Origin of the sequence: Natrinema sp. H-ect4 (assembly GCF_041894845.1) — an archaeon.
Lineage (GTDB): Archaea > Halobacteriota > Halobacteria > Halobacteriales > Natrialbaceae > Natrinema.
Genome location: NZ_JBHDYC010000023.1, coordinates 1 through 46,017, shown reverse-complemented (window position 1 = coordinate 46,017; position 46,017 = coordinate 1). Strand labels below are relative to the sequence as shown.

40 protein-coding genes and 9 pseudogenes are annotated in these 46,017 nt (G+C 57.7%); 32 read left to right on the top strand and 17 right to left on the bottom strand.

What is annotated here, in order from left to right; all coding sequences use genetic code 11:
- A partial coding sequence (locus ACEWFR_RS21020; RefSeq protein ID WP_374062879.1) for an RNA-guided endonuclease InsQ/TnpB family protein occupies window positions 1-414 on the top strand: 414 nt, incomplete at its 5' end.
- Between the two features lie 69 nt (window positions 415-483).
- Here the strand turns inward: ACEWFR_RS21020 and ACEWFR_RS21015 are convergent.
- Genes ACEWFR_RS21015 through ACEWFR_RS21005 form a run of 3 tightly spaced genes read right to left on the bottom strand, consistent with a single transcriptional unit; the run spans window position 484 to window position 6,126 of the window.
- Window positions 484-4,056, bottom strand: coding sequence for a UvrD-helicase domain-containing protein (locus ACEWFR_RS21015; RefSeq protein WP_374062878.1), 3,573 nt, complete (start codon window positions 4,054-4,056; stop codon window positions 484-486).
- Window positions 4,049-5,305 carry a hypothetical protein gene (locus tag ACEWFR_RS21010; protein ID WP_374062877.1) on the bottom strand — a complete coding sequence of 419 codons (1,257 nt, stop codon included), beginning with the start codon at window positions 5,303-5,305 and terminating at the stop codon, window positions 4,049-4,051. Before ACEWFR_RS21010 ends, ACEWFR_RS21015 begins: the two co-directional genes overlap by 8 nt.
- Entirely contained in the window at window positions 5,302-6,126 is an 825-nt protein-coding gene (locus ACEWFR_RS21005; protein WP_374062876.1) for a hypothetical protein, read from the bottom strand. Before ACEWFR_RS21005 ends, ACEWFR_RS21010 begins: the two co-directional genes overlap by 4 nt.
- A 1,164-nt stretch (window positions 6,127-7,290) precedes the next feature.
- On the opposite strand from ACEWFR_RS21005, the gene ACEWFR_RS21000 reads away from it, so the two are divergent.
- The 6 genes and pseudogenes from ACEWFR_RS21000 to ACEWFR_RS20975 all read left to right on the top strand — a co-directional run bounded on the left by ACEWFR_RS21000 (window position 7,291) and on the right by ACEWFR_RS20975 (window position 10,567).
- Window positions 7,291-7,578 (top strand): PadR family transcriptional regulator, encoded by a 288-nt coding sequence (locus ACEWFR_RS21000; RefSeq protein WP_374062875.1) that lies wholly within the window; start codon window positions 7,291-7,293, stop codon window positions 7,576-7,578.
- A 71-nt stretch (window positions 7,579-7,649) separates the two neighbouring features.
- A pseudogene (locus ACEWFR_RS20995) lies at window positions 7,650-7,886 on the top strand (transcription initiation factor IIB 3); the annotation flags it as partial.
- A 166-nt stretch (window positions 7,887-8,052) separates the two neighbouring features.
- Window positions 8,053-8,562 (top strand): IS630 family transposase, encoded by a 510-nt coding sequence (locus ACEWFR_RS20990; protein WP_374062874.1) that lies wholly within the window; start codon window positions 8,053-8,055, stop codon window positions 8,560-8,562.
- Window positions 8,559-9,122 (top strand): transposase, encoded by a 564-nt coding sequence (locus ACEWFR_RS20985; RefSeq protein ID WP_374062881.1) that lies wholly within the window; start codon window positions 8,559-8,561, stop codon window positions 9,120-9,122. Before ACEWFR_RS20990 ends, ACEWFR_RS20985 begins: the two co-directional genes overlap by 4 nt.
- Before the next feature lie 408 nt (window positions 9,123-9,530).
- Window positions 9,531-10,037 carry a hypothetical protein gene (locus ACEWFR_RS20980; RefSeq protein WP_374062873.1) on the top strand — a complete coding sequence of 169 codons (507 nt, stop codon included), beginning with the start codon at window positions 9,531-9,533 and terminating at the stop codon, window positions 10,035-10,037.
- 5 nt (window positions 10,038-10,042) lie between these two features.
- Entirely contained in the window at window positions 10,043-10,567 is a 525-nt protein-coding gene (locus ACEWFR_RS20975; RefSeq protein WP_374062872.1) for a metal-dependent hydrolase, read from the top strand.
- Window positions 10,568-10,695: 128 nt separating this feature from the next.
- Here the strand turns inward: ACEWFR_RS20975 and ACEWFR_RS20970 are convergent, their stop codons facing one another.
- Window positions 10,696-10,878, bottom strand: a complete 183-nt coding sequence (locus tag ACEWFR_RS20970; protein WP_374062871.1) for an HVO_A0556 family zinc finger protein — start codon at window positions 10,876-10,878, stop codon at window positions 10,696-10,698.
- 366 nt (window positions 10,879-11,244) lie between these two features.
- On the opposite strand from ACEWFR_RS20970, the gene ACEWFR_RS20965 reads away from it, so the two are divergent.
- Entirely contained in the window at window positions 11,245-11,367 is a 123-nt protein-coding gene (locus tag ACEWFR_RS20965; protein ID WP_374062870.1) for a hypothetical protein, read from the top strand.
- Between the two features lie 182 nt (window positions 11,368-11,549).
- Here ACEWFR_RS20965 and ACEWFR_RS20960 read toward each other — a convergent pair whose 3' ends face one another.
- A complete protein-coding gene (locus ACEWFR_RS20960; RefSeq protein WP_374062880.1) occupies window positions 11,550-12,884 on the bottom strand; it encodes an RNA-guided endonuclease InsQ/TnpB family protein in 1,335 nt (444 codons plus the stop codon).
- Between the two features lie 191 nt (window positions 12,885-13,075).
- On the opposite strand from ACEWFR_RS20960, the gene ACEWFR_RS20955 reads away from it, so the two are divergent.
- The 6 genes from ACEWFR_RS20955 to ACEWFR_RS20930 all read left to right on the top strand — a co-directional run bounded on the left by ACEWFR_RS20955 (window position 13,076) and on the right by ACEWFR_RS20930 (window position 17,776).
- Window positions 13,076-13,318 carry a hypothetical protein gene (locus ACEWFR_RS20955; protein ID WP_374062869.1) on the top strand — a complete coding sequence of 81 codons (243 nt, stop codon included), beginning with the start codon at window positions 13,076-13,078 and terminating at the stop codon, window positions 13,316-13,318.
- Window positions 13,319-13,614: 296 nt separating this feature from the next.
- Window positions 13,615-14,835, top strand: a complete 1,221-nt coding sequence (locus ACEWFR_RS20950; RefSeq protein WP_374062868.1) for a Cdc6/Cdc18 family protein — start codon at window positions 13,615-13,617, stop codon at window positions 14,833-14,835.
- Between the two features lie 235 nt (window positions 14,836-15,070).
- Window positions 15,071-15,331, top strand: coding sequence for a hypothetical protein (locus ACEWFR_RS20945; protein ID WP_374062867.1), 261 nt, complete (start codon window positions 15,071-15,073; stop codon window positions 15,329-15,331).
- Window positions 15,328-16,773: a terminase large subunit domain-containing protein gene (locus ACEWFR_RS20940; protein ID WP_374062866.1), complete on the top strand. Its 1,446-nt coding sequence runs from the start codon at window positions 15,328-15,330 to the stop codon at window positions 16,771-16,773. The genes ACEWFR_RS20945 and ACEWFR_RS20940 overlap by 4 nt, the downstream gene beginning before the upstream one ends.
- A 377-nt stretch (window positions 16,774-17,150) precedes the next feature.
- The gene (locus tag ACEWFR_RS20935) at window positions 17,151-17,327 is read left to right on the top strand and encodes a hypothetical protein (RefSeq protein ID WP_374062865.1); all 177 of its coding nucleotides are present in this window, start codon (window positions 17,151-17,153) and stop codon (window positions 17,325-17,327) included.
- Between the two features lie 293 nt (window positions 17,328-17,620).
- Window positions 17,621-17,776 (top strand): hypothetical protein, encoded by a 156-nt coding sequence (locus ACEWFR_RS20930; protein WP_374062864.1) that lies wholly within the window; start codon window positions 17,621-17,623, stop codon window positions 17,774-17,776.
- A gap of 312 nt (window positions 17,777-18,088) precedes the next feature.
- On the opposite strand, the gene ACEWFR_RS20925 is transcribed toward ACEWFR_RS20930, so the two are convergent.
- Complete coding sequence (locus tag ACEWFR_RS20925; RefSeq protein WP_374062863.1) at window positions 18,089-18,529, bottom strand: hypothetical protein; 441 nt, start codon at window positions 18,527-18,529, stop codon at window positions 18,089-18,091.
- A 357-nt stretch (window positions 18,530-18,886) separates the two neighbouring features.
- Between ACEWFR_RS20925 and ACEWFR_RS20920 the strand changes: the two genes are divergently transcribed.
- The 3 genes and pseudogenes from ACEWFR_RS20920 to ACEWFR_RS20910 all read left to right on the top strand — a co-directional run bounded on the left by ACEWFR_RS20920 (window position 18,887) and on the right by ACEWFR_RS20910 (window position 21,160).
- Entirely contained in the window at window positions 18,887-20,065 is a 1,179-nt protein-coding gene (locus ACEWFR_RS20920) for a WD40 repeat domain-containing protein (RefSeq protein WP_374062862.1), read from the top strand.
- Window positions 20,066-20,086: 21 nt separating this feature from the next.
- Window positions 20,087-20,590 (top strand): annotated as a pseudogene (locus ACEWFR_RS20915) (lamin tail domain-containing protein); the annotation flags it as partial.
- A gap of 426 nt (window positions 20,591-21,016) precedes the next feature.
- Window positions 21,017-21,160: a hypothetical protein gene (locus ACEWFR_RS20910; RefSeq protein ID WP_374062861.1), complete on the top strand. Its 144-nt coding sequence runs from the start codon at window positions 21,017-21,019 to the stop codon at window positions 21,158-21,160.
- A gap of 108 nt (window positions 21,161-21,268) precedes the next feature.
- Here ACEWFR_RS20910 and ACEWFR_RS20905 read toward each other — a convergent pair whose 3' ends face one another.
- Window positions 21,269-21,481: a winged helix-turn-helix transcriptional regulator gene (locus tag ACEWFR_RS20905; protein WP_374062860.1), complete on the bottom strand. Its 213-nt coding sequence runs from the start codon at window positions 21,479-21,481 to the stop codon at window positions 21,269-21,271.
- A gap of 1,285 nt (window positions 21,482-22,766) precedes the next feature.
- Here ACEWFR_RS20905 and ACEWFR_RS20900 point away from each other — a divergent pair.
- The 7 genes and pseudogenes from ACEWFR_RS20900 to ACEWFR_RS20870 form a co-directional block, all read left to right on the top strand.
- A pseudogene (locus ACEWFR_RS20900) lies at window positions 22,767-24,143 on the top strand (ATP-binding protein); the annotation flags it as partial.
- A gap of 477 nt (window positions 24,144-24,620) precedes the next feature.
- Entirely contained in the window at window positions 24,621-24,899 is a 279-nt protein-coding gene (locus tag ACEWFR_RS20895; RefSeq protein ID WP_374062859.1) for a hypothetical protein, read from the top strand.
- A gap of 101 nt (window positions 24,900-25,000) precedes the next feature.
- Window positions 25,001-25,939, top strand: a complete 939-nt coding sequence (locus tag ACEWFR_RS20890) for a hypothetical protein (protein ID WP_374062858.1) — start codon at window positions 25,001-25,003, stop codon at window positions 25,937-25,939.
- Window positions 25,940-26,243: 304 nt separating this feature from the next.
- Window positions 26,244-27,356: a glycosyltransferase family 4 protein gene (locus tag ACEWFR_RS20885; RefSeq protein ID WP_374062857.1), complete on the top strand. Its 1,113-nt coding sequence runs from the start codon at window positions 26,244-26,246 to the stop codon at window positions 27,354-27,356.
- Between the two features lie 187 nt (window positions 27,357-27,543).
- On the top strand, window positions 27,544-28,803 hold the full coding sequence (locus ACEWFR_RS20880) for a sulfatase (protein ID WP_374062856.1): 1,260 nt from the start codon (window positions 27,544-27,546) through the stop codon (window positions 28,801-28,803).
- Between the two features lie 100 nt (window positions 28,804-28,903).
- The gene (locus ACEWFR_RS20875) at window positions 28,904-30,820 is read left to right on the top strand and encodes a hypothetical protein (protein WP_374062855.1); all 1,917 of its coding nucleotides are present in this window, start codon (window positions 28,904-28,906) and stop codon (window positions 30,818-30,820) included.
- Window positions 30,821-30,860: 40 nt separating this feature from the next.
- Window positions 30,861-32,036, top strand: coding sequence for a glycosyltransferase (locus tag ACEWFR_RS20870; RefSeq protein WP_374062854.1), 1,176 nt, complete (start codon window positions 30,861-30,863; stop codon window positions 32,034-32,036).
- 22 nt (window positions 32,037-32,058) lie between these two features.
- On the opposite strand, the gene ACEWFR_RS20865 is transcribed toward ACEWFR_RS20870, so the two are convergent.
- The 6 genes and pseudogenes from ACEWFR_RS20865 to ACEWFR_RS20840 all read right to left on the bottom strand — a co-directional run.
- Complete coding sequence (locus ACEWFR_RS20865) at window positions 32,059-32,904, bottom strand: glycosyltransferase family 2 protein (RefSeq protein WP_374062853.1); 846 nt, start codon at window positions 32,902-32,904, stop codon at window positions 32,059-32,061.
- 148 nt (window positions 32,905-33,052) lie between these two features.
- Window positions 33,053-34,153 (bottom strand): hypothetical protein, encoded by a 1,101-nt coding sequence (locus tag ACEWFR_RS20860; RefSeq protein ID WP_374062852.1) that lies wholly within the window; start codon window positions 34,151-34,153, stop codon window positions 33,053-33,055.
- Between the two features lie 31 nt (window positions 34,154-34,184).
- Window positions 34,185-34,394, bottom strand: a pseudogene (locus ACEWFR_RS20855) (IS701 family transposase); the annotation flags it as partial.
- Between the two features lie 29 nt (window positions 34,395-34,423).
- Window positions 34,424-34,600 (bottom strand): annotated as a pseudogene (locus ACEWFR_RS20850) (IS5/IS1182 family transposase); the annotation flags it as partial.
- A gap of 29 nt (window positions 34,601-34,629) precedes the next feature.
- On the bottom strand, window positions 34,630-35,265 hold the full coding sequence (locus ACEWFR_RS20845) for an IS6 family transposase (protein WP_374062851.1): 636 nt from the start codon (window positions 35,263-35,265) through the stop codon (window positions 34,630-34,632).
- Between the two features lie 53 nt (window positions 35,266-35,318).
- Window positions 35,319-35,468, bottom strand: a pseudogene (locus ACEWFR_RS20840) (IS5/IS1182 family transposase); the annotation flags it as partial.
- Window positions 35,469-35,470: 2 nt separating this feature from the next.
- Between ACEWFR_RS20840 and ACEWFR_RS20835 the strand changes: the two are divergent.
- The 4 genes and pseudogenes from ACEWFR_RS20835 to ACEWFR_RS20820 all read left to right on the top strand — a co-directional run.
- Window positions 35,471-35,649: pseudogene (locus tag ACEWFR_RS20835) on the top strand (IS1595 family transposase); the annotation flags it as partial.
- 65 nt (window positions 35,650-35,714) lie between these two features.
- On the top strand, window positions 35,715-36,989 hold the full coding sequence (locus tag ACEWFR_RS20830; RefSeq protein WP_374062850.1) for a hypothetical protein: 1,275 nt from the start codon (window positions 35,715-35,717) through the stop codon (window positions 36,987-36,989).
- Window positions 36,990-37,062: 73 nt separating this feature from the next.
- A complete protein-coding gene (locus ACEWFR_RS20825; RefSeq protein WP_374062849.1) occupies window positions 37,063-38,046 on the top strand; it encodes a glycosyltransferase family 2 protein in 984 nt (327 codons plus the stop codon).
- A gap of 107 nt (window positions 38,047-38,153) precedes the next feature.
- Window positions 38,154-39,623, top strand: coding sequence for an oligosaccharide flippase family protein (locus ACEWFR_RS20820; RefSeq protein ID WP_374062848.1), 1,470 nt, complete (start codon window positions 38,154-38,156; stop codon window positions 39,621-39,623).
- A gap of 71 nt (window positions 39,624-39,694) precedes the next feature.
- Here ACEWFR_RS20820 and ACEWFR_RS20815 read toward each other — a convergent pair whose 3' ends face one another.
- Complete coding sequence (locus ACEWFR_RS20815) at window positions 39,695-40,324, bottom strand: FkbM family methyltransferase (protein ID WP_374062847.1); 630 nt, start codon at window positions 40,322-40,324, stop codon at window positions 39,695-39,697.
- A 437-nt stretch (window positions 40,325-40,761) separates the two neighbouring features.
- Between ACEWFR_RS20815 and ACEWFR_RS20810 the strand changes: the two genes are divergently transcribed.
- From ACEWFR_RS20810 to ACEWFR_RS20800, 3 genes and pseudogenes are all read left to right on the top strand, one after another.
- Window positions 40,762-41,454, top strand: a complete 693-nt coding sequence (locus ACEWFR_RS20810) for a cytidylyltransferase domain-containing protein (protein ID WP_374062846.1) — start codon at window positions 40,762-40,764, stop codon at window positions 41,452-41,454.
- 301 nt (window positions 41,455-41,755) lie between these two features.
- Window positions 41,756-41,881, top strand: a pseudogene (locus ACEWFR_RS20805) (hypothetical protein); the annotation flags it as partial.
- A 34-nt stretch (window positions 41,882-41,915) separates the two neighbouring features.
- Window positions 41,916-42,401, top strand: coding sequence for a 2-hydroxyacid dehydrogenase (locus ACEWFR_RS20800; RefSeq protein WP_374062845.1), 486 nt, complete (start codon window positions 41,916-41,918; stop codon window positions 42,399-42,401).
- 270 nt (window positions 42,402-42,671) lie between these two features.
- Here ACEWFR_RS20800 and ACEWFR_RS20795 read toward each other — a convergent pair whose 3' ends face one another.
- From ACEWFR_RS20795 to ACEWFR_RS20785, 3 genes are read right to left on the bottom strand one after another with little or no spacing between them, the layout of a single operon-like run.
- Entirely contained in the window at window positions 42,672-43,625 is a 954-nt protein-coding gene (locus tag ACEWFR_RS20795; RefSeq protein WP_374062844.1) for a GDP-L-fucose synthase family protein, read from the bottom strand.
- Entirely contained in the window at window positions 43,622-44,683 is a 1,062-nt protein-coding gene (locus ACEWFR_RS20790; protein ID WP_374062843.1) for a GDP-mannose 4,6-dehydratase, read from the bottom strand. The genes ACEWFR_RS20795 and ACEWFR_RS20790 overlap by 4 nt, the downstream gene beginning before the upstream one ends.
- Before the next feature lie 59 nt (window positions 44,684-44,742).
- The gene (locus ACEWFR_RS20785) at window positions 44,743-45,204 is read right to left on the bottom strand and encodes an NUDIX domain-containing protein (protein ID WP_374062842.1); all 462 of its coding nucleotides are present in this window, start codon (window positions 45,202-45,204) and stop codon (window positions 44,743-44,745) included.
- An 85-nt stretch (window positions 45,205-45,289) separates the two neighbouring features.
- On the opposite strand from ACEWFR_RS20785, the pseudogene ACEWFR_RS20780 reads away from it, so the two are divergent.
- A pseudogene (locus ACEWFR_RS20780) lies at window positions 45,290-46,017 on the top strand (NAD-dependent epimerase/dehydratase family protein); the annotation flags it as partial.

The following is a 46,017-nucleotide window of genomic DNA, read 5'->3' as shown; positions in this document are numbered from 1 at the left end:
GACGCGAAGGGATTGATGGAACTCCCCTCGAACAGCCGCAACCGCGCCGGAGCGGCGTGGGGAACGTTCCTTCGGATGCTCGAATACAAGTGCGACCGCGAAGGCACGCACTTCGCGGCCGTCGAACCGGCTGGAACGACCAAAGAGTGTTCCAACTGTGGCGTTGCGACCGACAAACCGCTGTGGGTACGCGAACACTCGTGTCCCTCATGCGGATTCGAGGCGGACCGCGACCGCAACGCCGCCTACAACATCCTTTCTCGCGGACTCACCGAAGTAGGGGTGGTTCACCCCGATTCAATGCCTGCGGAGACTGCGCTCCCTATGGGAACCGATTCGGTTCCTGCAAAGCGCGTCTTAGAAACAGGAAGCCCCGTCCTCAGCGAGGCCGTCAGGCCGAGCAGGGCGGGGTAGTTCACATCCTCTCCGCCCTGAAGGGCGAGACTTTCTCCTTGACTCTCCATACACTCAACGCCGATATCTTCACCCACCTCCGTTGAGTAGTTTGTCTAGCCGTTGTTGCACCGCTGGGAGCGGTATCTGTGAGTCGCGTCGGTTGGTGGCTGCGCCGAATGTCTCAATGGCGCAGGTGATTGGTCCCTCCACGTTGTTTTCGGCGGCGAGGAGTGAGGCGTACCATGATATTTGTGTTCGGTAGCGGTGTTGTATCTCGGTGGTCAGCTCTGTAAGTGCGATTTTGATGTCGGTGATCACCCATGACCCGTCCGGGTTCTGCATCACGACGTCTGCCTGCCCTTCGATTTCGAATTCGACGTCGTCGCGTCTGACGTGACCGCGAAGTCGCTTTTCGACGTGGATTTCGGCTGCTTGTTCTAACTGGCTCCAGAGCTCTGAGGCGACGAAGTTGGGGAGGACGAACTCGGTGAGGAACTCGATCAGGCCGTCGCGTTCAGCCTCGTTCGCGGGTGGCCCATGGCGGTGGAGTTCCTCTGCAATGATTTGTTCGATATCGCCACCCTGCGTTCGGATGGCTGTTTTCGACATGCCCCGATCGACACAGCGGGTGAGGACGCTGTGGCAGAGTTTCCCGACGTCTTCGGTGTCGAACGCGGTGAGGGTGAGTGGTAACTCGCCGTCTACAGCGTCTGTGTCCGTGTGAAGTGGCCGGCCCTGTAGATGATCAAGGAGATATCGATCCTGGTCTTTCAGGAGCGGGTGGATTGTGCTGGGCTGAAGGAATCGTGGTACGAGCGCTGCGAGGTCGTCTCTGTCTGGCGGTGTTGATGCGACGAACGGTGTCGGCGTGGTTGAGTGGGAATGGGTTGCCTGACTTGCAGATGTGTCGACAGCATTGACGGCGACGTCGATGCGCCGAGTAGACTCGTTCGGACCTTCGACGTCGAGGGTGTACGTGCCGGCAGCAGGTGTCCCGTCGAACTGCAACCCGTCACGGATGGTTTCGAGCCATCGATCCCGTGGGTGTTCGGGGCCAGGTATGTCGCGGGGAAGCGGGACAACGAGATGTTGTTTGGCTCGGGAGAGGGCTACGAACAGGATTCGGAATGCCTCGGCGCGGGTACGCCGGGATGCTGTTTGAACGCGGTCATGCCCGACAAGTCCCGTACTCGAGTGACCGGTGATGACGGTGTCTGCCCAGTGTTCGCTCGCCCATCGAAGGCCGACGTCGATAGGGAATGGTGTCGAGCCGACGCGATCATCGGTACGTGGGTCATAGAGACCACGCGTGAACGCGGAGAGGGGGTCGATGTCCGGTGCAGCGGCGTTCACTGGCGGTGCGATGCCAAGCATCGGCCCGGTAGCGACGAAGCGCTGGCTGGTTGGGCCGAGTTTGCGGAGTGACCAGCCGAGATCGGCGAGTGCGACAACGTCGCTTTCATCGCCTTTCGCCTGATGGACCGTCTTAAATACGACGTCGTGCTCATCGGTGGTGGCCACCGGTTGTGTTGGCCCAGTATATGGTTCGTTCCGAACTGGAGTGAACACATCGATGACGTCGCTCAGATCGGCTATCGAGTCGCCTTCCCAGCGGGTGATGAGCTGTACGAGTGCGTCTAGGTTGGCGATGCGTTGTGATGGAGCAACGGCGGTGAAGTGGTCGTTCGGGTCAGCACGAAGAGCGAGTATCTCGATAATGTCGGCGATACTGGCAGCGGCCGACTGCGCCCGGAATGCGGGTCGCTTCTCTCGGAGGTGGGCGAGTCGGTCACGGACATCCCGTTGCTGGTCGGCGGTCTCGGTGTCGTCGCGGATCGCATCGAGACTCCAGGTAGCCGTGTTGCAGGTATCTGTACGGGTGGAGAGACCGAGTGGGGTGTCAGTGACGAGTGTCTGTAGTCGGTCCGTATCGGCGGGATCGACGAGCCACTCAGCGACGTCGAGGACAGTCTTGACAGCAGGGCATTCGAAGAGGTAGTTGGAGGCGTTTGCAACGGAGAGGCCTTCCGCCTCGAATGCTTCAGCGTACCGTGACATGTGTGTGCGCCACCGGAACAGGACAGTTACATCGGGCTGGTCATCGCTCTCGCTATCGGTGAGTGTCCCGTCGGCAAGCCCAGTAGCGATATAGGTCGCCAAAATCCCGGCTTCCCCTTTCCCCCTCTCAGGGGCGACATAGGCTGGTGATCCAGGACGCGCATCGGTCGTGAACGCGGCGACATGGACGCTCGGCCCATCGGTCGCGTCGCGTGCAGTGTCAAGCGGTGTGTACGCGACGTCGAGGTTGCCGATACCCCCGCGGTCCGGGTCAGTGAGTGCCGGTTCAGCAATCGCGTTAATCGCAGCGGCGATGTCAGGCGTACACCGGTACGTCGTCACTGCTGTCTCAGTCACATGTGTCTCCCAGTCGACACCCAGATACTTCCCCTCCTCGACAGCGCGGTTGAAAAGCGACGGATGTGCGTCACGCCACTCGTAGATTGTTTGCTGAAGGTCTCCAACTGCAAGCACGCGGCAATCCTCACCCACAAGTTGCGCAAGCGCCGCGTGTTGCAGTTCAGAAACATCCTGCGCCTCATCGATAATGACACTCTCGATGCGCTCCCGATATCGCGCCAGCACCCGCTCCCGTTTCGCAGTCGCGCTGTCACCGGCACCGCGGGCCCCGGAAAGGAACTCAGCGACCAAGAACGCACAGTCCGTATGTGAAATGACGCCGCGCTCCCGACTCCGTGTCTCGTACGCATTCCGGTAAGCGTCCAGAAGCGTCCCGAACGCAGTCACCGTCTCGCTCCACGCCGCCTGCAGCTGTTGGTCGGCGGCAACCAGCTGCTCACGGTCAGTCTCATCAAGCGCCTTGCAAGCCTCTGTCGCCGCTTGAGACCCAACACACCTGGCAAGCGCAGCAGCGATATCATCAAACGACGTCGTCTCCCCTTCCGCATACACTGACTCAATCGTCGCGTGGAGTTCCGCAGTGAACTCCGCCGTCGTCAGACGACGGGCCCGACACTGCTCGAGAGCCTGGCGTAACAACGCACTCAGCCCATCGTCGTACTCACCCGGCGGGTACGCAGAGTCAACGACGTCGACGGCCTCCGCATATGCCGGATTCGACACGAGCGCCTCATAACAGTCTCCGTGCAGACGGGTGAGTTGCCCCTCATTGCCAACGCTCGGCATCTCATCGAATCCGACCGTCGCCGCGAACTCCCCCAAAATCTGTCGAAACACGCTATCAATTGTTCCAAAATGCGGGGCATGCCTGACCCGGTTAGCCAGATACTGTCGCTCATCGTCTGAGACAGCCGCCGCAACCGGTGTCATGTCGTGTTCGACGAGTTCACGAAGTCGTGCAGTAAAGTCGGGAACAAAGGCAGCTGCTTCATCCCGATTGAACGAAATCACACAGAGCGATTGCTCAGGCGTCTCATCACCATTGACAAACCGTCGCAAGAGTTCCTCAGCCCCGATATCAGTCTTTGTCACCGTCTTCCCCACTCCCGGGTTCGAATCCAAGATGAACAGCCCGGAATCATGGTCAAAGTACGCGTTCCGAATCCGTCGTTGCGCGTTCCGAAGGACGATCGGCCCCTCGCGTTCAGTCGGATCATCGGCTTTCCCCGTCGAGTCAGTCATCAGGCATCACCCCCATGGACGCTGACGCCTCACCGGGTAGCATCGACCGAATCACGTCCGGCAACGCCCGCTCAGTGCTCAGAAGTCGGCGGCGCGCAGCAGTGCTGATGGGTTCGACATCGAGGGAGTCGAGTAACGGTGACCGAAACCGTCGGTTCCGCTCGACGTCATGTGAGTGTCGCGTGACAATGAGACCCGTTGTGGCTGCCTGTACCGTATCCAGGAAGTGATCGTGGTCACGGCCATCCATCCACGCTGTCTGTGGGGACAGTCGTTTCGCCGGCCCAGTCCCGGCGAGGATGGCGTGTTGAAGCTCTGCCGGCACAACACTTCCTCGTTGCCGTGGCCACTCACCATCGACAAGCCCGACGGCGATGACGAACGGGATCTTCCGGGCCCAAATGTCGTTTGCTTCCAGAATGTCAAGGGCTAGCGCGTTTGCATGTTCCCGCCGACCGGGGCGCTGCGTCGCTAGCGACTCGCAGATACTGGCCACCGTCACCCACGATTCGTCACTCCACCCATCGGCTACCCGCTGTGCATACTTGCTCTCAACCTGCTCGACGAGTGTCTCCATCCGGACGACCGCACGCGCAGCCGTTTCCGTCTCCAACAACGCCGGCGAATCCGTCGCCTGCTGCTGTGGCAACACCGACTCGCGGTACGACGCTACGACACTACCGAGCACATCAGCGACGGTCTCCGGTGACGGATTCGGAGACGTCACAACCCATTCAACGAACTCGATGATTCGTGGGTCCGCCCACGCTGCATCTTGTAGGAGCGACTGCCATGCTTCGACCGAGCGTGATCCACTCGGTGTCTCGTGATACAGCTCCACCACTGTCTCGGCCGGAACCGGCCATTCGTCACCTGAATCCTGCGGCACCCACCCGAGTTCCAACGGCCGGAACAGAACATCACGAGCCGGGTTCGACGCAGCAATCAGTTCACAAAGCGCGATCACCAGCCGGTACGGCCGCGATGTGACAAGGTCGATCTGCGTCCAAAACACCGGTGTAATACCGTATCGAACAGCCGCTCGAGTGAGCGGCTCTTCATACCTCTCTAGGTCACGCGCGACTACGACGATATCCCGGACAGGAACACCATGTGCTCGAAGTTTAGCGACGACCGCCATCACCGCTCGTGTCTCCGCACGCCGTGTGGTTGTCGTGAGCTCCGCAACCGGCACGTCCGGCGTCACGTCCGCCGCATCCAGGTCCAGCCGACCCGGCAAGCCGGTCATGTAACCACCACCCGGCCCGGTGTCGGAACTGCCAACAGCTCTGTGAGCCGCGTCTTCAGAAACGGGCCCGTTCCACGCCGGAGCATCCAGCGCACCTCGACGTCGCACGTTGCGGCGATGGCAGCCACCAGATCAACGAGCGGGGCCGGAACAGTACTCAACCCAACAACAACCACTCGTTCGACAGTCGGGAACGCCTCAGCCCAGGCCGACCCGTCAGCACCAGCCAACGCACGAGTCGCACGGCGCACAATCGCCCTCTCAGACGTCGCTTTCGACGTTCGCCGTCCCAACTCCCGCTCAACAGCGATCGTGCCAGTAAGAACATCGCCAGCGTCGGCGTCGATGGGAGTCGGTACCGATTCAGCCACCCGGCGAAACCCATCAACACGTGCTGGGTGATAGTTCGTCATCGCTTCAAGTTCTGTTCGGACCTGCTCAACCGCCTTCCCGTTCTGGCCCGGCTTCCCACCGAGAATCATGCGAAAACGGTCAGTCACCTCGGTCTCTTCCGCCAGAATCTCTCCGAGCAACGCGAGCCGGTCAACACGATCAAGCGACCCGGTTGCACGCCCCTTCTTCGCCAGAACCAGTGACGCAACATGTCCCGGCTCCGTAAACCGAAACGCATCCAGCGGTAGACCAGCGTTCGTCAGTCGACGCTTCAGATTCCGCCGATGCAGTTCGACTGGGGCAATGACGAGATCTGTTGCCGACTGAGTCTGTCCAGCCTGATTAAGCAGTGGCTCTACCGTCCCGATAGACACGGAGACCCCATCAGGGAGCGCGGACCTCTCGTCACCCTCTCTCGACCCCGTCATTCAGCACCCTCCAGTCCCGCTTTACCGCATCCACCTTGACTGCCAGCCACGCCAGTGACTGAGACGGCCTCTACCACGAACCGTGTCGTCTGCGCTACCGTCCGCCGCTCAACAAGCCGCGCTGACGCAACAACATCGAGCGACAATGGATCCGGGTTAAGTGGACACTCACACGCATGACAGGTGCGGGCATCAACCTGCCACGCAAGCCGTTCTAACGGCCGTCGAACGCGTACCGTGATCGTATCCCCGTCCCGGAGCGACCGGTTACATGCATCACACGCGACAGCATCAGCCTCCGTCACCACCCACCCCGTCAACACCTGCTGGGCTGCCACCCGTATCTCTGCCTGCGTATACTGCTCGTGAGTGGACTCCCGGCCACCCTCTTCGGGTTGCGAACGAAGCGCGACCCTATTACTCACGAGAAACCATAGTTTCGCAACCAGCCCAGTAAGATGACCACCACCGTCACTGGCCCAGTGTCCACATTCGGTATCCGTCGATGGCGAATGTTGCCGATGATGACCAGATTCTTCTGCATCGCTAGTTAGAGACGAAGCCTCCTCCGCGTCAGTATTCGCAGTCATGCATTCACTGCCACGACTTGCCTTTCCAGTGGTCGTGACTCACAAGGGCTGGCATCACGTCTCAAACATTTCCATTGGATCGACAGTGTCGTTAACGAGTCTGTTCGTCGGCCAATAACCGGGTCGAATCTTTCAAGTCGCGTGGTTACGTCATTCATAGTGGTTTCCGTGAATTAGGCACGGGAACCCAGCGGGCCCGAGCCCCTAACTCGGGGCCCGCAGTTTACTTCGACAACAGGTATTGCTGCACACCTGTCGCCGATCGATGCGTTTCTTATTTCTGTTGCAAGCCACTAATCTGTTCGGATAGCTAATAGTATAGACAATATTTTTTCGTATCCGGGAAAAATTCCAGATACCATGCGAACTTTTAAATTTGTTTGGGTGTAGACCCCCTAGTTTCCTCGTGCGAATAAATACCATCAGTTTGGTAATACGTGTATTCTTTCAATAGGAGTGTGGAAAGCTGCAAAAGAGATCTGGTGGGTGGTTGAGTCCCCGTCATTTCAAATAATATAATAATTTTTGAAAGTTATCTCGACACTCTTATATGCTGATAGAATGCAGCACAGATATGTACGATTTGACAGGGTTTCAGCGCGACCTGTTATACACCATCGCCGGGCAGGACGAACCCCACGGACTCGCGATCAAAGACGAGCTCGAGGACTACTACGAGACAGAGATTCATCACGGGCGACTCTATCCGAACCTCGACGAGGTCGTCGACAAGGGACTCGTCGAGAAAGGCGAACTCGACAAGCGAACGAATTACTATAAGATCACTGCTCGCGGTCAGCGCGAACTCGAGGCTCGTCGGGAGTGGGAAGATCAATACGTCTGCGAATTACTTTCAAATTGAAATCCTTCTCGCCGTAAACGCCGAGGGATTCTCTCCTTGAACAACGCTTCGGCGTGCTGTACGGGTCTACACTCGGCTCGAGCGAGGAGGTCCAAGCCAAAGCCAACGAGATCATTGATGTCACTGCAGAGCAGGGGCTGCTATCCGGGAAATCCCCCACAGGGTTTGCTGCCGCTGCAATCTATGCTGCGTCGCTTCTATGTAACGATAAACAAACGCAGAAGGACGTTGCAGCTGTCGCGCAAGTCACCGAAGTCACCATTCGGAACCGATATCAGGAACAGATTGAGGCGATGGGACTCCACTAGCGAACAGGATCAGTGTACGTATCGAGGGCGCCGTCGACGGTAGCGAGGTGATCGATGAGAATGCTGCTGTCGGAGCGCGTCATCGCTGACTGGCGGGTCTACGGCTACGATCACGGCTGATAGTGTCTAGGGAAATGTTTTACCGATAGAGACGCTGGTGTTGGTAATGGGTCGGCTCGACGATATCACGCTCGAAGAACTCTACGATCTCAAGGACCAGATCGACGAAGGGAAGCCGCGAGAACGTGTTCTCGCGGCGGTCGGGCGCAAGAAGGGCGATCAACTGGATACACTGGCTGACCGCCACGGGGTTGTCGAAAAAACGATTCGCAACTGGCTCGATCGGTTCGAGGAAGAACCGATCGAGCAGGCACCTTACGACGCTCCTCGACCAGGAGGTCCAGCAAAAATCGAGGGCGAAGACCGTGAGCAACTGTTCGAACAACTGCAACAGCCGCCGACTGAACTCGGCTACGACCAGCAAGCGTGGTCAGCGAAACTTTTGCTTCATCACGTCAAAGAGGAATACGGCGTCGAATACCACGAAACCTACGCGTACGACTTGCTGAAAGAGGCCGGGCTGTCCTTGCGGACAGCACGGCCTCAACACTATAAAGCCGATCCTGAAGAGAAAGCCGAGTTCCAGGAGACAGTCGAAAAAAACGACCCGAACTGACCAAGAAAACCGTCGTTGTTGTCGATCAGTTCACTAAGCACGTCGGAACCGTTCAGCGACGTAGCTGGTATCCGATTGGCTCAAGTCCGACAATAGAAGTCGCAACGTCGTGGAAGTCGGTGACAGTGCTGGGCGCTGTCACCGACGACGGTGACAGCTTCTTTTGTTGGACGGAAGAGAATATCACACGGAACCACGGGATTCGGCTGTTAGAGGCGTTGAAAGAGAGGTTCGGTGAAGAGTTAGTAGTGTTTTTGGACCGAGCAGGTTACTTCTACGCGAGGGATCTCTGGGAGCATGTGAGTGGTGAGCGCGAGACCGAAACTGTCGGAGACAGTTCGGTCTCGTGCGTGCGCGGAGACAATCTCGAAGTCTGGTATTTCCCGTCGAAACTTCCCGAGTTGAACGCCGTCGAAGACTGTTGGGACCAGTTGCAAGAGTGGTTCAAGTATCGACTTGTCCCTGATCTCTCGACGCTGAAAGACTACATCTCACGAGGAGTGAACACGATCAGTGAACCAAGCATTTGGTCGTATCTCACCGGTAAAGGTTCGACCTAATCACTATGAGTCGAGCAACCCGAGCGCATACAGGATGGCCCCGAACGCGAGTCCCCCTGCGAGCCCAGCTATCACAATTGCGAGTACGTCTGTCCCCCCACCGCCGAGGGATTCTCCCCTCGAGTACTGTCCACTCATTGTCCCCTATTGCAGGTACTTCTTCACGTTTGTATATATGTTTTTGTTGAAATATGATATCTATTCGTGGGCCTCGGCCACCGACAGGCGCGAGTGATTTTCTCGAGTGTCAGAGGGACGGCTCCCGGAAGCGTCGCGAATCGTGTCGAATCGGGCTCACGGTCCGATTCGCGTGTCGACACGGTAGCCAAGTCGAGTTGCGATTCGCTCCACGAGTCGGAACGTAAAACCATACTGACTGTTAATCCGGCTCACTTTGAAGGAGGAGTCGTGCTAGAAACTCCGCTTCGTCGCTGCCTCGGCATCATCGTCCTGACCGTCGGCCTCGTCGGGCTCTTCGTCCTCGGCGGCGCCGGCTGGTCGGTCGATGCAGCCGTTGCAGGCGACTCGAGCGGGGCAGACGAAATCGTGGTGCTCGCGGACGCGAACTTCGATCTCGGGGGCGACTATCGTGAATCGACGCCGGTAGCCGCCGACGAGGAGTCTTCGTCCGAACGGGTCACGACCGCCGGTGTCGGGGACGGTTCCAGGATCGCGGCGGCGCTCATCGCACCCGCCGACCGACGCAATGACATCCGGCTCGGTGGTCTCCTGTACGTCCACGCGATTTCGATCGTCGGGGCCGCAGTCGTTGCGGGCCGGGCACTCGTCGGTTGGCGAATCGATATTCGAGGACTGGCACTCGAGCCGAGGGATCGCCTCCCGGTCGATCCCGGTCACGAGACGGACCGTCACGTGACACTGGTGACCGATGGCGGGTCACACCGCGGCGAGTGATCGGCATGGCCGATATGCTGACCCACGTGCTGATCGCGTTGACGCTCGCGATGCTGTTCTCGATTCGATACCGATGGATCACCCCGCGATTGGCGAGCGTTGCAATGGCCGGCGCGATGCTCCCCGATCTCAATCGATTGAAATGGGTCGTTTCACCGGAGACGGCCGAATCGGTGCTCGGGCTGTCCGTCTCGTGGCGGCCGATGCACTCGATCGGCGGTGTCACAATCGCGATTTGCATCGGAGCGCTCCTCGTCCGTCCCCAGTATCGACGAGCGATTGCGATACTGCTCACGGTCGGTGCCCTGTCTCACTTCGCCCTCGACCTCCTGTTAGTGCCGCCGGCGGGCTCGTACCGGTATCTCTGGCCGATAACGAGTGCGGACATCGTCTTCCCCGGCTTCTACAGTAGTCGAGACCGATGGCCGGCACTCGTTGCGATCGTACTCGCACTCGGTTCCCGATCGCTCGCACAGCGTCGCCGGCAGCGGTCGCTCGAGACGGAGCCCACGGTACAGGCCGATGGATGAGCGATTGGGGCCCGTCGGATGAGTGATCGAGACCCGAGAGATGTGTCTCGAACGTATCTCGTCGCCTTCTCGACGCGAGACGACGGGTCTCGAGAAAAACGGAGACTGAAAGTTCCCCCTCGTATCGGTCAGCGAGAGCGCGTGTCCCAGAGCTGCACCTGGGGCGTCTCGCACGCCGGACAGACGACGGCGACGTTATCCTTGTACGTGCCACGCTCGAGCGTCCCCGCGGTACACTGCGGACACGAGTTCCCCTCGAGGCGCGACAGAAGCGTTTCTTCGTCCGACCGGATGTCTTCCACCCCTTTCATTTCGTGTGGGAACCGTCACCTTTCAGATGGGTAAACTTTTGGGTGGCGGTACACTTCGGTCGTGCGATTACATGCACTGGTCGGTTCGGGAGGGTCAGTCGCTATCGGGTGTGACGAGCGACAGAGCGCAATTCGGGGCTGGCCATCGACAGACACCCCGCCACTCATCGGTTCGATGTGACGTCTGGGAGAGTAACTTCCTCTGGAGCGCATCTGGATGGTTGTCGGTCGGTATAGCAGCCAGTACTGGTCTACCGGTTATTACCATCCTATATGATAAATCAGCAATAGATAACTGTTAAGTAATACGGTATGGAGGCTCGTATTAGACCCGGCGCAACCGGACCGAATACGGGTGGGGAACCTGTGACCAAGGATACGACAACGAAGACAGCCTACTGTCCGAACTGTGACACCGAACGAGAGGTACGGATCACCGTCCCCTGGCAAGACGATCTCTGTCTCCAGTGCGGTGAGAACGTCGACTAGGTACTTCGGCGCTCTCGGCTCCCGTTCAAACGGACTCTCGAGCGAGGGACTGGATAGCGAAATGCATTCCACGCGATTCGGTCACTTCTCTCTCGAGGCGGGGTCACCGGAACGCGGTCACGGTCACCCGAGGACTTGACGTCCTCCCACGGCAGAAGCCGTGGAATCCCTCCGATGGCTGCTCAGGCCGAGCCTGTCTCCACGGAGGCAACTTTCCCCACGTCGGGGGTACTCTGGTCTGTGCGAGCCTCTTTGGTGTTTGTCCGACGGAACGTCGGGGCGGGTCTGGTTGGCCGCCACTCGTGATTGTCCCACTCGAGGCACACGGGCCGCGCCATCGGCCCAACGTCACCACCAGTCTCACGCGCGAGGAACACCCGTGACGCTGCAAGGTCAGCATGCCCCTCGAAGCCACATACGTTGCACCGGTAGTAGTCTCCCTTCCGGTGGGTTCGGTCGCGCTCACTGCATTCGGGACACTCCTGCGTTGTCCACGCTTCGGATGTTCGCACCACCTCGATACCGTACTCCGCACAGACGCATTCGAAGCGGTCACTGAATCGAGCGAACGCCCAGAAGGTATGCGTCTTCTCGTTTACCGTCACGCTCCAGTGCGTCGACAGCACGGTGCCAAGCTCACCAACGTACACAGTCGCGATACCATCGTCATGCAGTCGGGAGACGAGATCGCGAACTAAGGCATCCTGCGCGTGGTTGCGGCGCCTCGTTCGCTTCCGATAGAGGCGGGCAATCCGGTTGGTTGCCCGTTGCTGGCCGTCTAACTTCGACCGATAGGACGCGATATCCATCGTCGTCTCGTGGAACTGCTCGAACAGGTCACGCCCCGCGTACAGATACTGCTTCCCGGTCGTCGTGGTGCAGGCGACGAGAGTATTCGCGCCCACGTCCAGTGCGGCTTCTTCCGAAGCCAGTGGTGAATCCCGCCGAGAATCGGGTACTGTGACGGGTTGAACTGCTCTGAACGTGTCGCTTACCTCATCGTACACCAGTTCCAACCGCCCAGCAGCGCCCGCCCACTTCGGGTCGCCCGCAACCTCGAGACGAAGTCGTTCGAAGTAGCCGAGATCGTGTTTGTCTTTGAGGTCTTGCCCGACCGGAATCTCGAGTCGGGAGCGGGTACCCCACTCGAGCGTGTACATGTCGTTACGGATGTACGTCCGCAGGTCGCGACCGTCGTCTTCGTTCCCCCAGTACCCTGGCGGGCTGGGTCTCGTGTCGGCGTCGCTAGCGTGGTATTTCTCGTTCAACGCGAAGAACGACTTCCACGCCGACTCGTTTCGCCGGAGAACTTGCTGGGCAGTTGCGGATCCGAGGACGCCCTTGTAGCGGTCGCGATAATCGGTGGTGGCCCAGACCGAGTCGCCGTCGAAGAACTGTTGGCGGCGTTCGTAGCTGACCTCGTTCCAGAGGGCCGCTGACGCGTCCAACAGCGTGAGCAGGAGCTCTCGGTCCTGCTCAGACTGGGGACGGACTGTGAATGTGTTGACGCGTTTCATCGCGTTGGGAAACGGCCGCTGGTGGAGTCGCTCCGCTCGCATCGACGGTTCGGTTGCCGCCATCGGTACGGCAGCACGGGCTGTGCCTCCCGCTACAAGCGTCTTCGTGATCCGGTGCCTTAGTTGTTTCGCTATAGCGAAACACGGGTCGTGTGGAAGGATTAACGGCGCCGACCACTCAACCACGGCGTATGACCGACAACCCATCCGAGATTTCCCCCGTGAAGGGACGGCGCGCACTCCTCACCGAGCGCGAACGCGACGTGATCGCGGGTATCGAGGGTGACGACCGGTTGCGAGCACAAAAAGCAGCAAAGGTCCGGCGGCGGACGCTTGACAACCTCGCGGCGGATGTCGCGGTCCTTGCACACCACCACCCGGAGTTACTCGCCGAGATCCGGGCGATTCTCTGTGACGAGGCCGATCAAGAGTAAGCGGCTGGGAGTCACCAGTTCTGTCCGTCCGCGTCGCTTCCGTCCCTGCTCGCCATGCCTCGAGTCGTGCGCCGTACCGGCCTCAGTGCTGTCAGTTGTGTTCGGGAGAGCAAGTGCCATATACACTCGTAGTTCCGCTGGAACTGCGCGCTGACAGTGGGTGTTCGCGAGGACGGGCCCCCTCGAGACACGGCTCTGACGGGTGCATGGTGTAGCGATCGCCGCGAGTGCCCGAGTGGCCATCTGGGCGATAGATTCTTTGCTGGGACACGACTACCAGCGCTAATTGCGATCGTATGAGCAAGTACGACGACCTCTTCACCGACGCCGCGCCGGAGACGAGCGTCTTCGCCGACAAGGGCGCGCTCGATCCGCTCGCCACACCCGCCGAGATCCACGCCCGCGAGGGACAAGAACGCGAGCTGGCCGCGATTCTCACCGGCATCGATGACGGCTATCTCCCGCCGACGGTGTCGGTGTATGGCCCGCCGGGGACGGGCAAGACGCTGACGACGCGGCGGGTCTGCCGAGAGTTCGCCGCCCGCCACGACGCCGTGGCGGTGGAGTACGTGAATCTCAAGGAGTGTCGCACGCTCTTCAGCGCGGCCAACGAGATCCTGTACGCGCTGACTGGCACCAAGAAGGGTGCCTACGAGGGGTTGGACGGCGTCTTCACGGGGATCTGGGACGCCCTCGAGACGTATCCTGAGTGGACCGTCCTGCTCCTCGACGAGATCGATCACGTCCAGCACGACACGAACTACGACCCCAGCGAGTTCTTCTACCGGTTGTTACGCGGCGAGGGGAAACTCGCCCGTGGGATCTCGCTGTCGGTCTGGCTGGTGAGCAACGAACTCCTCGAGGTCGACCTCCGGCTGGACAGCCGCGTCGAGAGCGCGATGAGCGACGAGGCGGTCTTCTTCCCGCCGTACGGGGCCGCCGACCTCGAGGCGCTGCTTGCACCGCGCCTCGAGCAGGCGTTTCGTGACGGCGCGATGCCAGCGGGGGTCCGCGACGCGGGCGCCCGGGAGGCGGCCCGACGGTGGGGCGATGCCCGGAAAGCGCTCACCCTCTTTCGCCAAGCCGGCGAGACGGCCAACGACCGCGGGTTCACCCGGGTGACCGACGAGTGCATCGCGGCGAACCTCGAGGCGACCGAACGCGAGGCGACCATCGAGAAGCTGCTCGCCTTGCCGGCGAACCATTTCCTCGTGCTCACCGGCGTGACGGGCTGGGATCAGGGGCCGACGATCAAACAACCCGTGACGACAGCGGAGATTCACGGGATCGTGCGGAGCGACCGGGTCCCGGCCGACCTCCGCTTCGGCGAGCGCGCGATCCGCGAGGCCGTCATCGATCTCGAGACGATGGGCCTCCTCGAGACCTGGATCGACTCGCGTGGCCGCGACGGCCGCGTCAAACAGATCGAGACGACGTTCGACCCCGGCTGGGTTCGAGAGGCGATCGAACCCTACGCCGCGACGTCGCCGGTGTTCGCCACTATCGACGACACTTAAGTCGGGGCAGCTTCCTACGAAACTGGAATAGAGCGTATCAGGAGCCATCCTTACCCATTTCTAGGCAAGAAACACCGCTATCTATTTCACTTTCACTTCGGTATACGGCAATTTATACCGGACAGTCACGAACACTACCCCATGAGCCGCCCACCCCGACCCCGGCGACGATGCCCACCGGTCGCGACGCGAGCAGTGTCGAGGAGACGGGTGTCGGAGGCTCCCCGAACAACGTATGAGCGAGATTGACTCCTCCACCGATCGCACCGAGCGCGAGGCTGTTCTCGACCGCCTCGCCGACACCATCGACCTCACCCACGCGCGGATCGAGGCCATTGAGGCCGACTCGCCCGCCAAGCAGGAGCTCCAGATCAAGTGGATCCGCGCGCTCGGCTATCTCTCGGGGCAGTACCGCAAGCTGTTGAACGACGAGGACCTCGACGAGATGGCCGCCGAACTCGACCTGCTGCAAGCCGGCGACGGAGGACCGCAATGAGCGATCCGACCAAACGCGAACTCGAACGCGAACTCGCGGCCCTCAAACACCAGTTGGAGGGGGCACCGGACACCGGCCCGACCGACGTGACAGTTGAGTGGCGCGACGCCGCCCCCGAGGCCCGGCCGACGGGGATCGCCTACGACCCCGAGACGGCGACGCTCACCTACGATCTCTGGGCGGCCCAACGGGAGTGTCTCGCGGCGCTCACCGGCGGCGAGGCCGATCTCGTCGCCTGCCTCGCGGGGTATGGCAGCGGGAAGTCCATCCTGGGCGCGCGCTGGCTGCTCGCTCAGGCGCTGACCCATCCCGGCAGCCGGTTTCTGGCGATGGGCGTCGACTTCACCAAGGCCCGCGACAGCACGTTTCGCATCCTCTTCGACCAGCTGCCCGGCGAGCGGACGGCAATGGTGACGCGGGCCCACAACGGCCCCGAAACCTCGCCGGTGGTCGCCGACTACACCCGCAGCGCCAACCGGCTGACGCTGACCAACGACGCGACGATCATCCTCGGGGCGGCCGACTCGTGGAGTCGGTACGCCGGCGACGAGTTCGGCGCCATCTGGCTCGACGAGCCCAGCCACTACGAGCCTGACCTCCACGACCTGCTCGAGATGCTCGGCAGCCGACTGCGCGGCGTCGCTGGACCGCACGTGCAGTGTTGGACGCTCACCGGCAACGGCTACAACGACGCCTGGGAGATCCTCGGTCAGCGCCAGGACAGCACGGGCGACCCGATCGGGCTCGAACTCGAGGTGGTGCGGGCGTCGACGCTCGACAACCCGTATCTCGATCCGGGCACCCGCGAGCGCTTCGAACGCCAGTACGCCGACACCGACCGCGAGGACCAGGCACTCCGGGGTGGGTTTGCGGCCGCCCAGGGGCTGGTCTACAGCGGCTTCAGCCGCGATCGGCATGTGCTCCCCCACGCCGCGGCCGTCGACCGCGCCGGCGACAGCTGGCGGGTTTATGGCTACGACGCCGGCTGGGACGACCCCCGGGTCTGTCTCGAACTCGGCAAGACATCGTACGAGCAACTCGTCGTCCTCGACGCGTTCTATGAGTCGGAAAGCCACCTCGAGGACGTCCGGGCCTGGCTCGACGACAACGACAAGCCCGCTGGGACGATCTACTGCGATCACGAACCCGCCCAGATCGACAAGCTCAACCGCGCGGGCTACCCCGCCGAGGCCGCGACGAAGGATCTCGACGAGGGGATCGCTGAGGTCCGCAAACGACTCGAGGCCGACGGGAATCTGGACGTGGGCACCAAGGAGAAGGTGATTTTGACGATCGGTGGGATGCCCAACTGTACCCACATCTCGTCGTCGACTGGGGAAACACGGCGCGCGGGCGAGCCATCCCGCGACGAGCCAGCGGCCGCCGAGAAGCCCGCAGTTGGGCTCCTGATCTCCGAGCGGTGTCAGCCACTGATCCGGTAGTTCCTCGGCTACAAAGCCGACCACGTCGGCACGGCGGTCGCCGAGGACCACTGTCTCGATGCGCTGCGCTACGCCTGTATGGGCGTCGCCGGGCGGTGAGTGCCCGCGGGTACTGGGCGCTACTCGGTGACGAGCTGGCCGGCTGCCGCCGCCCGTGTCCTGCAGTCGCGAGCGGGTGCGGCCCGCCTCGGCTCCACGGAGTCCTGGATCCGGGTGCCCAGCCTCGGGCAATCGCTCGCGGTGGGCGGTCCGGTGTCCCCCGTGGAAGGCGGCGCGCAGTGAGCGGACGCGACACTGGCACTCGGTGCCGGCCGTCCGAACGGGCCACCGGCACCCGCTCGGGGGAGCTATACGACGCCCACCACCGAAGGGGGCGCATGGACCGCCGCAAGCGGCTTGGATTGCGGCTGCACCGCGCACTACTCTACTGGGGGCTGCTCCGCCACCGACGCGGGCGAGCGGCGGCCCGCGAGCAGTATACGCCGACCGGCAAGCGCCGGGCGCCGCCGGACGACTCCGAGGAGGCTGCTGATGACGACCGAGCCGGCGATTAACCGACGGCCGGCGGCCGTGGCGCAGGTCGCGGGTGCCGAGCGCCGCGGTGGGGCCGCAGGCAGTCGAGGCGCGGTCCGACACCCGGAACCTGGCGACGGTGAGTGCTGGTGCTTCGGGCGGCGATCCGTCCCGATGGATCGTGGCCGCACCACTCGTCGGCCGTGCTTGCCGTGGCGCCACCGGTACCGAGAATAATTGCATGATTGTCTAGTTCTAGACTAAAATGTATGGGTGCCACAAAATATTTGCTGCCATACCAGTCTTCGACAGATGACGTTCAGAGATGACTCTAATGAAGACGCTCTTAACCCGAGCGAAGCACCTGTACGATCGCTATCAGTACGACGCCCTCCACTACGAGTGCCGGCGCTGTGGGTACACCCTCGCACAAACACGCCCGACGTGTCCGACGTGTGGCTCGACCGAGATCGCGACGATTCCGCTGTGAGAGCCTCCCCGCCCTAACGGGGCATGGCGAGCCACAGCATGGCTCGCTGGCGGGTGGGAGACGGCGTCTCCCCTGGTGGGACTCGCTCGTCTGGATCGTGGCCTCGCGCGGCGGGTAGTCACCGTTCAAGTGGGCGCCCCGGCGGCTACCGAGTGGCGACGCGCTTGTGACGCAGTGAACCGCCGCGAGCGGGCGGTGGGCGCCGGCTCGCTGGCGCGTCGGGGTGAACACGACAGGCCCGATCCGGGACTGGGCGCCGGTGTGGTGCTCGACCGCCACCAGCCACGCCGCGTGCGGCTCGGGCGACGCCGACTACTGCCGCGTCCCCAGTCGGTGAGGAGCCAGCGGCGTGGGGAGACGCCGACCAGTGGGCCGGATCGGCCGGGTGCAGACGGCCACGAGCGGACAGGGCGCCCGCCGAGCCGTTGGGCCCGTGCCCAGGCACCCCATGCACCAGCAGGACGCGGCTGCCGTCGTCGCCGATGGGGCCACCGCTGTGAGACCGTAGTTGAACGCCGTCTGTCCGCTCGCGTGCGCCCGATGATGGGACGTGTCCGCCTGCTCCTCGGGCGGATCGGCGCCGGTCTCCTCGCGGACGCGATCCTGACTCGTTCGATGGCGTGCCGCCCCGGGCCAGGCCCACGCGAGTGCCTGCGTGAAATCGGCGTCGCTGTGGAAGACACGGGGGAGGTGCTCGAGCGAGGCGGCGAGGAGTGCGGCCTGCAGACCGTCGTCGTCACTGCGAGTGCCCATACCCCCTGTCGAGGCACTCACACAGCGCAGTCGTCGCTCAGCGATATTTAGTCACTTCTTTCGCGACTGCGGGCCACAGCCAGCCCGTTCGACCGAGCAGTCGGCGCTCGGCCCTGGGCACTCCCGAGGGCGACCACCCACGGAGGGTGCTCGACGGGGCCCACTCAACCCCCACTTGAACAGGCGGTCCTGCCGAGCGTCAACCGCCGTCCCCAGCACCACAGCGCGACCCACCGGCTGGCCTGCCGCGCTCCCGGAGTCCGACGCCGATCACAATCCACGACATCCATTCACAACGCAATACGATCTCCCGAATCGTGACAATGGTTTAAGATTGTCCTCAGCGCCAGCGTCGGTATGCGACGCCGGGAAATCCTCGGGGTTGGGATGGGGGTGGTGGCCACAGCCGTCGGCGCTCCGACGCGCGCACAGCAGACCGACGCCGAACGGGTCGTCGCCGCGACGCGTGGCGTGCCGGGGCTCGCGACGGGGGCCTCCCAGTCGGGCGACAGCGTTCTGTTCGGCTTCGACGACGGGAACGTAGTGGTCTACGATGACCGCGACGGCACCGTGATCCCGATCGATGTCGACCGCAGCGTCTCCCATATTGCGGTGAGCGACGCGGCCACGGCGGCGGTCGTCGGCTGGATGGATGCCGACGTGTTCGCCCGCCTCGACCTCGCGACGGTGGACGGGACGTTCGTCGAGCACGTCGGGCTGTGGGACCTCGCGACCACGCCCGATGCGGGCCGTACGGCTTCCGTCTCCAGCCCCGCCGCGACGCCCGGGAGTGTCCGCGTCGCCGACAGCGACGGGAGTGTCCTGTGGGACACGCCGTTTGGCGACGCGACGGGGCAGAGTGTGGCGATTGCCGACGGCGGAACTCGCATCGCCGTGGGGGCGGGCCACTACTGGGCGGACGGCACCGAGCCGACTGGACAGCCCGGCGTCCGGCTCTACGACGGTACCGGGACCGAGCAGTGGCACCACGACCACGGCGCTGACGTCCTCGCCGTCGGTATCGACGCCGAACGCGAACTCGTGGTCGCCGGCACCGACGATGGCCACACCATCGTCCTCGACGTCGACGGGCAGGTCGTCTGGGAGACGGCCGCCGTCGGGGGCTGGCTGGTGCTCTCCGCCGACGGTGGGACGATCCTCGCCGCGGACACAGACGGCACGTTGTACGCGATTGTTGCCGCAACGGGCGAGGTGCGATGGACGGCCGACATCGGCATGTGGCCCGCCGCCGACCTCAGCGTCTCCGCCGACGGGGGGACGTGGAGTACCATCGTCACGGATCTCGCCGCCGAGTCTGCCCGCCTGGCGGTCTACCGGACCCCCGACACGGTGGCCGCGCCCGAGTCCGCACCGCCTCGGGATGCACCGCCCGCCGACGAGGACCCGGCAGCGGAGGACGACGAGTCTTCGGATGAGACCGGCGATGACAACGATGACGACGATGACGAAGACGATGAGAGTCCTAGTGATCCGGTCTCCCTCGCACTCGCTGACTACCACATCCTCGGCGAGTAAGCCAGCGCGGAGTATCTCACGCTCCGGAACACTGGCGACGGACCGCTCGAGCTGTCCGGTTGGACCATCCGAGACCGAAGAGACGGTGGCCGAGTGGGCAATAGCGCTAGTCCGTTTGAGTTCCCGCCCGGATTCACGCTGGATCCCGGAGCGACGGTGACCATCTCCACCGGCACGGGTGAGCCGACGGCCGACACGCTCTACTGGGGGTACAGCGGCGACTTCCAGATCTGGCACGAGGAGGGCGACGTCGTGATCGTGCGCGATACCAGCGGCACCGTCGTTCTCGAACAGGAGATCGCCGCAGACCAACCGCCGGACCCGCCCGGTGATGATCCACCCGATGAGGAGCCCGACCAGCCGACCGACCCACCCAGTGGTGATGAGCCCGACGACCCAACCGAGTCACCCACCGGTGAGCCGGCCGACGGCCCGGCCAACCCACCCGTCGATGACACCGCGGACCCCCCAACCACTAGTGGTGGAGCTGATGGCGCTGAACCGAATCGCACCGACGGGGCGTGACGGTGACGGCGGCCCCAGCGTGCAGCCAGTGACGGACAGGGGCGCACGGGTCTGGGTCAGCCAGCGGTTCGACTCAGCGTGGGCTGCGCGTGCCGATCACGTGGAGTCCCCCGTCGTCACGACAGCGGCTGGCTCCGGGCGACACTATCGGGGACAGGCCGGCCTCGACCAGCCGCCCCGCTCCGCAGCAGTGCCATGCCGGCGCGGCGGCCGCGCTGTCCGCCCGGGTCACTCGGTTGGCACGATGTCACTGCGGCGTGACGCGACCGCTGTGTCGTGTGGAGTGGGGTGTCGTGGCGCAGGCGGCGCGCCACCGGCCTGCGTGACTCGCCGTGACGCTCGGGGCTGCGACGGCGCTCACGCCGGCCGGTCCACGGCCCGCGGTGACCGCCACGATTATGACGTGTTATTATAAAACACTATTGTATGCCAACCTGTAGCGACTGTGGCGAATTCGTGACGCGGGACTTCATCCGCGTGTTCGGCGTCGGGGGCGAGGTTGAGGGCTGTCCCGCGTGTCGGACCAACCGCGAGCTGGGCGACGGTGACGCCGCCACACGCAGTGAGTGACGCGGACACGATTCGTGTAATTTTCGTGTGGCCTGTGCGACTACCGTAAGCGACGGCCGGGCGGTGGTCGTATTGGCTGATGGGTCATTGAGCAGACGACATTCATTGTTATCTTTCTCGTGGATCCTCGACGAGTCCATACAGACCAGGTGCGAGCCGTTCTACATGGTTGTGCTCAAGGAGCCGCTTTAGCCGGTCACTGGCGTAGGGCCGAGAGATGTCAAGTTCCTTTGCAAGATACTGTGGTGTCACGCGTCCCTGTTGAAGTTGGTCGATAATTGCCTGGTCGGTCTCGTTCAGCTCATCTCCGTCGAGGGTCACTAATCGATACTTTACAGCCAGATGCTAACAGTCTTACGCCAAATGGAGGTACCTTCGTTGGTAACATCGTATTGTATATTACAGTACGTAAGCTACAAGTAGTTCGCTACAAATGTATCTAATAAGGAGCGCGGATGTCGGGAAGTTCCCGGCTCGGTGTTGAGGCACCGAACCGCGCTTCTCAGGAGGAGAAGCGATGATACCTACGAATTCAACCGATAAAAGAGATTGCGTTAACGAACTGTGCAACCAAGACTGGTGTGACAGTCCGAGAGGGGACCGATTGCCCTGTTTTGCATGCTTTGACTCGGCACACCAACCGAAGGAGGGGAGCGATGCCCAGTGACGATGCCCGTCGACGCCAGTCGATGGTAAACGGGGCACTCGACAATAAGACAACGGTCACAGCGACCCCGGAAGCGGTGTTAGCAGGCCATCCTGTTGGGCCGCGTGCTAACGGCGCCGTCTGCATCTGTTGTGGCGAGGCGCTCCGCGAGACTGATATCGTGTTCGCGTACGCATATCGCTGTGCCGAGGCAGTCGACTGGGTCGTCTCCCGCCTGTACTGTCTCGAGTGTGCGCCCAGTAGGGTCCGGTCGCCGACGCTCGGTGTGACGGAGGTAGTAGTTGGTGGCCGTCTTGGGACGATCACGCTGCCCACGTCGCGGACGCATCGTCTGTGTCTCACCGAGCTGGCGCTCCGAGCATTTAGTCCGCCGACTGAAGGATATCCGCCATGAATCTTGTTTCACCTATAGAACAGATAGATGAGTGTTGAATGTCCACACTGTGAACGGAGCTTCGATTCGCATAGAGCGAAATCGGTTCACGCATCACATGCTCATAGGGGTCGGCTACCGTCGATTCGGTGTGATCAGTATGGACACAGGATGCTTGATACCAAGCACAAGGATGATCGATACCGTGTTCAATTACACCGATTACACGCTACATTGCTTGTCGACGACATTGCTGAACTCAGTGAGAATGAGATCCACCATAGGAACGGCTGTCCATTCGATAACCGTTTAGAGAACTACGAGTTGGTCGAACAAGACGAACATCGAGCGAGATCTCGCGAGATATACCGAAATCTTGCTGGTTTCAAAGTTCTTTGTCGAGCATGTAGTAAGCCAAACCAGATGAGCGTTAGAGATGGCGTTAACTTCTGCCCATCGTGTGGTTCGCCATTAGATAAGGTAGAAATAGCACGCTCAGAACCAATCGATTGGGCTATCTCGCATTAACCCCCAGAGCGTGTATTTCATTGACTATCTGCCTATAACTCGACTCGTCGGCCAGCTCGTGGCCCGACCACCAGACCGCCCGCGTTCAGCAGCCGCCCGAGCGCACGAAAGGCGGTGAGGGCGAGACCATCGACATCCATCTCGAAGACGACCTCATTCAGGAGATCGAGGCCATTGCCGCCAGCGAGCATGGTGACCCGTACGACCTGCTGGTTCAGTCGATCAACCCGGAGCACGAGGGAGACGAGGACGTGAAACTCACCATCGCGCTCCAGTTGTTAGGCGGGTGGTCCCGCGGCGGGCAGAATCGCGGTGACTCCCACATTCTCCTGATGGGTGACCCTGGTTGCGGAAAATCAACCTTCCATCAGGTGGTCGATAAACTCGCACCGCGCTCGACGTACGCCTCCGGAAAGGGGGCCACGGCGGCGGGGTTAACCGCGGCGGCGGTAGCCGACGACTTTGGCGACGCCGAATGGGGCCTTGAAGCCGGCGCGCTCGTCCTCGCTGACGGCGGCGTCGCGTGCATCGACGAGATTGATAAGGTCAACGACAACGCCGTCTCGTCACTCCACGACGCCCTGGAGAGTCAGAAGGTCCGGGTAAACAAAGCGGGAATCAACGCGACGCTGAACGCCCGCACCGCAATGCTGGCGGCGGGGAATCCGAAATACGGACGGTTCGATAACTACGAGCCGATTGCTGAGCAACTTGATCTCGGACCGACGCTGATGTCGCGGTTCGATCTGATGTTCATGGTCTCCGACTCGCCCGACGAGGAGACTGACCTAAGGGTTATCAACCACCAGATGCGGTCCCGGCGAGCGGCGGCGAAGAAGGAACTCGGTGAGAATCTTTCTGAGGAAGAGCGGAAGAGCATCGAGCCGAAGATCTCCCGCGAGACGCTGCGTGCGTACATCGCCTATGCGAAGGAAAAGGTGACGCCGTACCTGCGAGAGACGGAAACGGAGGCACGCGAGTACCTTCGTGAGGAGTTCCTGAAGCTCCGTCTCGCCAACTCCGACGAGGAGGACAACCCAGTGCCGGTGACCTACCGACAGGAGGAAGCTATCGAGCACCTCGCTGAGGCGTCTGCACGAGTGCGTCTCTCCGATGAAGTCCGTCGAGAGGACGTGGACCGTGCTCTCGCGCTGGTTCGGAAGTCGATGGAGCAGGTCGGCATCGACCCCGAGAGCGGGCAGTTCGATGCGGACGTCGTCGAGACGGGGCAAAGTAAGAGCCAGCGCGACCGGCGGAAGCAGGTTCTCGCCGTTATCGAGGATCAGAACGGGACGACCGTCGAAGAGGTCACGGACATCATCGATATGGACGAGACGAAGGTCGAGCGCGACATCGACTCGTTGAAGCAGCGCGGTCAGGTCTACGAGATAAAGGACGAACTGCGGAAATCGTAGTCTGGAGCGGCTGGTTTCGCTGCTTTTCCTGGGTAGACGTCTCACGGTGTTCTTTCTGGAGTGGTGACAAATACCCGGTGCGACGACGTCGTCGAAGATAGCATCACGTCGCGTCCTCGCCCTCCACGCGAGTAAGGGAGCCGAGGCCACGGACGTCTGCTGCTTCGATGGAATCACAGGGAAGATCGCCCGCGAGATGGATCGGTCGGAGGCGACGCGCCAGAACGAAGCCCGGACGTGGTACGTCGGCCTGAGCAGAGCGTCAGAGCGACTGCACCTGATGTACGACGCCTTCCCTGGGGCCATCGATCATCTGCCGGGGAATCTCGCGCCGCAGGCGGCGGCGTCCGCTCGGCGGCAGGCGTGCGAAGCGATGACAGACGGGGGTGCTAACAACCGATTACAACGGAGAGGAGTGCGTCGGCACGGCCTCCAGACGCGTCCGCGGTCACGGGGAGTCCGGTACGCGTTGTTGAGGTGACTGACGAGCACGTCGTGTTGGAGCTACCTGACTCGGTACACGACGCCGACCGTGTGATTCCACAGGACCTGATCGAGTTCGGGCAGACGGCCCGGAACTGGTTCTGCTGGGATTTAGAACAGAAGCAACCCCGTGCCCCATTCAACGACGACTATGCAGGGACAGTGAAGTGGGTCCGGGATTCAGTTTCGTGGGACAACCGAGTCGGTGGACGGTTCGGCGACGTGATGGAGGCGCTGAATGGAACGGTGAACTGCCACGTCAATCCGGCGTGATACTAGGGGACGATAGACCACGGCGAGGCTGTGGAGCCACATTCGATGTACCTGATGGTGATCGTGCCCCACGCAGACTTCCAGCCAGACAACTGCCGCTCATGCTCGTCGATCTGGACGACGTGATCGACGTTCGAGACGATGGGACGGGTATGATGACCCGGGAGACGTGGGACATCATTCAGTCGCTCGGCGGATACGCGGAGGTATCACGGTCGATGACCGGTGCGCACGTCTTCGTGAAGGGACGAATTCCCGGCGACGTCGATGGGCGAGAGATTATGGCGAAGTTGAATGAGGGCGGGCACGTCGAGATCTACGGATACCCGACCAACGGTCGGGTGGTCGGGACGACGTGGCTACACATCGAGAATACACCGCAGCACACTGTCCCCGAGGTGCAGGACGTGATCGACGAGTTGGTCGATGAGTACGTCGATGACGAGGATCAGCTGAGCGACCAGGAGCAGGCTGCTGCCGTAATCGAACGGTACCAGTCCCAGATTCGGGGCGACCAGAGTGGGGGTAGTCGGTCCAAGTACTACGACCTCGATCCGGTTCCGATAGCGAACACTGGACCGTACCGGACGTACGGGAGGAATGGACAGGGTCCGCATCCCGTCCACGGGGCGACGACGTCCCACGACAATCCCGGGCCGGACGACAAAGACAGCACGAACTTCGGTGTCGATAGACAGAATGGGTGGAAGTGCTGGGCCCACGACGACGGTGGGGGTGCGCTCCAGCTGATTGCGGTCCTCGAAGGCATCAGGGACTGCGGGAATGCAGCGGACGTCATGCAGGATCCGGAGGATGCGCGACGAGCCTGTTTAACAGCGCGTGACGAGTACAGTTCTGACCTGGATGACGAAGCTCCGCCTACGGTGGCGCTGAAAGGCGTGTGTGAGGTGCAGAATCTCGATTACCCAGAGGGTGGAGCGCTCGATAGTGGATATACGAGATTGCTCGAGGGCTGTATGCTGCGATGTCCTACACGAGTGAAATCTAATAGCGGCCTCTCGAAGTCTGATTTAGTTTGATCTAACTCAGTTCTCAATCATCCTGCGTCTTCGTCCGGTCATCTTTCACAACTTGTCGGGCACCACCCATATTCTTCTCCATCTCAGTAACCCCACGCATTACTGCATCCAGCCCTACCCAGATAATTACCCCGATTCCACCTATAATTAGCACTAGCGATAGGATCTTCTTGATCGACATTCTAGTGCTTTCTTCAGAGGGGAGTTAATCAACTCTTTGTCCCGTTGTAGCTCATCAGGGATCGAGGCTGAGACAGAAGATAAAAAAGAATGCGTTTTACCTAATACGGGTGTTCCCCCACACATGAAAATCGTCATCTTCACGCACTATTTTTACCCCCATGTAGGGGGTATTGAGAGTGTGGTTGAGAACCACGCCAAACGTCTTGCAGAGAGAGGCCACGATATCACTATTGTCACGTCGGATATCGACTCTGATTCACGAAAGGATTCACGAGACGGTTATACCGTCGTCCGCTATTCCGCGATGAATCTACTTGAGGATCTTGGAGTTCCCTACCCGATCCCAAATCCAGTTAATTGTATACGAGTAACTCGCAACGTTGTAGACGATAACACAGATGTCCTCCATGTCCACGGATTGAATTACCTCACGTCACTGCTTCCCCTTCTAGCATTACGCCGGCGGGAAATACCAACCCTACTCCATCAGCACACCCCCTTTGTCGATTATTCTCCGATAGTGAATTCTGTAGAACGCCTGAATGATGCGATAGTGGGTCGTTTGGTTCTCAACCAAGCCGATCATTGCATAGCCGTAAGCCAGAATATCGCAGATTATCTTGAAGAACTCGGGGCAGATCGCACTGATGTACTCTATAACGGTGTAGATGTTGATAGGTTCAGCCCGAATATTGCTGAGACTCTAGATGAAGTACTCTACGTTGGAAGATTAACTCAAAAGAAGGGAATTGATAGGCTCCTTCAGACGGTCAAAGTTCTGGAGAATTATGGGCATGACAGCTCAGTTCGCGTGGTAGGAAAGGGTGATTTAACTAAGGAGGTACGTGAGATGGCCGATTCAAGTGAAATACTGGAATTCGAGGGATTTGTTGAGTCTGAAAGGCTCCCTCAACTCTATAGTCAAGCTAGCGCGTTGATCGTACCGGATCAAACGGGGGATGCACTTCCAACGCTTACGATTTTGGAAAGCCTGGCATCAGGCACTCCTCCAATTCTAGTTGAGGATAAGCAGCTTCCTGAGGTATTTACTGAAAACGAAAACTATCTCAAAGCACAGCCAGAGCCGGAGTCCATAGCTAATGCCATACAGCGATTATCCCGAAGTCCCGAACTGCGGGAAGCTACTGCCCAGTATTCAAGGAAAACAGCCGAGGAATCGTTTAACTGGGGGTCAAAAATTGACCAGTTAGAGTCTCTATATCAAAACATCTAAATTCATGGTATAAAAACGGTCTATGGGGCGGTGATTTAATTGTGTATAGACCTGCCGTGACGGGATACACTACGTTTATTAGGATTCAAGGAAACGTCTCCCGTATGACTATAGTTCGCCGCCTTACGGATATATTCATGCGGAACGGGCAAACATCGAATCTTACACTAAAATTTGCCAGACGATCATGAAGAACGTCATTCTCCTTTCCGTAGACGCACTTCGAGCAGATCATCTCTCCTGTTACGGGTATCAAAGAGAGACGTCCCCGTTCTTAGATGAATTTGCTGACTCGAACGTCTTCTTTGAGTACCCGTATAGCGCGAGTTCGAACACGAGAGAGGCCGTCCCAGCCCTGATTACTGGTCAATATCCTGATACCGCTATCGGGTCTGACTACAAATTAGATACACAAACAATCGCATCCACCCTCTCCAAGGAAGGATATTCCACCGCTGCGTTTCACTCTAACCCGTATGCATCTCGGGCATTCGGGACTGACGACGGGTTTGATACGTATGACGATGATCTCCACTTTGGAAAGAACAAGCTGATCGCGCTTGCTCAGCGGGCTCTCGACAAAATCCGTAACAAGCACTATGTGAGGGCTGACGGTATAAACGAGCGGTCACTCAAATGGATTGATGACCGGGAGGAGGATAATCCCTTCTTCCTTTGGAATCACTATATGGATGTCCACGGGCCATACGAGCCCCCTTCCGAGTTCAGAGAACTCTTTGAGGACAGGTCGATTAGTGATAGAAAAGCCCAGAGACTCTATCTGAGAGCTGTCAGGGATCCACAATCCGTCACGGACTCAGAACAGGAGTTTCTGATTAATCTCTACGATGGAGAGATACGGTACACAGATTCGCAAATTGAGAACTTTTTAGCAAAGCTGAAAGAAAGGGATCTTTTAGAGGACTCACTTATTATCATCACGGCAGATCACGGGGATGCATTCGGAGAACACGGCTACTACGAACATCCTCGTCATCTCCACGATGAACTTACATACGTCCCATTATTACTCAAATCACCAGAAATAAACGCGGCTAGATATAGCAATACTCCAGTCTCGATGCTGGATATCGCCCCTACCATCTTCGATTACGTGGGGATTAGTGTAGATTGCCCGGGGGAATCGCTATTTTCCCTGCTTAGTGATCCACCGGAAGAACGAGTCGTGTTTTCCCAAGCACGCGGAGAGAAATCTGAGAGCCACGTGTTTCGCTTCGCGGCTCGAACTGTAAACAGCAGAGCTATGGGCGAATGGAATTCAAACACTGAGGAAATTGATATTTTTGAAGAGGGGCCCGATTGGATCACAGATGAATTGAGCGATTTTATTTCAAGCAGGGTTACTTGTATTAATAATGCTGACTCTGCTGAAGTCAATAATGAAGAAATGAAACGCAGACTGTCTGCACTCGGATATAAAGAATGACTGCCACATTAATAAATATTCCAGGTTCCTTAACCATACTTCATAATGTAGGATCAACACCGATATGTAGTTCCATACCCTTATACCCACGGATAATATTATGACCCATATTCTACAAAAAAAATTCCGTATAGGTTTACGTATGCTACGAGTTCACTCTGGCGGCATCATTCTGGCAGGTAGCCTGGCTCTTCTCTATCTATTTATATCAATTAGGTTCTGGTCAGTCGTAGGTCCTATTTTGGGGATGACGATAGGCGCTTTTTTGGCAGTATTATGGTCTATCTCCAGCAGTAACCGAAAGAGTTCAGATCAGTTTTTGAATGACTCTCCACACCTCCGAATTCAAATCCCGATCATCGTTTCTTGTAGTTACATTATAACCATTCTCATAGGACTTCGAGACGCTACATATCAACGTCCTACTTGGGTATATCTTGCTTTTGCCTTATTTGCGATGTTTATAGCATATCAAATTGCAAGGGGAGAAAACCATACGAGAATTATTCCTCAAATTGCCATTCTCGCATTTTTCACGTATTGGAGTAGCCAACTACTGTTTCCAGCAGGTATGTTCAATTTCGACACTCACTACAGGTATGTGCCTGCGATCACTGAAATTTATTCAACCGGAGTGATTCCGTCCGGTCTTTCTATTTATATGGGGCACATATCTCATGCGACTGTATTTACATTGGTTATTGGGAAACAAGCACAAATGGGGTACTATTTTCTCTCTACCTTATTACTAGTCTGTACAATACCAATCATTTCACTTCTTAACTACGTTATGCCTGTAGTAAGACGAGAAATAGCACAGTATGCTGCTTTAATTTTCGCAATATCCAGTTGGATGCTCCGGCGAGGAATGCACCCTAACAAACTCAATTATTTTTATGCTCTTATTCTTCTCCTTGCGTTTATTTCAATTTATTTGTACAATACCAATACCCGGTTGGAAAGGTGGAAATGGGCTGCTATGGGCTTTGTAGTAATGCCAGCAATAATCTTTGGGCACCGCTTTAGCGCCGGTGCTGCTCTGGTCCTTTTAAGTGCTATTGCTGGATTCATCTTGTTAGCAAAAACACCTATACTTGAGTATGACCGCGTCCCAAGGGGGACTGTTCTCCCGTTTATCATCGCATATGTACTGGGGATGATAGGTAATCCCATACATATGGGGCCCTTGTTGGGTCGGATATCAGGTCTAATCCTATCTCTATTCACGACGACTACTACCGGTGGCCCTGGCCGTTATTCAGGTATCGTCCTTGAAGTACTGATTGCGAGCACATTAGTTCAGACCATCTTATTCGCTATCGCAATATTTGGTGCTGTTTGGATGTTTCAGCAAGAAAAGTGGGAGTTTGATCTTGTAATCTTCTGGCTTACAGTGTTATCTCTCCTAATCATTATTAGTCTTCTAAGAAACACCGCAGACACACAACCCCAGCGATTCTATGCCTATCTGGTGTTATTTGGATTCAATATCTGCGCCGCTGTCTCTCTATATCTAATTGAGGATCGTGCATTTCTTAACTGGTATAACTATTCTATTCATGGTGGCCGTATTCTTGTCATCGTTCTTGTTGCCTCACTCGCTATTACTGGCCTTGCTTCGCCAATTGCAAGTGAAGTTATGTCTCCCGTCGCTGAAGATTTGCCACACAATCAAAAGTTCGAAACAGAACAACGTATAGCGGGAGATCTGTGGAGCGAACAGTATACTTCGAATCAATTATATGTTGCCCCACATTCATATCAGAGGCCTCCGGTCCAGCAAACGAGTCATCTTACCGGAATCGTAAATCTCACCGATACCGAAAGAGGAGCCATAATTACATATTCGGAACTATCAAATAGAACCGGGGTTGCCGCATCAAACAGCTTCGCATTGGGTGGTCGCGCCTTCGTATTTGTTAGATCTCCCGAAAAAGCAAAAGACAACCGATTATACTCTAATGGAGAGACAATCGCCTTCCAACCGAACCATAAGAGTGAAGCCTATAACACATAATACTGGTATTTACTGGTTCGATTCATAGGGTTTCGTAAATATGACGAGTTCAAAATCAATTCTCTATATTGGGACGCTGATTACGGATGAAATCGCAACTGATTACGATATCTCCTACTCTCTCGCGGGGAATAACAAGCGAACGAACGTCGTCAAAGCCCTCGGAACGAACCACGACGTGGACGTGCTTTCGCCGATGTTCCTCTCGAACGGTTCGTATTCCCTACACGGAGCACGGGCGTACCAGCATCCCGAAACGAATGTCACAATCAGAACCAGTCCAACCGTGGACATCCCGCTTCTGAACTTCATCGTCCTCGGCATCTCAACGACTATCTGGGCGCTCCTGATGGCGTACAGGAGCGATTACGACGTCGTCGTCTTCTACAACTTCTCCTGGAAGGCCGTCCTTCCCGCTTACGTACTCCGGCTCACACAAGGCATCCCCCTCGTTATCGAGTACGAAGACGGACTCGTTCACCACGACCACATCGTGATGCGGTTGGTTGCCCGACTTACGAGTCGGTTCGATGGGCTCGTCGATGGCGGCATCTGTGCAAACGAGATGCTGGCGTCCCGTCTCGAGACCGACAACACCACCGTGGTATACGGACCGCCATCGATCGGGATGCCCGCGGAACTGCCCTCGCCATCATACGAACAATCCGAGCACGTCATCATGTACGCCGGGGCACTCGACCGGGTCCGCGGAGCGAGCGAGTTCGTCCGTCTGGCCGATAGCATCGCCGCGGAGCGGGACGATGTCGTGTTCTGGATGAGTGGCTACGGCTCCGAGAGCGAGCACGCCCACATCGAGTCTGAAATCGTCGATTGCACCCACGCCGAAATCGAGTTCTTCGGCACTCTGCCGTGGGACGACTATCGAGATCGGCTGGTGTCGGCTGACATCCTCGTCAACCCCCAGGACCCCGCAGAAGACATCACCCGCTACACCTTCCCATCGAAGCTTCTGGACTTCATGGCTACCGGAAACTACGTCGTGACGACCGACATTGAGGGCATAGACGCCCACTTCCACGACAAGCTGATCATGGGTGGTAGTTCGGTTAAGTCGTTAACTAACACGATTGGGAAGGTTCTTGATGATTCACCCCTCGTTGAGAGGAGAGCTAATGCTTGCCGGGAGTGGATAGAATCGGAGTGTTCAGTTAGGGGGATTTCCGGTAGGATTGAGGGGGTGTTGATGTCTATATAGCATCCAATCGGAGAGTTCAAGCTCAAATTGACATGACGCGTCGATCTAACGTATACTGGACTATGAGTGATATTTTCCTCATGAATTTATAAAACGACTCCGAAATATCTTCACCTAAATAATTTGCCCCTATCATCCCAAAGTAATAAAGAGATATGAGTCCGTACTGCCAAGAGGACTGTCCCAAATTCTTACCAGTCAATTCACGAATTTCTCTTATACGTTCTGCTCTACCACTGACTGTCTTACTCCCCTCATGTATTCGATACCCTGCGATCACTTTACTGATGGATAGGATGTTCGCACGTCTCGCCATTTGAGCAAATAAGTCCCAATCAAACACGTATCGATATGAAGGATTGATATTGACCTTATCCCAGACTTCGTAGTGCCAAAATGTAGCTGGTTGTAGCAAAGTATCTGATTTTTCTAAATACGTCTTATTCGCGTACCGACGGGGTTTGTGGAGCACTTTTCTATATTCTCCATTCTGACCGAGTCTCATTCCGTCCCCAGATACAACATCAACATTCGGATATGAGTCAAATATATTTACGATTGTTTCGACGGCATCTCGGGCTACATATAAATCATCGGAGTTTATCCAGGCAAGAATTTTACCCTCAGACATTGCAAAGCCTTTACGAATGGCGTCGGCCTGGCCATCATCTGACTCCGAAACCCAACGTATTGACGGATTCTCATCGTACTCTGAGAGAATCTCCTGCGTGTTATCATTGGAGCCACCATCTACGATGATATGTTCAATATTTTCGTACGTCTGCATTTTCACGGATTCCACCGTTTCCGATATGTAACCTGCCTGATTATATGAGGGGGTTACAATTGACACGAGGGGTTTCGACATGTATTCACTAGATGGAAAGCGGGGTCATAATTCATTGGTTCTGGCTGTATTTATGCCAAAACCACGAGTCTCTATTTTGCGGTTCGCCTTCTTTATGATCACCGAACGTGAGTTCCGGGGGTCGAAAGAGTACTATGGGATATGAATACTAATCAACGTACCCGAGCTGCCGGAGCCTTGATTTAATCTCCTGTTCATCCGGTGCCTCTTCCGATTCATATTCACTCACATCACCATCTTGAACGGGTATAATCCCAATCTCATCGTCCGAAACTCTGAACCAAGGTACCTTCCGCAACGTGGGTATTGGAATATCTGGATGGAAGAACCTCCCGTTTTCACCGAGACATTCCCCGTGATCGGCAGTGACAACAACCGGACACTCCACCCTATTCACGAGTCGTTTAACCTCTGCTAATACGTATCGTAAGTTATCACGATATGCCGCCTGAAGTTCTTTGACTGAAATATCCCCGGACTCCACACGAGATTTGATTGTTTCCGAAGGAAGCGTCATTCCCATGCTCTCGAGTTCCTTGGCTCCTAGATTGTATTCCTGAATTTCTTCAAGTCCTATTTCGTCGGGCAATTGCTCTTGAGTCCCATTAAATTCTCCCGTTGACTGAATGGCTTCCTTTGGGTTTATTCGTTCACTCATGCTTTTGTCCAGTCCCCATGGTAGAATTTGGCGATCTCCGATGAATGGGGAGTGGGGTTGCATATAATGGACGACGAGCCGAGTGTTGTCCTGTGTTTGCGCTCTCCAGAGGGCTTTCTCCGTAACGGCGCTTGCAGGAGCCACACCAAGAGTTGGTGACCAGTCGGTGTCCCAGACAGGGATAATCTCTCGTAGGTGTTCAGACGGGCGGTACTGACGACCTCTATTTTTCGCGGAAAAATCCGAGATGTGTGGCGCGGCGGTGATATACGATAGGTCGTGTTCCTCCGTCCAAATATTCTCTACATAGTCCCCGGTCCACGAGGCAGAAGCCCAGGCCATCTCGAGGTTTCCATCAAAGAATAGTTGATACTCCTCCTCGAAATAGTCATATCTGCAAGCGTCAAGAATAACGATAACGAATTCATTTTGCGAGGTGAAATCCAAAATTCTCGGTTTCTGTTTCGGAATGTTGTGATGACGACGATACAGTTCCGTGTATGGCGCTAACAATTTCCCGTAAAGAAACCGTGGTATATATTCGGGGTTCTCTACCCCGCGTTTTAAAAGCGAGATCTGACCATCGAGCATGACTAGGTACTATAACCCTTCACTAATAAATTCATCTGTGCACGTTAGCGTCCGCAGTTGAGTGAACGAGGAGGTGGTCAATCTCTTCCATGAGGTCATCGACGCCACGATCATCGTAGTCCCGATCCCACGAGAGCAGGTTGTAGACTGCTTCTTTCAGGGAGTGTTCGAGGTTCGTTCGAAGCGATGACGCTTTCGAGCGAACTGTCCCCAAGGTGCTCGACTCAGGATCAAGACGAATTGTCGTGTTAAATAGATGCTGAAATACGGTTAGAGCGGTTCACAAAGAGGTTCTATGTTCGAGATGGCAAACATCATGACCATTTCACGGATCTGTCGGTACCAGCCCAGCCCTCGCACGGCCTCGCCGAGTGAGTGCTTCGTTGTCGAGTACAAAGCCTCGACCATCCAGCGCTGAGAATAGCCTTTTGCGTGGATGAGTGCGTTGTATCCTCGCGTCAACGGCCAGTCATTGTTCAGATTAGCTGGTTCCAGCAGTATGCGTAGCTCTGCAACCATGTTTCAACAGTTGCTGGATCGGCGTTTCTGAAACAGTTTCCAAACTGTGAGGTTCTTCGTTTTATCTCTTGGAAAAGACGTTCGACGGCGTTCCGATTTCCATGTTTTTCGTATCGAAATCGGAGTCCGAGATGATGGAGTGCAGCTTTGAGCCATGGGGCTGAATCGATGAGAAACACGGCGTCTTGGACATCGTGTTTCTCTCTCAGTTCCCTCAGAAACATCTCAGTAAGTGCGGTTGTACGCGTTGGATAAAGTTTGACGTGGAGAAATCCGTTAGTTTCGGGATCGACAGCAGCATACAGCCAGTAGCGCTGATCGTCGAGTTGGATCACAGTTTCGTCGAGCGCAACGTGATCCGGCTGTTTCCCGGCTGTCGGCTGTAGATTGGCTTTCTGTACCCAATTATGGATCGTCGATCTCGCCCGCTCGACACCGAATCTCTCTAAGACAGAAACAGTATCCGAGAGTGATAATCCCGACAAATGGAGCTGGATACTCAATCGCATCAGCTCGCGCGGTGTCGCCTCTCGCTCCACAAAATCTAATTGAACGCCGCTACTAGAGCCGGTGAGGCGGCTGAATTCGGGCATGGACACCTAGAATTCTGACCGCCTCGCTTTTCAGACCTTATCTGAACAGCGCCCGGCCTTGACCCAAGTTCTAAGATGAGTGGCTTGACGCCCAGTGCGTAGAAATCGTACTTCGAGACCCAGTTGTGGCACGTTTTGTCGGCAGCAGCGGATAGTCGGTTGTCCGCGTTCCAGCGGACGATCTGCGGCCCAGTCTTTGTATCGAGATGTGCACGTGAATACCAGCGAGAGCCACGCGTCGCGTCAGCGACGGTGGCTCTCGCCGCATCAAGGCGTCTCCAAAGACAGACTTACGCCGTATCTCAGAGCGTTCCAGTTTCGCCGCAAAGTTTTCCAAAAACCATGGAAAGAAGCGCTGAAACCATCCTTGAAACAGCATTCTAACTCACCAACAATCTACGCCACAAGAGCGTTACTAATAAGATACCCGAGAGGATTGATACGAACTGATGGAGGACACTATTGCCACTGCCTCTCGGAATCTGCTCGCGATTAAGTGGCGGGCAGCGTCACACTTCGTGTTTCGTAAGGCAAAGGGGCTGTTCCCAGAAGCAGGGGAAGGTATATCATCTGTACTTCTCTATCCGGCATTCGAAGATCCGGAGCAATTCGTTGACGTTCTGAATCGTCTGGCCTGGTATCTACCCCCTGATTCCTTCGAAGATTTCGAAGTACATGCCTTGGCCGCCACGTCTTCATTGTCCACCAGCAATATGGAAACCCCCGATGCTCAGAGTGATTACGGCCCAGAGCGGCTTCCTGTCACAGTCCACGAACTGACTGCCGTAGACACTCTAGCTGAAGAGACAGACCAGATTATTGTCTGGGACAAAACCCATCGCATCGATCGGACGACTCTTCGGCGTCTCGGGAAAGTGGAGATTATCGATCCCGCCTACTACTCGCTAGCTGAGTCCGAAACGTGGAAGCAAATGACCAACCAGATACGAACCCAGGTTCAGGACTCGTCGGCTGAAAACTTCCGCGCACTCGAACGCCAAGCACAAGATACGTCCACCTCATACGTCTTCGGGACGGGGCCAAGCCTAGATAACGTGTTCGACTTCAACATCCCCAGCGACGCCCTCTCGATTATCTGCAATAGCATCGTTCGAAACGAGAACCTATTAGATCACCTTCAGCCGGACATTCTTGTCTTCGCAGATCCAGTCTTTCACTTCGGTCCGAGTAAGTATGCCCACGAATTTCGCGATGACGCGGCGGCGGTGCTAGAGCGCTACAACTGTACCGCCGTTATTCCGAAGCAGTATCAGAGTCTCTTCGTAGGACACTATCCTGAATTGAGCGACCAGATCATAGGATTGGACCCCGTGTCGGCACAGAGCCCAGTTTATCCGTCCCACAACCGTCTTGAGGTGATGGGAACCCACAACATCATGACTCTCTTCATGCTCCCTATCGCGATGTCGTTGACTGAAGACATCCGGATTGTTGGCGCTGACGGCCGGAAGGAGGACGAGTCCTACTTCTGGGAGCACAGCGACACGGCGCAGTACGACGACGAGTTGATGAAGACCGTCGCGGAGACACATCCATCCTTCTTTCGTGACCGCGTGTACGAGGATTACTACGACCAGCACGTCGAGACGCTCACTGAGATGATCAAGTACGGCGAGGTAGACGGCAAGCACTTCAGGAATCTCACGAACTCTTATATTCCATGTCTCGATGAACGGAAGGTTGACCCAACCTCGTTTCACTAGAGGTTTACTGACGAGCAACCGTAACGTGCAGATTCCGAAGTAGTTAAACGCGGCCTGTGGTAACAAATCTACGATGACTGAGCCGCGAGCGTCGATCGTCATCCGCTGCTACAACGAACGGGAGCATATTGAAAAGCTCCTGCACGGTGTGTTCGAACAGCGAATGGACGACTTCGAGGTGATCCTCGTCGACTCTGGATCCACCGACGGGACCCTCAAGGTGGCAAAGCAGTATCCCGTCGACGAGATTGTGTATATCTCACCGGAGGAGTTCTCGTTCGGCCGCGCGCTTAATTATGGCTGCGAGGCGGCCAACAGCGAGTTCTGTGTGTTCGCGAGTGCACACGTCTACCCGACCCGCATAGACTGGCTCGAACAGTTGCTCGCCAAGTTCGAGGACAACGTTGCGCTCGTGTACGGGAAGCAGCGCGGGAACGAGGTGACAAAGTACCCCGAGAAGCGAGTCTTCCGTCGATGGTTCCCCGAGGAGGACGTCGAGTACCAGTCCTCCCCCTTCTGCAATAACGCGAACGCCGCCATTCGTCGCGAGGTTTGGGAAAAGTTCCACTACGACGAGCGATTGACCGGGCTCGAGGACCTCGACTGGGCGAAGCGGGTGCAGGACGCGGGCTGGAACATCTCCTATGCTAGCGACGCGGAGATAATTCACGTGCACGAGGAATCCCCGAAGGAGGTCTACAACCGCTACCGCCGCGAGGCGATAGCCCATAAGCAGATCTTCCCCGACCAGGAGTTCAGTTTCTGGGACTTCCTCAAGATGTTCAGTTACAACACGATTACGGACTACCTCGCGGCGGCCCACGAGGGTGAACTTCCAGGGAATATCATCGAGATTCCCCGGTTCCGCCTGATGCAGTTCTGGGGGACCTACCGTGGGTTCGGACGGGAGAAACCCGTCTCAGACCGTTTGTGGCGGCGGTTCTACTATCCGGACGAGAACGGGTATCCACGGGAGGATGCTGGCACAGGCGATTCGGAGCGCGAAGAGGATGGGCTACGCATCGAGTACTCCAAGCTGGATGGGGCGGGGGAATAAGCGGGTGAACGTGTATGAAAGACCGGGTCCCGCCGTTTCTCACAGCCCTATCTCGTTCTTGTTCCCGTCGTCGGAGTAGTACGCCGTTAGAATAACATCTGACAATCATGCTCGACGTAGACCACCTGAAGAATCTATTTCGGTTGACGAGCATCTATTCTGGCGGAAAGATTGGTGTCGCGGTCATCGGATTTGCGCTCTACCCGGTCTACACACAGTACCTCACGCCGGCAAACTTCGGGATCATCGGCTTGGCCTTATTGGTCGGAAATGGCGCCCGCCATCTGTTCACGATTGGCCTGAATGCGGCGGCGTTCAACTTCTATCATCGCTACGAGGGGATGGAACGGGAGGAGTTCTATACGACGCTCTTTGCCTTCATCGTTCTGTTATCCGTCGGCTGGCTCGTCTTGTTCGAGTTGTTCGGCCCATGGTTCTTTGAGCGATTACTCGGTGTAGCGATATACGACCCATATCTGCGAATCATCCTGTTGGCAACCGCCATCACTGCGGTGCTTCACGTGATCCCGAAACACAGGTTCAAGGCGGCAGAAGAGGCCGAGTGGTTCGTCCTGATGGACTCCGGTAAGAACCTGAGCAACCACCTCGTGAGACTCATCCTGATTGTCGGGTTCTCCTTCGGTGTCACAGGGTACCTGCTCGGATCCCTCGCCGGTGCAGTCATCGTCGGAGCAGGTGGCCTCACCTTCATTCTTCGGCGAGTCATCCCCCGATTCTCCATGGAAAAACTTCGCGAAGCCCTTGTCTATTCGGTCCCCCTGTTCCCCCATTTCTACTCCCATTTTATCATCAGCATGGCCGATCGTGTCCTGCTCACCAGACTGGGGTCCCTTGGAGCGGTTGGCGTGTACACGATCGGTTATACGCTCGCCCAGGCGCTCCAGATGGTGGTTACCTCTGCAAACAGCGCGATTATGCCCGAATTCGCTCGTGCTGGCGACAATCGGGACGCGTTCGAACGTCTCCCCGTGACGGCGACATACTACCTGCTGTTCTCCGCTACGGCTGCACTTGGAATGATACTGTTCCTCCCAGCGGTCATCCGGGCATTCTTCCCGATGGATTACCACGCCGCGATCGATCTTATACCGTGGCTTGGCCTAGCCTTCTTCTCGGTTGCGCTGTACTACGTCCCGATGAACGTGTTGAGCCAGACGCAACGTAATACTCGAATTGTCCCGTTACTCACCATCACCGCTGCGGGGGTGAATATCGGCTTGAACCTCTTGTTGATCCCGCCGTTCGGCATTACGGGTGCGGCACTGAGCACGTTGGCCGCGTATCTCGTACTGGCGATTGCGGTATTCGTGTACTCTCAAAGACTCAACCGGGTTCCCTATGAACTCCGCCGGACCGGAATTTTGGTCGGCGTGTTACTAGCGTTGACGGTCGGCGAGATGGCGTTGCCAGTCCTTTCACTGGGTCTCAACGTTGCTGTCCGAGTGATCATCTTCACCGCGTTCTTCGTCCTGATAACATTTGCAGGGTTCTGGAACAACGAAGAGTGGGCCGCCATCCGGGGGGCCGCTACCAGGGTCCGGTCCAGGTTCGGGTAATCCGAACCGGCCGGGTGGCCCCGGACTTCCCCATCTCTCGGTACTGCACGAGTCCTTCCTTTGCTCCCCTTCTATTGTTGGTAGATCACGTGAAATTGCTCCTCACGGCGCTGTTCGAGGGTTGGCTCGAATCCATGCGCCTCGATGAGCTCTCGCACCTCGTCGACCGATGAATCGAATCCCGGGAGCATCTCGGGGTGGAGCTCCACGAATAGGGTTTCTATCTCTGCGAGTCGGTCGCCAAACCCCCTAACCACGGCGGCTTCAGCGCCTTCGACGTCGATTTTCACGACATCGGGCCAGGCTGTGTCGTCAATGTCGTCCACACGCCCCATCTCGACCGTCACCTCATCGCGGTTCTCCTCGGTATCGGAGAGGGAGGGTGATGTGCCGGCGGTCCCATCGGTGTAGAGTGTCGTCGTGCCCGTTTCGTCCGAAAGCGCGGTCTCGTGGATGGTGACCTCCTGACCGTTCAGGTACACGTTACGACGGAGATGTTCGCAGAAACCCGGGTCGGGCTCGAATGCGTGGACTGTCGCACCGGTCCGGGAAGCAAAAATACTGTATACACCGACGTTCGCGCCGATATCCCAGACGACATCGTCCGCAGAAACGAATCTGAGGAACTGCTCGATTTGCTCGCGCTCGCCACCAAACACTGATACGCGATAGTCCTCGGTTTGGTTCGTGACCTCGAACACAGACGAATGTCCGTCCAGTTCTACCAGTCGGACCGTTGGGTATTCCGTATCCCTCATCCCAACTGCGCGGCGGATGAACGAGCTTATATTCATTTTCATTTATTATGAATGGCATTTAGAACCCATTTACGCCTACGATTGTTACAAATCGGTTTAGCATCGGTTGGTTGGGACCGGCGTTCAACTATGTTAGGCATTGCAGATGTATTCTAGACCTTGGTTTATGAGTATTGCCCAACACCGATCAACGTCATTGAGGACTTCTTCCAGCATATGCGGTGAGCCACAATCTTGAATATCGGTGTATATCGCGGCCATAACTACATTCCCACGCCGATGATGCCTATTGCAAAACCACGCTAACTATCCATTGCCCTCCCTCCGGCGGTGACGGTGCATCCAAAGCTTGATTTCTGTTGATTGAGTTGCCGGCCATAATGCCTCGCTTGGCCGCGCTCGTCCCGATGAAGGGGCACAGCGAACGGGTGCCGAACAAGAACCTCCGGGATTTCAATGGCCGTCCGCTCTGTCACTGGATTCTGAACACGCTCCGGGCCACCCCGGAGGTCGACGAACTCGTGGTGAACACCGATTCCCCCGAGATTGCAGCAGAAGCCGAACAGTTCGGCGCCACGGTCATCGACCGTCCGGAACGGCTCCAGGGCGACCGGGTCCCGATGAACGACATCATCCTTCACGACGTGCGGACCGTCGACGCGGACCTCTACCTCCAGACACATTGCACGAATCCGCTTCTCCGGTCGTCGACGATCAGTGAGGCAGTTTCGATGTACCTCGAGGACGACGATTGCGACTCGCTCTTCTCCGTGACGCCGATGCAGACCCGGCTCTGGGACGGGGAGACACGCCCGATCAATCACGAGCGCGACGAACTCCAGCGTACCCAGGATCTCGACCCGGTCTACGAGGAGAATTCGAACATCTATCTGTTCACGCAGGACTCCGTGAAACAGAGAGAGAACCGGATCGGGGACCGGCCACGGATGTTCTCGATGGATGCGAAAGAGGCAATCGACATCGACCAACCCATCGACTTCCGTGTGGCCGAGTACCTCCACCGGGATTGGTATGGGGACAACCCGGCGTACAACGAGGCAACGGACCGGTAACTGTCCGAGAAGGAACCCGTGTCCACGCTGGAGAGCCAAGTGAAGACCAGGCCGCTTACTGCCTGGCGAGGAGAAACGTTTGTAGCTCATTGGGCACCATTGACGCATGACAGCTACCTCCGAGTCCCTGGACGGCAGGGACTACCGGGTCTACGACGTCGCCGATGTCGACCAATAACTGGACAAGGAGGAACTTCTAGAGGTACTCTTCTCGTGCGATGGAATTCTCGCCGGGGACGACGAGCTCACACGGGACGTCATCAAATCCTCCCCGAACCGGAAGGTCATTTCCAAGTAGGGAATCGAGACGGACAACATCGATTTCGAGGCAGTGGCGGACCACGGCGTCGAGGTGTATAACACGCCCGGGGCGTTCAACGACGAAGTCGCGGACGTCGTCATCGGGTACGCGATTATGCTGACACGGGAACTACACCGTATCGACCACGCCGTTCGAGACGGTGACTGGGCGTGTCCCCGGGGGGAACTCGCTTGCGGGGACGACCTTCGGCGTCATCGGTGTCGGAAACATCATTGCCGCCGTCGCCCATCGCGCCCACACGCTCGGGATGACCGTCCTCGACACGGACGTGGAAACGTTCCCCGACGATCTGGTCGCAGACATCGACATCGAGCGCGTCGGCACCGACGAACTTCTCAAGCGGTCGGACGTCATAAGTCTCAACTGCGCGTTGACGGAGGCAACCCGTGAACTGATCGGTGCCGACGAGTTGGCGAAACTCGGAACGGAGGGGTACCACATCAACACTGCCAGAGGACAACTTATCGATCAAGAAGCATTGGTCGATGCATTGACCAGTAGGACGATTGTCGGCGCGGCGCTCGACGTGTCACAGAGGAACCCCTCGTCGCGGTCGATCCACTGGCAGACCTGGACTCGGTCATCCTCGGTTCACGCAACGTCCAGAATACGACGGAAGCGGTGAATCGTATGCACGAACGCGCCGCCGATAATTTCATCGAGAAGCCCTATTGAGAATAACGCCGGTCACCAGGCTGATCGTTTGACGGCACGTCCTCAGTCGACCGTATTGGACTATTGTGGAGTGGCGTAGACAGGTACTGGAGTTGCTACAGGCTTCCGATTGGACGGAGCCGCCACCGTACAAATCTCTCCCCCTCCAGCACCGAAGAAACGACACTCCAACGAAGGCTATCGGAGTTCTCCGAGTCGATACCTCTGTGCGTCCGCCACGTCACTCGACCGGTCGATTCGCTTCGTACCACTCGATGGTCTCTTTCAGCCCCTCCTCAAGGTGAGTATCCGCCAGCCACCCGAATTCCTCTTCGGCCCGACTCGTGTCCAGCCGTCGTCGTGATTGTCCGTCTGGTTTCGAGGTGTCCCATTTGATGTCGCCCTCGAATCCGGTGAGGTCCGCAATTAACTCGATGAGGTCCTCAATGCTGATCTCGTGGCCGCTCCCGAGGTTCACTGGGTCGCTCTTATTGTAGGTTTCCGTTGCGTCTAGTAGGCCATCGGCGGCGTCCTCGACGTAGAGGAACTCGCGGGTCGGCGTCCCAGTGCCCCAGGCGGTGATGGAGTCCTCGCCCGCGTCCCGGGCCTCGATGCACTTCCGGATGATGGCCGGGATGACGTGGGACGTCTCCAGGTCGAAGTCGTCCCGGGGGCCGTAGAGGTTCACGGGCATCAGATAGATGCTGTTGAAGTCGTACTGCTTCCGGTAGGCCCGGGACTGCGTGAGGAGGGCCTTCTTCGCGATGCCGTAGGGGGCGTTCGTCTCCTCTGGATAGCCATCAAAGAGGTCGTCCTCGGAGAACGGGACCTCGGTGTGCTTGGGGTACGAGCAGATGGTCCCCGCGATAGTGAGCTTGTCCACGTCGAACTTCCGCGCCATCTCCATGAGTTCGATGCCCATGATGGCGTTCTCGTAGAAGTATTTCCCCGGGTTTTCGCGATTCGCGCCGATGCCACCCACGGTGGCCGCGAGGTGAATCACCGTGTCGGCGCCCGAGCGGGAGAGCGCCCGGCGGATGTCGGCCCGCTCCCGCAGGTTGTACTCGCTGCTCCGGGGGACAAAGACCTCGACGTCGTCCGACCGGGACTCCAGGTCTTCGACGAGGTGGCTGCCGAGGAAACCCGATCCCCCGGTGACCATGACGGTCCGCCCGGACCAGTAGTCCGAACTCATCGCCAGTCCACCCGCCCGAACCATGCTTCTCGGTTCGCGGCGTACCAGTCGATGGTGCGCCGAATGCCGTCTTCCCAGGAAACCTGAGGCTGCCACCCGGTCTCCTCTGTGATTTTCTCGTGCCCGACGAGGAGTTCCTCGACGTCGCTGTCACCCGGCCGGAAGCGGCTTTCGTCCTGCACAATCTCGGGGTTGTCCCAGTAGCCTTCCTCGGTCCCGATGCGGAGGATCATCTCGGTCCACTCCTGCATAGAGATGTTCTCGCCATAGCCGTAGACGTACTGTTCTCCGGGGTTGCCCTCAAGGGCGACGTGGAGGTGGCCCCGGACGCCGTCCTGCGCGAAGCACATGTCGCGCTTCGGTTCCAGGTTCCCGAGTTCGACGAAGTCCCGCTCCAGCGCCTGCGTGATGATCGTACCCGTGATGTACCGGGGATTCTGCCGGGGTCCGTAGTTGTTGAACATCCGCGTGGTGACGGTGGGCACGTCGTAGGCGTCGTGGTAGTTCATCGTGAGGAAGTCCGCGGCGAGCTTGGAGGTCGCGTAGACGCTCGTCGGGTTCACCGGTGAGCGCTCGCTGAGGATGACGCGGCCGTCCTCCTCGAACTCGTGTTTCTCCAGCATCTCCTCGTTCACGTTCCCGTACTCCTCCGAAGTGCCTGCTGTATCAAACTTGTAGATGTCGAGATCGAGATCGACGATCGACTGGAGGAGATTCATGGTCCCCATGACGTTCGTGTCGAGCGTCTCGTAGGGGCGATCCCAGGATTCGCCAACGTGAGCCTGCGCACCCAGGTGGAAGATTATCGCATCATCTGTCCCCTGCAGTGCTGTAAGTGCCTCCCGGACAGAATGTTTATCTCGGAGATCTCCACGGTGGACGGTTATTTTCTCAGCGTGATGTCGGATATTGTTTAATTCCCCACTTGAGGTGGCGCGAACGAAGACATGGACATTTGCACCCATCTCGCAGAGAGTATCGACGAGATGTGATCCGATGAATCCGTCAGCACCAGTTACGAAGACAGGACGTTCAGAGAGACGCGGCTCTAGTTCCATAATATAGGTGGAATGACTCCTTATTTATTTTTCTTTTGAAAACCTGGCCGGCAGTGTCATTACGGCCACTCTGGGAGGGTCGATGCATCTTGCAGATACTGCCGAACGTACTCGTGAAGGGGTTCCGGTGATTCGGAAAAGATTTTGAGGTCCGAGTGCTGGTCGTCTGGAACTAGATTCGAGGATTCGGCTTCGACAACGAATCCGTTCGCGAGATAGTGTTTTCCGCCCACGCCGTCGACATCCGCGGTATCGTAGATATGCTCATACGCGCCTAGGGATTCGATGATTCTGACATCTGCACCGAGTTCCTCTCCAGCAATCCGATGAACCGCTTCCTCGCGTGTCTCTCTTTTCTGGACTCTCCCGCCGGGGATGAACCAATACCCCGCTGCCGGTTCATTCTCGCGTTTCCCGAATATGAGCCCCCCATTGAAACGAACGAGCAAATCAACAGAAACAATCGGTGCATGCTCGACAATTGTCCGCCACTCGTCCTCCGGAATCCATCCCTCGGTCATTGGCGATATGTTGCCCCACTGTGGTATAGCGCTAACGATTTCTTCTCAGATAGTCGCGTCGACATTGGAACCATTTAGTGTCACCATAGTTACCTGGGCGTATGGAAATCAATGCGTCCTCGTCACGGGTGGTGCGTGGTTCACTGGATCAAACCTCGCGAACTATCTGGCGAAGCAGAATGACGTCATCGCCGACGACGACATTTACCTAGGAACACCAAAGAACCTCGACGAGGAGGTCGGGCTCGTCGAAACATCCGTGGTCGATTCCAACCTCCCGACTGACGTCGACGTGGTGTTCCATCTTACTGCGCTCTCTTCCTACAAGATGATGAGAAGAACTCCGCGCTGGTTGCTCGCATCAACATCGAGGGATTGGTGAACACTGTTGATCAGGCGCGACAGGATGGCTGTGACACAGTCGTCTACGCGACTCCCTCCTCGATTTATGACGACCCCACCGAACCCTCACCGGAATCCATGGACGCCGAGGCACACACCGGGTACGAGGCATCGAAGCTCGCCCGGGGGCGCTACGCGGAGTGCTTCCACAACAATCACGACATGACGCTCACCGACATGCGGTTCTTCTCGGTCTATTCGGTATATGGCGGGAACGAGGTACACAAGGGCGAGTACGCAAACACCGTTACGCAGTTCGCCCATCAGATCGTGAACAACGTACAACCAAAATTCTTAGGCGACGGCACCCAAACGAAGGATTTCATGCACGTCGATGACATTGTGCGCGGCATTGAGCTTGCCGCCAACCACGAACTCCACGGCAGCTATAATCTCAGCACCAGCCAGAAC

Coding starts and splice junctions, on each gene's coding strand:
- ACEWFR_RS20920 (WP_374062862.1), top strand. CDS start 18,887: ATGCGACGCCGGGAAATCCTCGGGGTTGGGATGGGGGTGGTGGCCACA.
- ACEWFR_RS20885 (WP_374062857.1), top strand. CDS start 26,244: ATGAAAATCGTCATCTTCACGCACTATTTTTACCCCCATGTAGGGGGT.
- ACEWFR_RS20990 (WP_374062874.1), top strand. CDS start 8,053: ATGGGTCGGCTCGACGATATCACGCTCGAAGAACTCTACGATCTCAAG.
- ACEWFR_RS20845 (WP_374062851.1), bottom strand. CDS start 35,265: ATGCCCGAATTCAGCCGCCTCACCGGCTCTAGTAGCGGCGTTCAATTA.
- ACEWFR_RS20825 (WP_374062849.1), top strand. CDS start 37,063: ATGACTGAGCCGCGAGCGTCGATCGTCATCCGCTGCTACAACGAACGG.
- ACEWFR_RS20925 (WP_374062863.1), bottom strand. CDS start 18,529: ATGGGCACTCGCAGTGACGACGACGGTCTGCAGGCCGCACTCCTCGCC.
- ACEWFR_RS20785 (WP_374062842.1), bottom strand. CDS start 45,204: ATGACCGAGGGATGGATTCCGGAGGACGAGTGGCGGACAATTGTCGAG.
- ACEWFR_RS20935 (WP_374062865.1), top strand. CDS start 17,151: ATGGACCGCCGCAAGCGGCTTGGATTGCGGCTGCACCGCGCACTACTC.
- ACEWFR_RS20970 (WP_374062871.1), bottom strand. CDS start 10,878: ATGAAAGGGGTGGAAGACATCCGGTCGGACGAAGAAACGCTTCTGTCG.
- ACEWFR_RS20950 (WP_374062868.1), top strand. CDS start 13,615: ATGAGCAAGTACGACGACCTCTTCACCGACGCCGCGCCGGAGACGAGC.
- ACEWFR_RS20955 (WP_374062869.1), top strand. CDS start 13,076: ATGACCGACAACCCATCCGAGATTTCCCCCGTGAAGGGACGGCGCGCA.
- ACEWFR_RS20945 (WP_374062867.1), top strand. CDS start 15,071: ATGAGCGAGATTGACTCCTCCACCGATCGCACCGAGCGCGAGGCTGTT.
- ACEWFR_RS21015 (WP_374062878.1), bottom strand. CDS start 4,056: ATGACTGACTCGACGGGGAAAGCCGATGATCCGACTGAACGCGAGGGG.
- ACEWFR_RS20810 (WP_374062846.1), top strand. CDS start 40,762: ATGCCTCGCTTGGCCGCGCTCGTCCCGATGAAGGGGCACAGCGAACGG.
- ACEWFR_RS20865 (WP_374062853.1), bottom strand. CDS start 32,904: ATGTCGAAACCCCTCGTGTCAATTGTAACCCCCTCATATAATCAGGCA.
- ACEWFR_RS21000 (WP_374062875.1), top strand. CDS start 7,291: ATGTACGATTTGACAGGGTTTCAGCGCGACCTGTTATACACCATCGCC.
- ACEWFR_RS20880 (WP_374062856.1), top strand. CDS start 27,544: ATGAAGAACGTCATTCTCCTTTCCGTAGACGCACTTCGAGCAGATCAT.
- ACEWFR_RS20830 (WP_374062850.1), top strand. CDS start 35,715: ATGGAGGACACTATTGCCACTGCCTCTCGGAATCTGCTCGCGATTAAG.
- ACEWFR_RS20960 (WP_374062880.1), bottom strand. CDS start 12,884: ATGAAACGCGTCAACACATTCACAGTCCGTCCCCAGTCTGAGCAGGAC.
- ACEWFR_RS20875 (WP_374062855.1), top strand. CDS start 28,904: ATGACCCATATTCTACAAAAAAAATTCCGTATAGGTTTACGTATGCTA.
- ACEWFR_RS21010 (WP_374062877.1), bottom strand. CDS start 5,305: ATGACCGGCTTGCCGGGTCGGCTGGACCTGGATGCGGCGGACGTGACG.
- ACEWFR_RS20910 (WP_374062861.1), top strand. CDS start 21,017: ATGCCAACCTGTAGCGACTGTGGCGAATTCGTGACGCGGGACTTCATC.
- ACEWFR_RS20870 (WP_374062854.1), top strand. CDS start 30,861: ATGACGAGTTCAAAATCAATTCTCTATATTGGGACGCTGATTACGGAT.
- ACEWFR_RS20820 (WP_374062848.1), top strand. CDS start 38,154: ATGCTCGACGTAGACCACCTGAAGAATCTATTTCGGTTGACGAGCATC.
- ACEWFR_RS20790 (WP_374062843.1), bottom strand. CDS start 44,683: ATGGAACTAGAGCCGCGTCTCTCTGAACGTCCTGTCTTCGTAACTGGT.
- ACEWFR_RS20975 (WP_374062872.1), top strand. CDS start 10,043: ATGGCCGATATGCTGACCCACGTGCTGATCGCGTTGACGCTCGCGATG.
- ACEWFR_RS20930 (WP_374062864.1), top strand. CDS start 17,621: ATGAAGACGCTCTTAACCCGAGCGAAGCACCTGTACGATCGCTATCAG.
- ACEWFR_RS20890 (WP_374062858.1), top strand. CDS start 25,001: ATGCTCGTCGATCTGGACGACGTGATCGACGTTCGAGACGATGGGACG.
- ACEWFR_RS20795 (WP_374062844.1), bottom strand. CDS start 43,625: ATGAGTTCGGACTACTGGTCCGGGCGGACCGTCATGGTCACCGGGGGA.
- ACEWFR_RS21005 (WP_374062876.1), bottom strand. CDS start 6,126: ATGACGGGGTCGAGAGAGGGTGACGAGAGGTCCGCGCTCCCTGATGGG.
- ACEWFR_RS20860 (WP_374062852.1), bottom strand. CDS start 34,153: ATGCTCGATGGTCAGATCTCGCTTTTAAAACGCGGGGTAGAGAACCCC.
- ACEWFR_RS20940 (WP_374062866.1), top strand. CDS start 15,328: ATGAGCGATCCGACCAAACGCGAACTCGAACGCGAACTCGCGGCCCTC.